The 56305-nt window shown below is 69.2% G+C and carries 49 protein-coding genes (1 of these 49 running past the window's edge); 27 read left to right on the top strand and 22 right to left on the bottom strand.

The features are described from left to right. Positions 1-103, top strand: partial view of a DsbA family oxidoreductase gene (locus AC07PF_RS09360; RefSeq protein WP_494611652.1) — the 3' portion only. Its footprint begins 551 nt before the window's first position; only the last 103 of its 654 coding nucleotides appear in the window; its start codon lies beyond the left edge, outside the window; it ends in the stop codon at positions 101-103. Between the two features lie 30 nt (positions 104-133). On the opposite strand, the gene AC07PF_RS09355 is transcribed toward AC07PF_RS09360, so the two are convergent. The 3 genes from AC07PF_RS09355 to AC07PF_RS09345 all read right to left on the bottom strand — a co-directional run bounded on the left by AC07PF_RS09355 (position 134) and on the right by AC07PF_RS09345 (position 5473). Further along, complete coding sequence (locus AC07PF_RS09355) at positions 134-619, bottom strand: CreA family protein (RefSeq protein ID WP_494611651.1); 486 nt, start codon at positions 617-619, stop codon at positions 134-136. After that, positions 616-3195 (bottom strand): cyanophycin synthetase, encoded by a 2580-nt coding sequence (gene cphA, locus AC07PF_RS09350; RefSeq protein ID WP_145695820.1) that lies wholly within the window; start codon positions 3193-3195, stop codon positions 616-618. Before cphA ends, AC07PF_RS09355 begins: the two co-directional genes overlap by 4 nt. Positions 3196-3265: 70 nt before the next feature. After that, positions 3266-5473 (bottom strand): cyanophycin synthetase, encoded by a 2208-nt coding sequence (locus tag AC07PF_RS09345; protein ID WP_494611650.1) that lies wholly within the window; start codon positions 5471-5473, stop codon positions 3266-3268. A 231-nt stretch (positions 5474-5704) separates the two neighbouring features. Between AC07PF_RS09345 and AC07PF_RS09340 the strand changes: the two genes are divergently transcribed. The 3 genes from AC07PF_RS09340 to AC07PF_RS09330 all read left to right on the top strand — a co-directional run bounded on the left by AC07PF_RS09340 (position 5705) and on the right by AC07PF_RS09330 (position 9420). Next, positions 5705-7993: a cyanophycin metabolism-associated ABC transporter gene (locus AC07PF_RS09340; RefSeq protein WP_035206199.1), complete on the top strand. Its 2289-nt coding sequence runs from the start codon at positions 5705-5707 to the stop codon at positions 7991-7993. A gap of 31 nt (positions 7994-8024) precedes the next feature. After that, entirely contained in the window at positions 8025-8519 is a 495-nt protein-coding gene (locus AC07PF_RS09335) for a cyanophycin metabolism-associated DUF1854 family protein (protein ID WP_494611649.1), read from the top strand. Between the two features lie 469 nt (positions 8520-8988). Next, complete coding sequence (locus tag AC07PF_RS09330; protein WP_035206059.1) at positions 8989-9420, top strand: hypothetical protein; 432 nt, start codon at positions 8989-8991, stop codon at positions 9418-9420. Between the two features lie 77 nt (positions 9421-9497). Here AC07PF_RS09330 and AC07PF_RS09325 read toward each other — a convergent pair whose 3' ends face one another. The 5 genes from AC07PF_RS09325 to AC07PF_RS09305 form a co-directional block, all read right to left on the bottom strand. Further along, positions 9498-9860, bottom strand: coding sequence for an EF-hand domain-containing protein (locus AC07PF_RS09325; protein WP_494611648.1), 363 nt, complete (start codon positions 9858-9860; stop codon positions 9498-9500). Positions 9861-10001: 141 nt separating this feature from the next. Then, the gene (locus AC07PF_RS09320; protein ID WP_494611647.1) at positions 10002-10919 is read right to left on the bottom strand and encodes a 5'-nucleotidase; all 918 of its coding nucleotides are present in this window, start codon (positions 10917-10919) and stop codon (positions 10002-10004) included. 9 nt (positions 10920-10928) lie between these two features. Then, entirely contained in the window at positions 10929-12161 is a 1233-nt protein-coding gene (gspF, locus tag AC07PF_RS09315; RefSeq protein WP_494611646.1) for a type II secretion system inner membrane protein GspF, read from the bottom strand. A gap of 149 nt (positions 12162-12310) precedes the next feature. Next, positions 12311-13702 carry an ATP-binding protein gene (locus AC07PF_RS09310; RefSeq protein WP_494611645.1) on the bottom strand — a complete coding sequence of 464 codons (1392 nt, stop codon included), beginning with the start codon at positions 13700-13702 and terminating at the stop codon, positions 12311-12313. Then, complete coding sequence (locus AC07PF_RS09305; protein ID WP_494611644.1) at positions 13702-14382, bottom strand: response regulator; 681 nt, start codon at positions 14380-14382, stop codon at positions 13702-13704. The genes AC07PF_RS09310 and AC07PF_RS09305 overlap by 1 nt, the downstream gene beginning before the upstream one ends. 150 nt (positions 14383-14532) lie before the next feature. Here AC07PF_RS09305 and AC07PF_RS09300 point away from each other — a divergent pair, with 150 nt between their 5' ends. Next, positions 14533-15666: a serine hydrolase domain-containing protein gene (locus AC07PF_RS09300; RefSeq protein WP_494611643.1), complete on the top strand. Its 1134-nt coding sequence runs from the start codon at positions 14533-14535 to the stop codon at positions 15664-15666. A 4-nt stretch (positions 15667-15670) separates the two neighbouring features. Here the strand turns inward: AC07PF_RS09300 and AC07PF_RS09295 are convergent, their stop codons facing one another. Beyond that, a complete protein-coding gene (locus AC07PF_RS09295) occupies positions 15671-16699 on the bottom strand; it encodes an LLM class flavin-dependent oxidoreductase (protein ID WP_035206056.1) in 1029 nt (342 codons plus the stop codon). Between the two features lie 199 nt (positions 16700-16898). Between AC07PF_RS09295 and AC07PF_RS09290 the strand changes: the two genes are divergently transcribed. Next, positions 16899-17387 carry a CZB domain-containing protein gene (locus tag AC07PF_RS09290; protein ID WP_007859697.1) on the top strand — a complete coding sequence of 163 codons (489 nt, stop codon included), beginning with the start codon at positions 16899-16901 and terminating at the stop codon, positions 17385-17387. Between the two features lie 19 nt (positions 17388-17406). Here the strand turns inward: AC07PF_RS09290 and ruvC are convergent, their stop codons facing one another. The 3 genes from ruvC to AC07PF_RS09275 are packed head-to-tail and all read right to left on the bottom strand — an operon-like array spanning position 17407 to position 19698. After that, positions 17407-17955 carry a crossover junction endodeoxyribonuclease RuvC gene (gene ruvC / locus AC07PF_RS09285; RefSeq protein WP_007859696.1) on the bottom strand — a complete coding sequence of 183 codons (549 nt, stop codon included), beginning with the start codon at positions 17953-17955 and terminating at the stop codon, positions 17407-17409. Further along, positions 17952-18944, bottom strand: a complete 993-nt coding sequence (locus AC07PF_RS09280; protein WP_007859695.1) for a phosphatidate cytidylyltransferase — start codon at positions 18942-18944, stop codon at positions 17952-17954. Before AC07PF_RS09280 ends, ruvC begins: the two co-directional genes overlap by 4 nt. 1 nt (position 18945) lies before the next feature. Next, a complete protein-coding gene (locus AC07PF_RS09275) occupies positions 18946-19698 on the bottom strand; it encodes a lysophospholipid acyltransferase family protein (RefSeq protein WP_494611642.1) in 753 nt (250 codons plus the stop codon). A 135-nt stretch (positions 19699-19833) separates the two neighbouring features. Here AC07PF_RS09275 and AC07PF_RS09270 point away from each other — a divergent pair, with 135 nt between their 5' ends. Next, on the top strand, positions 19834-20835 hold the full coding sequence (locus AC07PF_RS09270) for a LacI family DNA-binding transcriptional regulator (protein ID WP_494611641.1): 1002 nt from the start codon (positions 19834-19836) through the stop codon (positions 20833-20835). Positions 20836-20845: 10 nt separating this feature from the next. On the opposite strand, the gene AC07PF_RS09265 is transcribed toward AC07PF_RS09270, so the two are convergent. Continuing rightward, positions 20846-24451 carry a sensor domain-containing protein gene (locus AC07PF_RS09265; protein ID WP_494611640.1) on the bottom strand — a complete coding sequence of 1202 codons (3606 nt, stop codon included), beginning with the start codon at positions 24449-24451 and terminating at the stop codon, positions 20846-20848. 388 nt (positions 24452-24839) lie between these two features. Between AC07PF_RS09265 and AC07PF_RS09260 the strand changes: the two genes are divergently transcribed. The 4 genes from AC07PF_RS09260 (at position 24840) to AC07PF_RS09245 (ending at position 28738) form a co-directional block, all read left to right on the top strand. Further along, positions 24840-25748 (top strand): LysR family transcriptional regulator, encoded by a 909-nt coding sequence (locus AC07PF_RS09260; RefSeq protein WP_494611639.1) that lies wholly within the window; start codon positions 24840-24842, stop codon positions 25746-25748. 58 nt (positions 25749-25806) lie between these two features. Further along, positions 25807-26292, top strand: a complete 486-nt coding sequence (locus AC07PF_RS09255) for a DUF3617 domain-containing protein (protein WP_494611638.1) — start codon at positions 25807-25809, stop codon at positions 26290-26292. A 396-nt stretch (positions 26293-26688) separates the two neighbouring features. Further along, positions 26689-27549 (top strand): RNA ligase family protein, encoded by an 861-nt coding sequence (locus tag AC07PF_RS09250; RefSeq protein ID WP_494605575.1) that lies wholly within the window; start codon positions 26689-26691, stop codon positions 27547-27549. A gap of 43 nt (positions 27550-27592) precedes the next feature. After that, positions 27593-28738: an AAA family ATPase gene (locus tag AC07PF_RS09245; protein ID WP_494611751.1), complete on the top strand. Its 1146-nt coding sequence runs from the start codon at positions 27593-27595 to the stop codon at positions 28736-28738. Here AC07PF_RS09245 and AC07PF_RS09240 read toward each other — a convergent pair. Continuing rightward, complete coding sequence (locus AC07PF_RS09240) at positions 28720-29631, bottom strand: AraC family transcriptional regulator (protein ID WP_494611637.1); 912 nt, start codon at positions 29629-29631, stop codon at positions 28720-28722. The two genes, AC07PF_RS09245 and AC07PF_RS09240, sit on opposite strands and share 19 nt — an antisense overlap. A gap of 76 nt (positions 29632-29707) precedes the next feature. On the opposite strand from AC07PF_RS09240, the gene AC07PF_RS09235 reads away from it, so the two are divergent. Next, a complete protein-coding gene (locus AC07PF_RS09235; RefSeq protein WP_494611636.1) occupies positions 29708-31123 on the top strand; it encodes a cytochrome P450 in 1416 nt (471 codons plus the stop codon). A gap of 12 nt (positions 31124-31135) precedes the next feature. Here AC07PF_RS09235 and mtgA read toward each other — a convergent pair whose 3' ends face one another. From mtgA to AC07PF_RS09210, 5 genes are read right to left on the bottom strand one after another with little or no spacing between them, the layout of a single operon-like run. After that, positions 31136-31870: a monofunctional biosynthetic peptidoglycan transglycosylase gene (gene mtgA, locus AC07PF_RS09230; protein WP_494611635.1), complete on the bottom strand. Its 735-nt coding sequence runs from the start codon at positions 31868-31870 to the stop codon at positions 31136-31138. A gap of 30 nt (positions 31871-31900) precedes the next feature. Continuing rightward, positions 31901-32755, bottom strand: a complete 855-nt coding sequence (aroE, locus tag AC07PF_RS09225) for a shikimate dehydrogenase (protein WP_494611634.1) — start codon at positions 32753-32755, stop codon at positions 31901-31903. 50 nt (positions 32756-32805) lie between these two features. Further along, a complete protein-coding gene (locus AC07PF_RS09220) occupies positions 32806-33666 on the bottom strand; it encodes an energy transducer TonB (protein ID WP_007854157.1) in 861 nt (286 codons plus the stop codon). Further along, complete coding sequence (locus tag AC07PF_RS09215; protein ID WP_494605587.1) at positions 33663-35735, bottom strand: ribonuclease catalytic domain-containing protein; 2073 nt, start codon at positions 35733-35735, stop codon at positions 33663-33665. The genes AC07PF_RS09220 and AC07PF_RS09215 overlap by 4 nt, the downstream gene beginning before the upstream one ends. 45 nt (positions 35736-35780) lie before the next feature. Next, complete coding sequence (locus tag AC07PF_RS09210; RefSeq protein WP_494611633.1) at positions 35781-36305, bottom strand: pilin; 525 nt, start codon at positions 36303-36305, stop codon at positions 35781-35783. 180 nt (positions 36306-36485) lie between these two features. Between AC07PF_RS09210 and AC07PF_RS09205 the strand changes: the two genes are divergently transcribed. Further along, entirely contained in the window at positions 36486-38072 is a 1587-nt protein-coding gene (locus AC07PF_RS09205; RefSeq protein ID WP_494611632.1) for a PglL family O-oligosaccharyltransferase, read from the top strand. Here AC07PF_RS09205 and AC07PF_RS09200 read toward each other — a convergent pair. After that, a complete protein-coding gene (locus AC07PF_RS09200) occupies positions 38055-38636 on the bottom strand; it encodes a YqiA/YcfP family alpha/beta fold hydrolase (protein WP_494611631.1) in 582 nt (193 codons plus the stop codon). The genes AC07PF_RS09205 and AC07PF_RS09200 overlap by 18 nt on opposite strands. 138 nt (positions 38637-38774) lie before the next feature. Between AC07PF_RS09200 and AC07PF_RS09195 the strand changes: the two genes are divergently transcribed. The 7 genes from AC07PF_RS09195 to AC07PF_RS09165 all read left to right on the top strand — a co-directional run bounded on the left by AC07PF_RS09195 (position 38775) and on the right by AC07PF_RS09165 (position 47142). Then, positions 38775-41135, top strand: a complete 2361-nt coding sequence (locus tag AC07PF_RS09195; protein ID WP_494611630.1) for an HDOD domain-containing protein — start codon at positions 38775-38777, stop codon at positions 41133-41135. A 47-nt stretch (positions 41136-41182) separates the two neighbouring features. Further along, entirely contained in the window at positions 41183-42361 is a 1179-nt protein-coding gene (gene rodA, locus AC07PF_RS09190; protein ID WP_007854173.1) for a rod shape-determining protein RodA, read from the top strand. Positions 42362-42463: 102 nt separating this feature from the next. Next, positions 42464-42799 (top strand): YegP family protein, encoded by a 336-nt coding sequence (locus AC07PF_RS09185; RefSeq protein ID WP_007854175.1) that lies wholly within the window; start codon positions 42464-42466, stop codon positions 42797-42799. A gap of 181 nt (positions 42800-42980) precedes the next feature. Then, entirely contained in the window at positions 42981-44465 is a 1485-nt protein-coding gene (tldD, locus tag AC07PF_RS09180; protein ID WP_494605596.1) for a metalloprotease TldD, read from the top strand. Positions 44466-44780: 315 nt separating this feature from the next. Continuing rightward, complete coding sequence (locus tag AC07PF_RS09175) at positions 44781-45317, top strand: hypothetical protein (protein WP_007861145.1); 537 nt, start codon at positions 44781-44783, stop codon at positions 45315-45317. Between the two features lie 292 nt (positions 45318-45609). Beyond that, positions 45610-46731 carry a 3-deoxy-7-phosphoheptulonate synthase gene (locus tag AC07PF_RS09170; protein WP_494605599.1) on the top strand — a complete coding sequence of 374 codons (1122 nt, stop codon included), beginning with the start codon at positions 45610-45612 and terminating at the stop codon, positions 46729-46731. 99 nt (positions 46732-46830) lie between these two features. After that, entirely contained in the window at positions 46831-47142 is a 312-nt protein-coding gene (locus tag AC07PF_RS09165; RefSeq protein ID WP_494611629.1) for a hypothetical protein, read from the top strand. 3 nt (positions 47143-47145) lie between these two features. Here the strand turns inward: AC07PF_RS09165 and mpl are convergent, their stop codons facing one another. Beyond that, positions 47146-48567 carry a UDP-N-acetylmuramate:L-alanyl-gamma-D-glutamyl-meso-diaminopimelate ligase gene (gene mpl, locus AC07PF_RS09160; protein WP_494605601.1) on the bottom strand — a complete coding sequence of 474 codons (1422 nt, stop codon included), beginning with the start codon at positions 48565-48567 and terminating at the stop codon, positions 47146-47148. Between the two features lie 183 nt (positions 48568-48750). On the opposite strand from mpl, the gene AC07PF_RS09155 reads away from it, so the two are divergent. The 7 genes from AC07PF_RS09155 to AC07PF_RS09125 all read left to right on the top strand — a co-directional run bounded on the left by AC07PF_RS09155 (position 48751) and on the right by AC07PF_RS09125 (position 55645). Beyond that, a complete protein-coding gene (locus AC07PF_RS09155; protein WP_494611628.1) occupies positions 48751-49356 on the top strand; it encodes a hypothetical protein in 606 nt (201 codons plus the stop codon). After that, a complete protein-coding gene (locus AC07PF_RS09150) occupies positions 49353-49931 on the top strand; it encodes a TlpA family protein disulfide reductase (RefSeq protein ID WP_494611627.1) in 579 nt (192 codons plus the stop codon). The genes AC07PF_RS09155 and AC07PF_RS09150 overlap by 4 nt, the downstream gene beginning before the upstream one ends. 147 nt (positions 49932-50078) lie before the next feature. Next, a complete protein-coding gene (accB, locus tag AC07PF_RS09145; protein ID WP_007861134.1) occupies positions 50079-50534 on the top strand; it encodes an acetyl-CoA carboxylase biotin carboxyl carrier protein in 456 nt (151 codons plus the stop codon). A gap of 7 nt (positions 50535-50541) precedes the next feature. Then, entirely contained in the window at positions 50542-51891 is a 1350-nt protein-coding gene (gene accC / locus AC07PF_RS09140; protein ID WP_007861132.1) for an acetyl-CoA carboxylase biotin carboxylase subunit, read from the top strand. Between the two features lie 82 nt (positions 51892-51973). Next, on the top strand, positions 51974-52873 hold the full coding sequence (gene prmA / locus AC07PF_RS09135; protein ID WP_494611626.1) for a 50S ribosomal protein L11 methyltransferase: 900 nt from the start codon (positions 51974-51976) through the stop codon (positions 52871-52873). A 46-nt stretch (positions 52874-52919) separates the two neighbouring features. After that, the gene (locus AC07PF_RS09130; protein ID WP_494611625.1) at positions 52920-54692 is read left to right on the top strand and encodes a zinc-ribbon and DUF3426 domain-containing protein; all 1773 of its coding nucleotides are present in this window, start codon (positions 52920-52922) and stop codon (positions 54690-54692) included. 56 nt (positions 54693-54748) lie between these two features. Then, positions 54749-55645, top strand: coding sequence for a carbohydrate kinase family protein (locus AC07PF_RS09125; protein ID WP_494611624.1), 897 nt, complete (start codon positions 54749-54751; stop codon positions 55643-55645). Between the two features lie 317 nt (positions 55646-55962). Here AC07PF_RS09125 and AC07PF_RS09120 read toward each other — a convergent pair. Then, positions 55963-56305, bottom strand: a 343-nt coding sequence (locus AC07PF_RS09120; RefSeq protein WP_494611623.1) for a histone, incomplete at its 5' end; no start/stop codon positions are given.

Genomic DNA, 56305 nt, shown 5'->3' with positions numbered 1-56305 from the left:
GGTGCCGGCCATCATCATCAACGACCGCCACCTGATCTCGGGCGGCCAGCCGCCCGAAGTCTTCGAGCAGGCCCTGCGCCAGATCGCATCCGGAAAAGCATGAAGAAAGGGCGCCGCGGCGCCCTTTGTTGATTTACTTCAGTGGAATCGGTGTCGCCCGGTCCACCGGCACGGCCGTCACGCTGTTCTGCGGCGAGCCGTCCACCAGCTTTTCGGAGTAGGTCAGGTAGACCAGCGTGTTGCGCGCCGGGTCCACCATGCGCACCACGCGCAGGCGCTTGAACAGAATGGACAGGCGTTCGCTGAACACCTCCTCCTGCTTGCGCAGCGGCGCAGGGAAGCTCACCGGACCGGTCTGGCGGCAGGCGATCGAGGCTTCGGAGCGGTCTTCCGCCAGGCCCAGCGATCCCTTGATGCCGCCCGTGCGGGCGCGCGAGACATAGCAGGTCATGCCCGCCACGGCCGGGTCGTCGTAGGCCTCGACGATGATGTCGTGGTCGCGGCCCAGCAGCTTGAAGGCCGTGTCCACCGTGCCGATCTTGTCGGGCGCGGCGCTGGCGGCGCCCGCCAGCAGCGTGAAGGCGGCCAGGGTCGCCATGCGCAGTGCAGCGCGCGTCATGCCGTGGTCCCGGCTTCAGCGCAGCGCTTGGCCAGGTGGGCCAGGGCTTCCTCGACCTGGTCGACCAGCACCAGGCACAGGTCGCCCGGCTGCAGGCGGGAAAGGGCCGTGTCGATGGCGATGAACTCGCCGCGGATCTCTTCCACGTGCGTGGTGCGTGCCGCGCCGGCCAGGCCTTCGCGCAGCAGGGCCATCACCTCGCCGTCGCCACGGCCGCGCTGGGCCGCATCCTGGTACAGGATCACGTCGTCGAACGCGCCACCCAGGATCACGGTCTGCTCGCGGATGTCCTCGTCGCGCCGGTCACCGGCACCACTGATGACCACGCTGCGGCGCTTGCCGGGCAGGGCGTCCACGGCAGCCACCAGGGCACGCATGGCGTCGGGGTTGTGACCGTAGTCGGCGATCACCGTGGCGCCGTTGTGGTCCATGATGTTGAAGCGCCCCGGTGCGTTGTCGCTGTCGTTCACGAAGCCCGACAGGCCGCGGCGGATGGTCTGCCAAGGCAGGCCGGCGCCCCAGGCGGCGGCCACCGAGGCCATGACGTTCTCGACCTGGAAGCCGATGCGGCCATTGCGCGTGATGGGCACGTCGCGCAGGTGGATGGTCTCGCGCCACGAGCCTTCCGAGGCCACGATGGAGTCGCCATCCACGTACACCGTGCGGTTGCCCTGGGCGCGGTGCGTGGCCATCACGGGGTGGTGGCGGTCGCTCGCGAAGTAGATGATCTTGCCCGGGCAGGCCGGAGCCATGGCCGCCACGATGGGGTCGGCGGCGTTGAGCACGCCATAGCCGTCGGTGGCCACGTTCTGCACGATCACGCGCTTGAGCACGGCCAGGTCTTCCACCGTGGTGATGTAGTTCAGGCCCAGGTGGTCGCCCGCCCCGATGTTGGTGACCACCGCCACCTGGCAGCGGTCGAAGCCCAGGCCTTCGCGCAGGATACCGCCGCGCGCGGTCTCGAACACGGCTGCGTCCACCTCGGGGTGCAGCAGCACGTTGCGCGCGCTCTTCGGGCCGCTGCAGTCGCCGCTGTCGATCTGGCGGCCATTGACATACACGCCGTCGGTGTTGGTCATGCCCACGCGCAGGCCCTGGGCCGTGAACAGGTGGGCGATCAGGCGCGCCGTGGTGGTCTTGCCGTTGGTGCCGGTCACGGCCACCGTGGGGATGCGCCCGTCATCGCCATGGGCATAGAGCTTGTCCACCATGGCCTGGCCCACATTGCGCGGCTTGCCGTACGAGGGCGCCAGGTGCATGCGCAGGCCGGGTGCGGCGTTCACTTCCACGAAGCCGCCGCCTTGCTCCTCCAGCGGGCGCAGCACGGTCTCGGCGACCATGTCCACGCCGCAGATGTGCAGGCCTACCATCTGGGCCGCGGCAATGGCGCGGGCGGCGACTTCGGGGTGCACGTCGTCGGTCACGTCGGTGGCGGTGCCGCCGGTGGACAGGTTGGCGTTGTTGCGCAGGATCACGCGCTGGCCCTTGGGCGGCACGGAGTCGGGCGTCAGGTCCTGGGCCGCTAGGCGGGCCACGGCGATCTCGTCCAGGCGGATCTTGGTCAGCGAGGTGGCATGGCCCTCGCCGCGGCGCGGGTCGAGGTTGACCTGCTCGACCAGTTCGCGCACCGTGTGCTGGCCGTCGCCCAGCACCTGGGGCGGCTCGCGGCGCGCTGCGGCCACGAGCTGGTCGCCCACCACCAGCAGGCGGAAGTCGTGGCCGGGCAGGAAGCGCTCGACCATCACCGTGCCGTACTCGGCCGCGTTGCGGTAGGCGGCATCGAGCTGGGCGCGGTCGGTGATGTTCACCGTGACGCCCTTGCCCTGGTTGCCGTCCTGGGGCTTGACCACCACGGGCAGGCCCACCTTCTGGGCCACTTCCCAGGCCTCGTCGATGCTTTCGACGGGCTTGCCCAGCGGCACGGGCACGCCGGCCGCATGCAGCAGGCGCTTGGTCAGGTCCTTGTCCTGGCCGATGGATTCGGCCACGGCGCTGGTGGAGTCCACCTCGGCGGCCTGGATGCGGCGCTGCTTGGAGCCCCAGCCGAACTGCACCAGGCTGCCCCGCGTGAGGCGCCGGTAGGGAATGCCGCGCGCCACGGCCGCGTCCACGATGGATCCCGTGCTCGGGCCCAGGCGCTCGTCCTCGTCGAGCTCGCGCAGGTCGGCAACGGCCTTTTCTGCGTCGAAGCTGCCCTGGCCCAGTGCGGCCTGGATCAGCTGCTGCGCGTCCTCGAAGGCCTTGCGGCCCACGGCCTCTTCGCTGTACTCCACCACCACCTGGTAGACGCCAGCGTCGGTGGTGGCCGTGGTGCGCGCAAAAGTTACGCGGCAGCCGGCCTGGGCCTGCAGGGCCAGGGCGGCGGTCTGCAGCACATGGGCCAGCGAGATGTCGCCGTCGCCGCCCTCGGGGTGCAGCGCGCCGATGGCGGGGAACAGGGCGCGCAGGCGCGCCTCGAACCCGTCCATCTGGCGGATGGCACGTTCGTTCTCATCGCAGGCCACGACGGCCTCGATGGCCATGTGGCGGCTCCACAGGTTGGGGCCGCGCAGGGCCCGGGTGCGGGATACATCCATGGAAATTCTCTTTCTCAGTGTCCGTCGGGGCGGGCGGGCCCCGGTGTCATCGCAGTGTTCGGTAGTGAAATCAGGTACGCAGACCGGGCGGCGGCGGCAGGTCGGGCTCGAAGGTCTTGACGCCGGCACCGATCAGGTCTGGCGCGATGTCCAGGGCCCAGGCGGCGCCCACGGCGGCCAGCAGGGCCTCGGTGTCGGGCACCACGGCATTGCGGCCGAAGGTCAGCTCGGCCAGCGTGCCCAGCACATGCTCGGCGCTGCCGGTGGCCAGCACCACGCGGCCGTTCTTGACGACCACGGCACGGCCGTTGTCCTTGGCGCGGTGTTCGGTGATCGCGGGCAGTGCAGGGTCCTGCGCGTACAGCACCACGTCGCCATCGCACAGGCGGGCCAGGTCGACCACCTGCTCCTCGGCGGCGTTGAGCACGGCGGCACCGTCGGCGAGAACCACGTCCACCTGGGTGCGCAGCACCTTGGTCATCTGGTCCTGCTCGTGCACGTCGAACTCGGCCAGGGTGGCCACACCGTCCATGTCGGTCACCACGCCCACCTTGCAGCGGTCGTAGGCCAGGCCGTCGCGCAGGATGGTGCGGGCGTCGTTCTCGATCACGGCGGCCTGCACCATCTGGTTCATCAGCAGGCGGTGGGCGGCCTCCCAGTGGGCGCTGTCGGCGGCGTCCACGTGGCGGCGGTCCAGGAACAGCCCATCGCGGCAGGCCACGCCCGTGTGGCGGCCGCTCAGGTGCAGCAGCCAGGCCACGAGGCGGGAGATGGTGGCGGTGTTGCGCGTGCCGGCCACGCCCACCACGGGGATGCGGCCGGCCGTGCCCTCGGCATGGTCTTCGGTCGGGAACAGGTGCTCCACGATGGCCTGGCCCACGGGGCGCGGGGCTCCCACGGCGGGCTTCAGGTGCATCAGCAGGCCGGGGCCGGCGTTGACCTCGACGATGGCGCCGCCCTGCGCGTGCAGCGGTTTGGAGATATCGAGCGCCACCATGTCGATGCCCGCGATATCCAGGCCCACCACCTTGGCGGCGAGTTGGGCGATGTAGGCGACCTCGGGGTGCACGTCGTCCGTGCAGTCCACGGCCACATTGCCGTTGCGCTGCACGACGATGGTCCGGCCGGCGGCAGGCACGGAGTCGGCATCGAGGTCCTGGCGCTTGAGCTCCAGTTGCACCTTGGTGTCGGTGGCCAGGTCGATGATCTCGAGCGGGTATTCCTCCTCGTAGCCGCGGCGAGGGTCGGAGTTGAGCTGGCTGTCGATCAGCTCCTTCACCGTGGAGCGGCCGTTGCCGGTGATGCTGACCACCTCGCCGCGCGCGGCGGCCACCACCTTGCCGCCCACCACCAGCAGGCGGTGCTCGTCGCCGGGGATGAAGCTCTCGACCATCACGTCGCTGCCCTCGGGGTAGGCCACATGGTAGGCCGCCTCGATGTCTGCCTGCTTGCGCAGGTCCAGGGTCACGCCGCGGCCATGGTTGCCGTCCGAGGGCTTGACCACCACGGGCAGGCCGATGTCCTGCGCTGCTTCCCAGGCTTCCTCGGGGCTGTTGACCACCTGGCCTTCGGGGATGGGCACGCCGCAGGCCTTGAGCAGGCCCTTGGTCAGGTCCTTGTCGCTGGCGATGCCTTCGGCGATGGCGCTGGTGAATTCGGTCTCGGCGGTCCAGATGCGGCGCTGGCTGGCGCCGTAGCCCAGTTGCACCAGGTTGCCGTCGTTCAGGCGGATGTGGGGGATGCTGCGGTCGGTGGCGGCCGTGACGATGCAGGCCGTGCTGGGGCCCAGGTACTGGTCGTCCACCTCGGTGCGCACGCGCGCCACGGCGGCGGCCACGTCAAAGGGCTCGTCGTTGATGGCCGACATCAGCAGGCGGTGGCCCTGGGCCAGGGCCACGCGGGCCACCTGCTCGTCACGCGCCCGGAACACCATGCGGTACACGCCGCGCTGCGAGGTGCTGCGCGTCTGGCCGAAGCCCGTGGGCATGCCGGCCAGGTTGAGCAGTTCGATCACGATGTGCTCCAGCACATGGCCGCACCAGGTGCCTTCCTCCAGGCGCTGCAGGAAGCCGCCGCGCTCGCCCACGCCGCAGTGGTGCTCGATCAGGGCCGGCAGCCAGGCCGTCAGGCGCTCATTGAGGCCGGGCAGGGTGTGCGAGGGATGGTCTTCCAGCACACCCAGGTCCAGCCAGACTTCCAGCACGGGCCGGTAGGTCCAGATGTTGGGTCCACGCAGGTAGTTGATGCGAAGCAGTTGGATGTCGTTGAATTTCGCCATGGGTTGCAGCGGGTAGGGGTTCCGGCCTTTCGGGGCTATGCGGGGGAGGACAACGAGAATATGGGGGAACATTGTGCTCCACTCGGATGGCAGCATTGGCTGTCAGCCAGGGAGCCGTCGCAGACGTTACAGGTGGATGCCTTGGCGTCCTTGCGTGCAGTATCGGGGAGAATTCGCGCTGTGGCGCAATCGGTGACCGCTGGCTGCCAGGGGCGCAAATACCAATCCAACATGCAACATCACCATTCTGTGGACGCCTCCGGTGTCTTTTCCGGCCCCCTGGGGGCCGATCTGCGGGCCATGCTCGCTTCCCAAGAGAACGTGCTGGCCACGTTACAGGTTGACCTGAGCGGCGAACTGCGTTTCGCCACGGGCTGGGTGGTGGTGACTTCCGAGCGCCTGCTGGCCTGCGATCCCGGCACCAGCGCCTGGCGCGCATGGCCGCGGGCCCCGGGCCTGGCGCTGCGCATGCACGACCACGGCGGCATCGGGGCGCTGGAGCTGCACGATGCCGATGCGCGGCTGGCGCTGTGGCGCTTCACCCTGGGCCAGCATGCCCAGGCGCTGCGCCTGGTGCAGCGCTTCGAGCAGCCCGCCGGCGCCGCGCAGGCGGACGAGGCCACCTGCCCCCAGTGCCACGCCCCCCTGCCGCCCGATACCGAGGAGTGCCCCGCCTGCGCACGCGCCCAGCCGCCGCAGACCTCCACCTGGGTGCTGCTGCGCCTGTGGCGCTTTGCCCGGCCCTACCGCAAGCAACTGGCCGCGGGCTTCTGCCTGACGCTGGCCTCCACGGCGGCCACGCTGGTGCCGCCCTACCTGACCATCCCGCTGATGGACGACATCCTGATCCCGTTCCAGAACGGGCAGAAGATCGAGCCCGGCCTGGTGCTGCTGTACCTCAGCGGCCTGCTGGCGTCGGCCCTGGCGGCCTGGGGCCTGTCCTGGGCGCGCACCTACATCCTGGCGCTGGTGTCCGAGCGCATCGGCGCCGACCTGCGCACCACCACCTACGAGCACCTGCTGCGCCTGTCGCTCGACTACTTCGGCGGCAAGCGCACTGGCGACCTCATGGCGCGCATCGGCTCGGAGACGGACCGCATCAACGTTTTCCTTTCGTTGCATGCGCTGGACTTCGTGACCGATGTGCTCATGATCATGATGACGGCGGCCATCCTGTTCTCCATCAACCCCTGGCTGGCCCTGGTCACGCTGGTGCCGCTGCCCTTCATCGCCTGGATGATCCACACCGTGCGCGACCGCCTGCGCACCGGCTTCGAGAAGATCGACCGCGTCTGGTCCGAGGTCACCAACGTGCTGGCCGACACCATCCCCGGCATCCGCGTGGTCAAGGCCTTCGCCCAGGAAAAGCGCGAGGCCCAGCGCTTTCGAGATGCCAACCAGCACAACCTGGAGGTCAACGACAAGCTCAACAAGACCTGGTCGCTGTTCACCCCCACGGTGTCGCTGCTCACCGAGATCGGCCTGCTCGTGGTCTGGGCCTTCGGCATCTGGCTGGTCTCGCGCAACCAGATCACGGTGGGTGTGCTCACCGCCTTCATCGCCTACATCGGGCGCTTCTACAGCCGGCTCGACTCCATGAGCCGCATCGTCTCGGTCACGCAGAAGGCCGCGGCCGGCGCCAAGCGCATCTTCGACATCCTGGACCACGTGAGCAACGTGCCCGACCCGGCCCAGCCGGTCCAGGTGGACAAGGTGCAGGGCGCCATCGCCATGCGCAACGTGGGCTTCCGCTACGGCAGCCGCGCGGTGATCAAGGGGCTGGACCTGGACATCCGCCCCGGCGAGATGATCGGCCTGGTGGGCCACAGCGGCTCGGGCAAGAGCACCCTGGTGAACCTGATCAGCCGCTTCTACGACGTGAGCGACGGCTCCATCCAGGTCGATGGGGTGGACATCCGCCGCTTCGCCGTGGCCGACTACCGGCGCCACATCGGCCTGGTGCTGCAGGAACCCTTCCTGTTCTTCGGCACCATTGCCGAGAACATCGCCTATGGCAAGCCCGAGGCCACCCGCGAGGAGATCGTCGCGGCGGCCCGCGCAGCGCATGCGCATGAATTCATCCTGCGCCTGCCGCACGGCTATGACTCGCTGGTGGGCGAGCGCGGCCAGGGCCTGTCGGGCGGCGAGCGCCAGCGCATCAGCATCGCGCGTGCGCTGCTGATCGACCCGCGCATCCTGATCCTGGACGAGGCCACCTCGGCCGTGGACACCGAGACCGAGAAGGAAATCCAGAAGGCCCTGGACAACCTGGTGCAGGGCCGCACCACGATCGCCATCGCCCACCGCCTGTCCACCCTGCGCAAGGCCGACCGCCTGGTGGTGATGGACCGCGGCGAGGTGGTGGAGGTGGGGCCGCACGACGAGCTCATGGAGAAACAGGGCGCCTACTGGCGGCTGTACGAAGCCCAGGCCCGCCGTGCCGAAGAGGACGCCCAGGCCGCCGGCGTGATCATCGACAGCAGCCTGCTGCACCCGGCCCACCCTGCGGGCAGCGCCTGAGCGCCGCCCTTCGACGCACAACGACACCGCCATGACCGACCTGACGATCCCTTCCCCGACCCGCCCGCTGCAGCTGCACCGCAATCCGCACGGACGCCTGGTGCTGACCCAGCCCGACGGCACCGTGCACGAGGGCGTGGTGCCCGTGCGCGCCTTTCCCATCGCCGCCCCGGCCGAAGGCCTGTCCCTGGTGGGCAGCGACGGCCACGAGCTGGTGTGGCTGGACCGCCTCGACCAACTGCCCCCGGCCGGGCGCACCCTGGTCGAAGAGGAGCTGACGGTGCGGGAGTTTGTGCCCACTATCGAAAAAATTACCGCTGTATCGAGCTTTTCGACCCCCAGCACCTGGGATGTGGAGACCGACCGGGGCCCCGCGCGCCTGGTGCTCAAGGCCGAGGAAGACATCCGCCGGCTCGGCGGGCGCACCCGGCTGCTCATTGCTGCCGGTGAGGGCGTGCAGTTCAAGGTGCCCGACACCACGCTGCTCGATCGCCAGTCGCGCCGCTTCCTCGAACGCTTTCTCTGAGAACCTGTTTACGGTCTCGCAGGGGATCGCGTTGGAGCGCAATCGGGATGAGTGGATGCTTCGGATGCGCCGCATGGGCTCGTGCCCATGCAAGCAGCCGGGGCGTCCAATCGCCCGATTTCGCTCCAACCCTTCGGGCAGTGGCCTTGGCGGGCGGTCTGCGGCGTTGCGGCGCTTGTTGATAGCCGGGCTATCAACTGCGCACCGCGCCTAGCATCCCTTCCCGCCAAAGCCGCTGCGCGACCCCTGGGAGATCGTAAACAGGTTCTGGCCCGCACCCGCCCGCCGCCTGCTTCGTGTGGGCGGCGGGCTTTTTTTCGTCTGAACACTGCTTAAAAACTAGGGGTAAACCCTTAATTTTGGGCTTAAAGCCAAAAAAGACCTCAATTTCCCCTTTTGTTTGCCGTTATGAATGTACGAAGAGTCCGGAAGTGCCTCTGTCCATTCCATCCACCACCTGGGGCCTGCCATGCAAATGCCACCTGTTGATCGATCGCCGACCTGGCGTCCTCCGGGCGCTGATTTGTATTCCACCGGCGCCTCGGGGGCGCCGCCGATACGCCCTGTGAATGCGCCGCTGCCCGTCGAGTCCATGGACCGGCTCGGGGAGGGGGCCATCGTGCGCGAGCCCGACAAGCCTTCGGCGCCCGAGGCGCCCAACCGCGACTGGACCGAGGTGAAGAAGAAGGAAACGGTGGAAGAGCCGCCCGAGCCGCCGCCGGAGCCCATCTACAAGCAGTTGCTCGAGTTCATCCAGTCCATGTGGCGTGCCAGCGGCAGTGCCGTGGAAATGGCGCAGGACATCAACAAGGTGACCCTGCAGGAGCGCCTGGCCCAGCAGGTCAAGAACGAACCGCTGACCTACTCGGACCCCAAGGTCAAGCGCACGGCAGGGTTGTGAATCGGCTGGCAGGCTGAGGCGCCGCGACGGCGCCAGGGGGCATCGGTTTTTTTGCTATCGAACGGTAGCGGGTGGGGTCAGGGAGCGCTGGCTGCAGGAGCGAGAGCAGCAGGCGCCTGTTGTTTCGCGCGATCCCGTTCGGCGCGGTACTTGGCCGCAAAAGCGCGCACCTCCGCATACGAGACAAAGCCGTCATGGTCGGTGTCGGCCTCATCGAAGGCATTGGCCAGGCGCGGGAACAGTTTCACTTCGGTCCGGCTGAGCTTGCCGTCGCCGTTGAAATCCAGCATCTTGAACTCGCGGATGGCCTTGGCTTCGCCCTTGGACAGGCCTTCGGTGTCGGCCGGTGGCGGCGCCGCCGGTACCTGGGCCAGGGCCAGGGCCATGCTGCTGCAAAGCAGGGCGGCGGCTGCGCCCCATGCCAATAGGTTCATCTTCATGCGTTCTGTTCTCTGTTCCTGTTGCGGGACCATGGTCGCACAGATGCGGTCGCACGGCGTTCATTGCAACCGGTCAGAGGCCTTCTTTCGCGGCAAGTTGCACACCATTGCACAACTTTGCACACCGCCAGGGCCGGCCCTTCAGTCTGCCAGCGGCGTGACGGGGTTGGACACCCCGCTGTTCACATGGCCCGCGGGCACATGCAGCGAGGCCGAGGTGACATGGCCGGTCTGGTCGTCGAAGAAGAAGTCGGGCTCGAACTCGCGCAGGAACTCCCCTTTTTGCAGCCCGCCAAGGAACATCGCCTCATCGACCGCGATGTCCCAGTCCATCAGCGTGCGGATGGCGCGTTCGTGGGCGGGCGCGCTGCGTGCCGTGACCAGCGCGGTGCGGATGCGCATGCCCGTGCCGCCCGCGTGCTGCAGCCGGTGCAGGGCCGCGAGCAGGGGCTTGAAGGGGCCATCGGGCAGCGGCTGCGCCGCCTTGTCGCTCTCGTGCCGCTGGAAGGCGGCCAGGCCTTCGGCCTGGTAGACGCGCTCAGCCTCGTCGGAGAACAGCACCGCGTCGCCGTCGAAGGCGATGCGCACTTCATGGGGGTTGGAGTCGCCAGCGCGCACCGATTCGGTCAGCACGCGCGCCGCGGGGTAGCCCAGGTGCAGCGCCTGGCGCACGTCGGCCTCGTTGGCCGAGAGGAACAGGTGGGCCCCCAGCGGGCGCAGGTAGCGGAACGGATCACGCCCCTGGGTGAACACGCCGCGCTGCACCATGGGCAGGCCGTGGGCCAGGCAGGAGCGGAACACGCGCATGCCGCTCACCGGGTCGTTGCGCGAGAGCAGCACCACCTCCACCCGCTGGTGCTCGGTGGTGTTGAAGGCCAGCAGCTTGCGCACCAGCGAAAAGGCCACGCCCGGCGCCGCCGGAATGTCGATGCGCTGGCGCTGCATCTCCACGTAGGCGCGGTCATCCGTGTCGTCGAAGACGCTGTTTTCTTCCTCGAAATTGAACAGTGCGCGCGAGGAGATCGCGACCACCAGCTTGTCGTCCAGGGTGACGGCCATGGTGTGTGTCTACTTGACGAACTGGTTGAGCTGGATGATGGGCAGCATCACGGCCAGCACGATGGCCATCACCACCAGGCCCATGGCCACGATCAGCAGGGGCTCCAGGATGGTCGCCAGCTGCATGGAGCGGCGCTGCACCTCGACCGACAACTGGGTGGCGGCGCGCTGCAGCATCACCGGCAACTGGCCCGTCTGTTCGCCCAGGCGCGCGAACATCGACAGCAGGCCCGGAAAGCGCTTCTTCTGCGCCAGGGCCGAGGCCAGCGGTGCACCCTCGCGCACCAGCACCAGGGCATCGAGCGCGTCGGCCCGCAGGGCGCGGTTGTTCAGGGTCTCGGCTGCGGCCTGCAGCGCGCGCAGGATGGGCACGCCGGCACTGGCCAGCATGGCCAGCGTGCTGGCAAAGCGCGCCGCGTTGTAGCCGCGCGCGAGCTTGCCCACCAGGGGCAGGTTGAGCCAGGCAGCGTCGAAGCGCTCGCGCACGCTCTCCGATTTCAGCGACCAGCGCAGGCCCAGTGCGCCGATGACCAGCACGCCGAAAAGGGCCAGCCCGTAGCTGCGCACCAGGGCGCTGATGCCCAGCATCACGGTGGTGATGAGGGGCAGGGCGCGCTTGGAGCCGGCGAACACGCTGGCCACCTGGGGCACCACATAGCCCAGCAGGAACATCACGATGGCGATTGCCACCAGGGTCACGATGGCCGGGTAGAGCGCCGCGCCTATGAGCTTGGCCTTGAGCGCCTGGCGGTCTTCGAGGTCATCGGCCAGGCGTTCGAGCACCAGGCCCAGGTTGCCGCTGTGCTCGCCAGCACCGATCACGGCGCAGTAGATGTCGGAAAACTCGCGCGGGTGCTGGCCCAGCGCGCGGGCGAAGGTGGCGCCGGCATTCACCTCGGCGCGCAGGGCGGCCACCAGGTGGCGCTGGCGGTCGTCGTCGGCCTCGTCCGAGAGGGCGCTCAGGGCGCGCTCCAGCGGCAGGCCGGAACTCACCAGCCCGGCGATCTGCCGGGTCCAGATGGCCAGGCCGGTGGCGTTGAACACCGGCCGGGTGAACAGGCTGCGGTTCCAGCCCTGGGCAGAGCCGTCCCGGGAATGCCCGGTCTGGACCTGCTCCACTGCAATCGGCACCAGGGCCTGCGCGCGCAGCTGGGTGCGGGCGGACTTGGCGGTGTCGGCCTCCATCAGGCCTTTGCGGGTCTGGCCCTGGGCGTCCAGGGCTTCAAAGGAAAAAGCGGGCATGCAGCAGGTGGTGGGTGGGCGGTTGGGAAGTGCACGAAGGGGCACCCTCGTCAGCCACGATGGTAGCGGCAACCGGCATGTTGCCCCGCAAGCTTGTCCTCAAACCTTACATGGCGCCGACGCGCCGCGCTGCGTTGCAGATCCCTGCGCTACGGCGGGGACGCCCATTGCACACGGAAAGAGACGCCTTTTCCGCCGATACCGGCCCCGATTTCCACGCCCGCGCCAATGCGCCGTGCCGCTGACCGGACCACGGCCAGCCCCAGACCGGAACCGCTCGCGCCGGCATCGGGTCCGCGCACGAAGCGTTCGAAGACCGCCTCGCGCAACTGCGGGGCAATGCCGGGGCCGTCGTCACGCACCTCGAGCACAAGGCGCCCGGCATGCTGGCCCAGTTGCAACTCCACGCGCCCGCCATGGCGGCCATAGCGGATGGCATTGCCGACCAGGTTGTCGGTGATGGATTCGAACACCTGCAGCAGCCCGCGGCTGGGCAGCCGGTCGGGCCCGAGGTAGCACAGCTCGATGTCCCGCGCCGCCGCCGGGCCCGCGTGGGCCGCCAGGCAGTCGCGGGCGATGTCCGCCAGGTCCACGGCGGCGGGCGCGTGCGCCGTGTCCGCATCGAGCCGTGCGAGCGCCAGCAACTGCCCCACCAGGCGGCCGGCGCGCTCGACGCCGTTGCCCAGGCGCTCGGCCGCCGCGCGGCGCTCCTCGTCGCTGGCGCTGTGCAGCAGCAGGTCGCGCTGCGTGCCGATCACGGCCAGCGGGGTGCGCAGCTCGTGCGCCGCATCCGCGAGGAAGTTGCGCTCGCGCTGCAGCAGCGCGCGCAGCCGCGCCAGCGTGGCATTGAGTTCGCGCACCACCGGTGCCAGTTCGGCATGGGGCGCGCTCACCGCCAGCGCCTCCAGGTTCCCGGGCGGCCGCTGCGCGAGCTCGCGGGACAGCTGGCGCAGCGGGCGCAGGCCCGTGTGCACCGACACCCAGACCGGCAGCAGCACCAGGGGAAAAGCCACCAGCAAGGGCTGCAGCAGCCCCTCGCTGCTGATCATCACCGAGTCGAAGTTCAGGTGCCGGCTGTGCAGGGACTGGGTCACCTCGATCCGGTAGCGTCCATCGGCCGAGCGCAGCCGGTAGACGCGGTGGGGCTGGGCGCCGCCCTGGTCGGCATAGCCCTCGGGGCCGTCCGCCGGGGTATCGGCCACGCTGCCGCCCTGTGCCAGCAGCCGCCCCTGTGTATCGCGCACCCGGAACCCGAGGAATCCTTCGGGGTAGCTGAGCAACTCGGTATCGCTGTGGATGCGTGCGTCCAGGCCTTCGAGCGCCGCCGTGAAACGCGCCCCGTCGCCTGCGGCAGCGCTGGCCAGGCGGTCGATGCTGCGCGCCAGGGCCAGCATCTCGCGGTCGAAGCTGCCTGTTTCCCGGGCATAGACCATGGAGTGGCCGAGCGCGTAGATCGCCACCCAGACGAGTGCACAGGCCAGCAGCAGCGACAGCAACAGGCGCCGGGCGATGGAGGGGCGCAGCAGGGAGGGCAGCGCCATCATGGCTGCAGCCCGGCGATGCGGTAGCCCACGCCACGCATGGTGCGGATGCAGTCCTCGCCCAGCTTGCGGCGCAGGTTGTGGATATGCCATTCGAGCGCGCTGAACTCCATCGGCTCGCCCAGGGGCGCCAGGGCACGTGCCAGCCGGTGCTTGGGCACCACCTCGCCACCGTGGCGCGCGAGTTCGACCACGATGGCGAATTCGCGTGGCGACAGCGGCACCGGCCCGTCTTCGGTGCGCACCTCGCGCTGGCGCATGTCGATGGTGAGCGGGCCCACGCTCCAGGTGCTCGACGACTGCCCGGCTGCGCGCCGCGTCACGGCCTGGATCCGGCTCGCCAGTTCTGCCACCTGCACGGGCTTGATGACATAGTCGTCGGCTCCTGCATCGAGCCCGGCGATGCGCATCTCCAGCGCATCGCGCGCGGTCAGCACGATGACCGGCAACGCGATCCCGGTGCGCCGCCAGCCGCGCAGCAGGGACAGGCCTTCGCCGTCGGGCAGGCCCAGGTCGAGCACGGCGCAGGCAAAGGGCAGGGGCTCGTCGCCGCTGGCCTCGCACAGGGCCCGGGCCTGGCCGAGGCTGCGCACCCATTCGCTGCTCAGCCCATGGACCTTGAGGGCCTTCTGCAGGTCGCTGCCCAGGTCCAGGTCGTCTTCGATGAGAAGGAGGTGCATGTCGGAAGTCCCTTCTTAGATCGTAAACACGTTCTTAGGTGGGGCGAAGCTTATGCCAGGCGGGCAAAGCGGGCGCAAAGGATGCCCTGCCTAGCATGCGCAGGTTTTCCACCACCCCATGGAGCGACCGCTGTGCGCCTTGTCCGAACGATGCCCCTTTCCCTGATCGCCCTGCTGCTTGTCGCGGCCCTGCTGTCCGCCTGTGGCGGCGGCGACGACGCCCCGTCCCGCGAGCACGCCGCGGTCCAGGCCCTGCTGGAGCAGGCGGTACCGCCTGCCGCGCCACCCGGGGCGCTGGTGGCGGTGCGGGATGCCTCGGGGCGCACCACCCGCTACGCCGCGGGCCTGGGGGCGGTGGCGCCGGCCACCCCCATGCGGCCCGAAGACCGCTTTCGCGCCGGCAGCGTCCTCAAGCTGATGGTCGCCACGGTGGTGCTGCAGCTGGTCGAGGAGGGGCGGCTGGCGCTCGGCACGCCGCTCACCCGCTTGCTGCCGGCCGGGCGCATCGCCGGCTTCGAGCACCGCGGCGCCATCACCCTGGAACACCTGCTCAACCACACCAGCGGACTGGGCGACACGGCCTCCAGCGAAGCCCATGACGCCGATGTGCTGGCCCAGCCGGCGCGCCTGCGCAGCGAACAGGAGTACCTGGACATGGCGCTGCTGGAGGGCCAGCGGCTGCCTGGCGAACATGCCTATGCCAACACCAACTACATCCTGCTGGGCCTGGTGATCGAGCAGGCCACCGGCAAGAGCTGGCGCAGCCAGGTGCGCGAGCGCCTGCTCACCCGCCTGGGCCTGGCGGATTCTTCGCTGCCCGAGCCTGCGGACCTGGAGATGCCAACGCCGTTCGCCCATGGCTACCAGCCCATGGCAGGCGCAGGCCTGCTGGATGTCAGCCGCATCTCCCCCTCGATGGCCGGGTCGGCCGGCGGCCATGCCCTGGTGACGACCACGGCCGACCTGGCGCGCTTTGCCGCCGCGCTGTTCGGCGGCGAGCTCTATCGCCTGCCGAGCACCCTGGCGCAAATGCTGCGCTTCGTGCCGGCCGAGCCCATCGGCGACATGGCCTATGCCTACGGCCTGGGGGTCATGCGCCACCAGTTGCCCGATGGCACGGTGTTCCTGGGCCACGGGGGCTCCACGGCAGGCTATTCCTGCGCGATTCTTTACGACCCGGTGCGCCGGCTGACCGTGGTGGCCGCGCGCAATGCGCCGGACCTCGAGGCTACCTACCTGGAGGTGGCGATGCCGGTGGCGCGCGCCCTGCAGGCGCCACGCTGAGATTTCAGGCCGGTACGCCGGCCTGCAGCGCTGCGTGTGCCTGGGCCGCGATCTCCAGCGAACGCAGGCGCAGCGCTGGGTCGTACACGTCGCTCACCAGCATCAACTCGTTGGCGCCGGTCTCGCGCACCAGGTCGGCCAGGCCGGCCTGCACCGTCTCGGGCCCACCGATCACCGCGGCCGCCAGGAAGTCGCCAATGGCGGCACGCTCCTGCGGCTGCAGGCGTGCCGCGAAGTTCTCCACCGGCGGCAGCAGCAGGCGCCGGTCGCCGGTGAGGATGCCCAGCACGCGCTGGTAGGTGCTGCTGGCCAGGAACTCGGCCTCCTCGTCGGTCGGTGCCGCGATCAGCGGCACGCCGATGGCCAGGTAGGGCTTGGGCCAGGCGGCCGAGGGGCGGTACAGGTTGCGGTACAGGTCGATGGCCTGGTGCAGCAGGCGCGGCGCGAAATGCGAGGCGAAGGCATAGGGCAGGCCGCGCTCGGCCGCCAGCTGCGCCGAGAACAGGCTCGATCCCAGCAGCCAGATCGGCACGTTCGTTCCGGCCCCGGGCGTGGCCACCAGGCGCTGGCCCGGTTCAGCCGGGGAGAACAGGCGCTGCAGCTCGGCCACGTCCTGCGGAAAGTCGTCGGCGGTTTCGACGCGGCTGCGGCGCAGCGCGCGCATGGTCGCCGGGTCGGTGCCGGGCGCGCGGCCCAGGCCCAGGTCGATGCGGCCGGGGTAGAGCTCGGCCAGCGTGCCGAAGGCTTCGGCCACCACCAGCGGCGCATGGTTGGGCAGCATCACGCCGCCCGACCCCACGCGGATGCGCGAGGTGCCGCCCGCGATGTGCCCCACCAGCACGGCGGTTGCCGAGCTGGCGATGCCTGCCATGTTGTGGTGCTCGGCCAGCCAGTAGCGGGCGAAACCGAGCTTTTCGGCGTGCTGTGCGGTGCGCAGGGCGATCTGCAGCGCCTCGGCCACGGTGCCGCCGTCGCGGACGGCCACCAGGTCCAGCATGGACAGGGCGGTGCGGGGGGAAACAGGTTCAGTCATGCGCCCATTGTGGTCCGGCCCGGCCGGCACCGCTTGCACCGGGGCCGAGAGCCGAGGCTGGCAGCAGGGCTGCACTGCACACGCCGACAGGGGTATGCGATTTTTTGGTAGCCAAAAGGCAAAACGCTACACAGAATGTTTCAAATGGCGTGGCGTCTCTTGCACAGGGCCCGCCCGCACACCAAAAACGGGATGGAAAATGGGTTTCTTCAGCCGACTGTTCAAGATGCGGGAGCAGGACCCGACCAGTCCAGACACGACCTGGGCCATGGAAGACAACGGCAGCGAACTCGTGCTGGACGCCGAGTACGCCACCATGCTCATGACCGAGATCGATATCGACGCGGCCATTTCCAGCCATGAGCGCTGGCGACTGCAGCTGCAGGACATGATCAATGGCCGTTCCAACGAGGTCATGCGCCCCGAGCGCATCTGCCAGGACGACCGCTGCGACCTGGGCCGCTGGCTCAACGGCACGGGCCGCGTGCGGCTCGGCCACTACCCGGCCTTCGGCATGCTGGTGGCGCGCCACAAGTACTTCCACCAGCAGGCGGCCGCTGTGGTCACCCTGTTCCAGGCGGGGCAAAAGCCCCAGGCCGTGCAGTTGCTCAACAGCAGCTGCCGCCATGCGTCGAACCAGGTGCTGCTGCTGCTGAAAGAACTCAAGCGAGGCCTGGGCAGCAGCTGAACTGCGACGCCTTTCCGGCTCAGTAACTCCTGCCGCCCTTGTACATGGCGTGCTGGCGGCGTTGCAGCGTCCCGACCTCGCTCAAGCGGGCCATGGCAGCGCCCGCATGGGCGTGGGTGATCGCCATGCCCAGGCCGTCGGCGGCGTCGGTGCCGGGCAGGCCGGGCAGGCTCAGCAGGCGGCGCACCATTTCCTGCACCTGGGGCTTGGTCGCACGCCCATGGCCGACCACGGCCTTCTTCATCTGCAGCGCGGTGTACTCGGCCACGGGCAGGTTGCTGGCCACCAGCGCGGTGATGCAGGCACCGCGGGCTTGGCCCAGCAGCAGGGTGGACTGTGGGTTCACGTTGACGAAGACAATCTCGACCGAGGAGGTATCGGGTTGGTAGCGCGCCACCACCTCGGTGATGCCGTCGAACAGCATCTTCAGGCGCCCGGGCAGGTCGCCCAGGGCCAGCGTGGTCGTGCGGATGGTGCCGCTGGCCACGTAGCTCAGTCGGTGGCCGTCCATGTCCACCACGCCGAAGCCCGTGGTCTGGAGGCCCGGATCGATCCCCAGGATCCTCATAGCCCGAAGTACCAGCGCACCGAATGGAAGAACACCGGTGCCGCGAAGCACAGTGCGTCGACCCGGTCGAGCAGGCCACCGGCCCCCGTGACCGACATGCCCTGCATGCCCCAGCTGGTGATGCCGCGGTCGCGCTTGAGCGCCTTCATCACCAGGTGCCCCAGGCTGCCGGCCACGCAGGCCAGCAGGGCCATGCCCAGCGCCTGGCCGGGCTTGAAGGGGGTGATGAAGGTCAGCAGGCCACCCACCAGGCCCCCCACGGCCACGCCTGCGAGCCAGCTCACCCACTGGAAGCTCTGGCTCACCTGGGGCGCCACGGGCTTGTGCGGAAAGCGCCGGCCCAGCAGGTGCTGCACCACCATGCAGGTCTGCACCACGAACACCAGGAAGAACACCAGGAAGGCGCCCTTGTCCCGGTAGCCCGGGAAGTCGAGCAGCAGCAGCGCCGGCACATGGCTCATGCCGTAGACGCAGACCATGATGCCCCACTGCAGCTTGGCGTTGCGCTCCAGGAAGCGCTGCGGGTCGTTGGCCAGCGCGCTTACCACGGGCAGCGCCAGGAACACGTAGACCGGGATGAACACCGTGAACAGGTCGAAATGCCGGCTGCCCACGATCCAGAACTGCAGCGGCAGCACCACGAAGAAGGCCAGCACCAGGCTGCGGTGGTCGCCCCGGCGCGTGGGCGAGAGCGTGATGAACTCGCGCAGCGCGAAAAAGCCCACGATGGCGAAGAGCACGGTGGCCACGGCGTCACCCAGCGCCCAGCCGATCCAGAACACGGTGGCCATGACCCAGGAGGTCTTGAGCAGGCCCCAGAAGCGCTTGGCCTCCAGGGCTTCGGCCTCGGCCTGCGGGTCGTCGCTGGACTGCTCGCGCAGCATGCGCGCGTAGGCCCAGATGGTGGTGATCGACAGGATGCCGAACACCACCAGGAACAGGGCACCGATCTGCTGGGTCGCGGTTAGGTTGCGAAGAAAGTTGTTCATTTCACACTTCCCGCAAGGCGATGACCGCACGGCGCGCACGGTCCAGGAACGGCCGGCGCTCTTCGTCGGCGGCCAGCTCGATCGGCGCGCCGAAGGTCACCGAGCACAGGATGGGAACGGGCACGACTTCGCCCTTGGGCATCACGCGCTGCACGTTGTTGATCCAGGCCGGCACCAGCACCACCTGCGGGAACATCTGCGCCAGCTTGTACAGCCCCGACTTGAAGGGCTGGGGCTCCTCGCCGTGGCCGCGCGTGCCCTCGGGAAAGATCACGATGGAGTCACCGCTCTGCAGCGCCTTCACCAGCGGCGCGAGCGGGTCGTTCTCGGGCAGCGCCGCGCGCAGCTCCTCGGGGGTCGGGGGGCGGGGCGGTGCCTCGGGGGCCGGGTCCGGCCCGCCAGCGGCAGCGGTTTCCGCCTCGGGCAGGGCTGGGCCCACCGGTGCCGCTTCCACAGGCGCCGGGCGTGCCGGCGTGGCCTGGCGGTCCACATACACCGCATTGAACACGGCGGTGGTGATCCACTGGCGAAACGGCGTCTTGGTCCAGTAGTCCTTGGCGGCGATCGGGCGGGTGATGCTGCGCAATTCCTCGGGCAGGGCCGCCCAGATCAGCACCATGTCGGCATGGCTCTGGTGGTTGGCGAAGTAGATGCGCTGCTCCGCCTTGGGCGGGCAACCATACCAGCGGGCCTGGGAGCCGGTCAGGAACCGCACTATTCCCAGAAGGAGGAGACTCATCAACTTGGCAAGCATGGCGCGGATGATACGGGCGAACCCGCGCACCCCTGGTGAGCCGGGCCACAGGCGGTGGTCGCCCGCCAGACAGCAGGGGCCGGCCACTGGACCCTGGCTGCGGCGCGACAGTATCATCCGGGCCCACGCTGCTCCATGAAAAAGCCCCAAGCCTTCACCGTCCACGATGTCGCCCGCATGGCCGGCGTGTCCGCCATGACGGTGTCACGCGCGCTGAACCATCCCGAGCGCGTGGCCCCCGCCACGCTGCTCAAGGTGCGTGAGGTGGTCAGCCAGACGGGCTTCGTTCCCAATGGCATGGCGGGTGGCCTGCGCTCCTCGCGTGCCCGGCTGGTGGCCGCAGTGTTGCCGACGCTGACGGGCCCGGTGTTCCAGGAAACCGTGCGCGCGCTGAACCAGGCGCTGGACGAGCGAGGCTACCAGCTGATGATCGGCCAGAGCGGCTACGACGCCTCGCGCGAGGATGCGCTGCTCGACGCCATCATCCGGCGCCGGCCCGATGGCATCGTGCTGACCGGCATCATGCATTCGGTGGACGGTCGGCGCCAGTTGCTGGCCGCGGGCATTCCGGTGGTCGAGACCTGGGACCTGACACCCACCCCCATCGACATGCTGGTGGGCTTCTCGCACGAGCGCATCGGCGAGTCGGTCTGCCATTTCCTGGTCCAGCGCGGCTACCGCCAGCCCCTGCTGCTCGGTGCCAACGATGACCGGGCGCGCCTGCGCATGGGCGGGTTCCGGCGTGCGGCCCGGGAGCTGGGCCTGGCGGCCGAGGTGCCGGCGGTGCTGGTGCCGGCGCCCACCACGCTGGGGTCGGGGCGCAGCGGGCTGGTGGCGGCGCTGGCCGCCCACCCCGGGACCGATGCGGTGTTCTGCAGCTCGGACATGCTGGCCCTGGGGGTGCTGATCGAGGCCCAGGCGCGCGGCCTGTCGGTACCAGGGCAACTGGCCGTCGTGGGCCTGGGCGACCTGGAGTTCGCCGCCAGCCTGCAGCCGGCATTGACCACGGTGCGCATCGACGGCACCCGCATCGGCCGCACGGCGGCGCAGTTCATCGACGACCGCGCGGAAGGCCGCACGGTCGACACACCCATCGTCGACATCGGCTTCGAGATCGTCTCACGCGCCAGCGCCTGAACACGGCCTGCTAGGGCGTGTGGGCCGTCGTGCGGGCTTCGAGAAAGGCCTTGAGCTGGTCGGCCGCCAGGGGCCGGCTGAACAGATAGCCCTGGTAGGCGTGGCAGCCGTGTTCGGCCAGGAACTGCTGCTGGCTCTCGTTCTCCACCCCCTCGGCGATGACGTGCAGCCCCAGGCTCTGGGCCAGTGCCACGATGGTCCGCACGATGGCGGCATCGTTGGGGTCGCTCAGCAGGTCGCGCACGAAGGACTGGTCGATCTTGAGCTGGTCGAGCGGCAAGCGCTTGAGGTAGTAGAGCGACGAGTACCCGGTGCCGAAGTCGTCGAGCGAGAAGCAGACGCCGCGGCGCTTCAAGGCAGCCATCTTGGTGACCGTCTCCTCCATGTCGCTGACCAGCAGGCTTTCGGTGAGCTCGAGCTTGAGCCGGCGCGGGTTGGCGCCGGCCTTGTCGAGCACGGCCAGCACCTGGTCGACAAAGTCGGGGTGGCGGAACTGCAGCACGCTGACATTGACGGCGACGGTGAGCCCGGCGGTCTCCGGCCGGGCCGACCACGCGGCGATCTGTGCGCACGCGGCCTCCAGCACCCAGCGGCCCAGGGGCAGGATGCTGCCCGTCTCCTCGGCCAGCGGGATGAACACCGCCGGCGACACCATGCCGCGCTGCGGGTGCTTCCAGCGCAGCAGCGCCTCGACGCCCAGCATCTCGCCCTGGCTGTCCACCTGGGGCTGCCAGTGCAGCAGGAACTCGTCTTGTGCGAGCGCCTGGCGCAGGTCGCTTTCCAGCGCGGCGCGGGCCGTCACGGCCTGCTGCATGTCGGGGTCGAAGAAGCGCAGGGTGTTGCGGCCTGCGGTCTTGGCCTGGTACATGGCCAGGTCCGCGCGCTTGAGCAGCTCGCCCACCTCCTCGGTCTGGGCGAAGGGCGCGATGCCGATGCTGCAGGTGCCGCGGTGCTCGTAGCCCATCAGGTCGAACGGCTGGTTCAAGGCGTTCAGGACGTTCTCTGCAACCGTGCGGCCCTGCACGGCGGTCTCGCTCGCGCTCCCGCTGAGCTGCTCCAGCATCACGACGAACTCGTCGCCGCCCAGGCGTGCCACCGTGTCGGTCTCGCGCACGCAACCCTTCAGGCGCGTGGCGACCTGCTGCAGCAGCAGGTCGCCCTTGTCATGCCCGAGCGTGTCGTTCAAGGTCTTGAAGTTGTCCAGGTCGATGAACAGCAGGGCGCCCCCACGGCCGTTGCGTGCGCTCGCGACGAGCGCGTGCTGCAGCCGGTCGACCAGCCGGATGCGGTTGGGCAGGCCGGTCAGCGGGTCGAAGAACGCGAGCTTCTGTATCTGCAGCTCGGTCACCTTGCGCTGCGTGATGTCGGTGTTGATGGCCAGGATCGAGCGCGGCATGCCGTGCTCGTCGCGCACCAGCGTCCAGTGCGCCTCCACCGTGAGGGTGCTGCCATCCTTGCGGTGCTGGGTGAATTCACCGTTCCACTCCCCCAGGGCCAGCACGTTGCGGATCGCCTGCTGGTAGGCGTGGGCATCGTCGTAGAGCAGGTGCGAGATCGAGCGGCCGATGGCCTCCTGTGGCGTCCAGCCGTAGAGGCGCTGTGCGCTGCGGTTCCAGAACAGCACCCGGTCCTCCAGGCAGCGCACGATGATGGCGTCCTGGGCCTTGTCCAGCAGCGACGCCTGGTCGCGGATCTGCGCGTCGGCCTCCTGGCGCTCGATCTCGGCCGCCGCGCGCGTGGCGAAAATGTGCAGCGTGGACGCCATCATGGCATCGAGCTCGCGGCTGCTGTCGAACAGCAGGGCCATCGCGCCCAGCGGGCGGCCCGATGCGCTGTCCAGCCGGCGCCAGATGCAGGTGTGGGCCTGCAGCCCTGGCAGCAGCCGGGTCGCGAACTGCGCCACCACCGCCCCTTGCACGGTGCCGTGCGTCTCCCGCAGGGCCGGTGCCAGCGGCGATCCTTCCAGGGCGAAGTCGAAGTCGGCGAAGGCCCGGTCCTGCGCCAGCGCCGCCAGCATGTGGGCCTGCGGCGCCTGGGCCGGCCGGTTCTCTCCACCTGTGCGCAGGCGTGCCACGAAGCCTCCACAGGCCCCCAGCGTCTCGGTGCCGCTGCGCACCAACTGCTCGAAGAAGGCCGCCCCCGTGCCGGCGGAGACCGCTGCCGCGACCTTCGCCACCGCGGCCTGCAGGGCCTGCTGGCGGGCCTGGGCACGCAGGCCTTCGATGCCGAACGCCAGGTCGTTGGCCAGGTCCTGCAGGAGCTTGGCCTCTTCGGCCCCGATCACCACCGGCTCCTTGGCGCACAGGCCCAGCAGGCCCAGCGCGCCACCGGCGCGGCCCAGGGGCAGGAAGGCCGCGCCCAGAAAGCCGTGCGCCAGCGCCATGCGCGCCCAGGGTTCGGGCGCCGGCAGGTGGGCCAGGTTCTCGGCCACCGCCAGTTGTCCGCTGGCCAGCGCCTGTTCGATGGTGCGGCGCAGGCCGGCCTGCGAGGGGTCGTCCCAGGCGCCTTCCAGGGCCGTGAGCAGGCCACTGCCGTCTCCGACCCGGGCGGCCAGCTGCAGGCTGCCGCCGCCGCGCAGCCACCCGGCCCAGGCCATGTCGTAGCCGCCGATCTCCACCGTGATGCGACAGACCTCCTCGATCAGGGCCTGCTCGGTGCCGGCCCGGATCTGCACCTCGTTGCAGGCGCTCAGCATGCGCTGGGCCCGGTTGGCGCGGGCCAGTTCGCGCTCGGCGCGCACGCGCAGGCTCACGTCGTTGGCGAGCACCAGGCGGGCGCGCCGGCCATTGAAATCGACCAGGTCGGCCGAGATCTCTGTGTCGATGACCGAGCCATCCTTGCGCCGATGGCGCCGCTTGATGCCGGTGACCTTTTGCACCTCCTCCGTGCTGCGCAGGGTCTTTTCCCACTCGGGGCTGTCCTCGGGCAGCCACAGGTCCCGCACGTCCATGGCGAGAAACTCCTGCTCGCTGTACCCGTAGTGCAGCACCGCCGCCTGGTTCACGGCCAGGATCTGGCGCGAGCGCAGGTCCGACACCCACATGGGAAAAGGGTTGTGGTCGAACAGCAGCCGGTATTGTTCCCCCGAGGCCCGCCATTGCGACGTGGTGCCATGCCGAGCGAGGGTGGCGCCCAGCGATTCCCCCAGGACCTGCAGGCCGGGCAGCGCCGGCTCGGTGAAGGCACCCCGCGGGCCGGACACCGCGCAGACCCAGCCGAGGACGTCGGCGGCGGCGGTGCGCAGCGGGGCCATCAGCAGGGACACCGGTGCGCCGGCCTGTGCGACATCGGTCCAGAGCAGGGCCGGGTGGCTGTGGTCGCCGGGGCTGGACCGGTCGGGGGCTGCGCCGGGCCAGGCCAGGGCATCGCCCACCGCCGCCGCGATCTCGCCGCTGACCGCGCGGCAGAGAAAGTCGCCGCCGTCGTCGCGCAGGTAGATGGCGCAACCCGCAGCCTCGGTCAACGCGCGCGCCCAGCCGGCCATGCGGGCGAGGATTTCGCCGCGGGCCAGGCCAAAGTCCAGCGCCAGCATCTCCTGCTGCAGGCGCACGAGGCGGGCAAGGGCCGCGGCATCTTCGCTGGCAGGCCGCAAGGGGTCTTCGGGGAGCAGGCCCATGGTGTCCTCTTTACCTTGGATGGGGGGCGCGGGCGGCGGAGCAACGGTGCCCCTGCAGCCGTCCGGGCTGTCCCCACTCTACCGCGCCGGATGCCGGTGCCGGCCCGCGCATGGCAAAGAAGGCGCCACCCTGCGTGGCGCACCGCCTGAGATTCGAGAGGGTCATGTTTCTACCCACCGACCCGGCCTGGGTGCCGCTGCGGCTTGAAAAAAGTCTGCACGGATCGGGGGTTGGCCGGTACAAGTGCGCTATTGGTTTGCATGGGCACTTGGGGTGAGAATGTAAGCAAATGAATCACCATTGAAAAGACAAGATTCTTCGGTGGGTGATCAATCAATTTGATCACCAACGGTGTTGCAGGGGCCGATACACAGGTACTGGAGTGGTATGGCGACCGATTCCCTGATCAAATTTAATCTTCGGCAGTTGGGCGTCTTCCGCTGCGTGGCGGAGAGTGGCGGCATCCGTGCCGCCGCGCGCCGGCTGGGCCTGACCCAGCCCGCCGTCACGCACGCCATGCGCGAGCTCGAGCAGGGCCTCGGGGTCGATCTCTTCGTGCGCAGCGCCAAGGGGGTGCGCCTCACGCCGCCGGGTGAAGCCCTGCTGCTGCGGACCCAGCGCATCCTGCACGAGGCGCAAAGCGCCCAGGCGGAGCTCGAACAGATGGGCGGGGGCCAGGGCGGGCGGCTGCGCATCGCCCTGAGTGCCGCCGCCAGCAGCGTACTGCCGCAGGCCCTGGTCGATTTCCGGGCACTGCGCCCCGACGTGGTGCTGGAGCTGCGCGAGATGACCTGGCCCACCCGCCTGGACGGCTGGAAAGAGGGGGAGTACGACTTTGCCGTGCTCGCGCAGGCCGATGTGCCGCACCCGGATGCCCTGGAGCGGGAGCCCCTGTTCTCCATCCCCGCGGTGCTGGCGGTGCGCACCGGGCATCCGCTGGCCGGTGCGCGTTCCATCACCGCGCTGGCACAGGCGCTTTGGTTGGCACCCGGCTATGGCATGGACGTGCTGGACCGGCTGTTCGCGCAGCAGCACACGCCGCCGCCGCGGGACATCATCTACTGCCACTCCGTGTCGATCGCCCTGTCGCTGCTGCGGGCCACTGATGCCGTCGGCGTGGTCTCCTCGCACCTGTTCCTGGACGAGGGCGCCAGCCGGGGGCTGGTGGCGCTCGGGGTCGCGGAGCCCCTTCCGGCGGCCCAGGTCTGCGTGGTGATCCGGGACCGCCAGGCCCTGACACCGGCCGCCAGGCTGTTCATCGACTGCCTGCGCCAGGCGGCGGCCAAGGCCTCGTGAGCGGCGCGCGCCGCGGGGGCGGTATGCTTGGCGCATCGGCGTTCCACCCCACCTGCCCATGACCACGATTCCACGTCTCCTGGCCCTCGCGCTGCTGGTGCTTCTTGCCGGGCCGGCTGCGGCAGAGCCGATGCCGGGGCTGTGGGAGCGGCGCTTCACGGGTTTCCTGCCGGATCCCGCGTCGGGAGTGGAAAAACGCTGGGCCGAGCCTGCCGATACGCGCTGCCTGTCTGAAGCCGACCTGCGCAAGCTGCCATTTCTCACGGCTGCGGCCAGCAAGGTGGCCCACGAGCGGGACGGCGGCAGTTGCACGGTGTCGGGCGAAGCAAACACCCGTGAAGCCGCTTCCTGGAATCTGGCGTGCAAGGAGGCCGGTGGGCGCGCCGTGGAGACGCGGATGTCGGTCGAGATCTCGGACGCGCGGATCGTTTCCCTGACCCGCAGGATCACACCGGACAATGTGCCCGGTGCGCAGGATGTGCGGGTCGAAGTCCGGATGACGCGCCTGGGCGATTGCGACGGCGGCACCGCGAAAAAGCCCTGATGGCGCCCAGGCCTGGCGAAGCAGGGCGGGCGCCGCACACAACGCAGGGCTGTGGCGATAAAACACCATCCCCGCACGCCGCGCTTGAAAACACCAGCGCTCGCCCGTAGCATTCGCCCTCTTTCAAAAACCTCACCTCGCGAGACCGACATGCCCGGCACCCCTCGTTCCTGCCGAACGACACGCCACACGAAGCCCGCGGCCTCAAGCCCCGGGTTATGCCGCTCGTGTGGGCCTGCGGACAAGCCAGCCAGTATTTCCCTCGCCGCCATCGCGGCCGGATGCTGAGCCCGCTGCCTTGATCCTGCCATCTCCGGTCACCCGCTGACCGCCTGCGTCGTCTTCGGCCCCTGTGCCAGGCACCGTTGCCTGGTTCCCTGCCTGCCGGAGACTTCCATGACGCAACCCTCTTTGCATAACCGCGAACTCGCGAAATATCCCCGTACGCCCCATTTGCAGGGCTCCCGCTACCAGCCCGGCGACAAGGGCGACCCCGTGCCCTACGCCGAACTGCTGGGCAAGACCCTGGTGGTCGAGGAAAAGCTCGATGCCGCCAATGCCGGCCTGAGCTTCGACGCCGCGGGCCAACTGCTGCTGCAGTCGCGCGGCCACTACCTCGACGTGGACCGCCTGGGCGGCCGCGAGCGCCAGTTCAACCTGTTCAAGCAATGGGCCCGCGCGCAAGAGGGCCGGCTGCTCGGCGTGCTCGAAGACCGCTATGTGATGTACGGCGAGTTCATGCACGCCAAGCACTCGGTCTACTACGACGCGCTGCCGCACCTGTTCTGCGAGTTCGATGTCTGGGACCGTCAGGTAGAGGCCTTCCTCGACACGCCCGCCCGGCATGCCCTGCTGGCTGGCGTGCCCGTGGTGTCGGTGCCGGTGCTCTACACCGGGCGGGCCCCGCCGCGCATGCAGGCACTGCAGGCCCTGGTGGGGCCATCGCTGGCGCGCACTGGACAGTGGCGCGCCGCTTTCGAGGACGAGGTGGCGCGCCAGGGCCTGGACCGGGCCCTGTGCTGGCAGCAGACCGACCGGTCCGAGCTGGCCGAAGGCCTGTACATCAAGGTGGAGGAGGGTGGGCGGACCGTGGGGCGCTTCAAGCTCGTGCGGCCGGACTTCATCCAGACCATCCTTGATTCGCAGTCGCACCACAGCGAGCGCCCGGTGGTCCCCAACCGCCTGCGTGCGGGCGTGGACCTGTTCGGCCCCGAGGTCGACAAGCGCTGGCCCATGGCGGGCGGCGGACGCCTCTGAACCCCAACGGCGGGCATGGCCCGCCCAGGAGAATTGCATGACGATGTTTGAATGGAAAGACGTGCAGGGCCTGGTCCCTGCCGCAGGCGGTGCGCCCGATCTGGCCGCCTGCCTCGATGCCTTCCCGCAGCTGCGGCTGGCCGCCACCACGCCGCAGGACCCCGTGTTCCATGCGGAAGGGGATGTGTGGACCCACACGGCCATGGTGCTGCGCTGCCTGCTGGACAGTGCGGACTATGCCGCGCTCGCGCGGGCCGACCAGGAGGTGGTGTTCCTCGCTGCGCTGCTGCACGACGTGGCCAAGTGCAGCACTACCGTGGTGGACGAGGCCACAGGCCGCATTTCGCAGCCTGGCCACTCGCGCAAGGGCTCCATCGACGCACGCATCGCGCTGTGGGATGCGGGCGCGCCGCTGGCCGTGCGCGAGGCCATCTGCCGGCTGATCGCCGTGCACCAGGTGCCCTTCTTCGCGCTGGAGACCTCGCGCAAGGGCAGCTCGCCGGAGTTCACCGTGCGCCAGCTGTCCTGGCAGGTGGATCTGCACCTGCTGGCTCTGCTGGCCGAGGCGGACATGCGCGGGCGCATCTGCCCCGACCCGCAGCGCACGCTCGACGCCATCGAGCTGTTCCGTGAGCTGGCGCGCGAGGAGCGCTGCTACGGCCAGCCGCGCGCCTTTGCCGACGCGCACACGGCCCTGTGCTACTTTCGCGGGGCCAACGTGCACCCGGACTATGCGCTGCACCAGGAGCCGGGTTCGCGCGTGGTGGTGATGTGCGGCCTGCCGGCCTCGGGCAAGGACACCTGGGTCGCCGCCCACCACCCCCGGCTGTCTGTGGTGTCGTTCGACGACGCGCGCGCGCAGCTGGGGTTGCGCCACGGCAAGAACGAGGGCCTTGTGGCCCACCATGCGGTGGAGCAGGCCAAGGCCCTGCTGCGCACGCACGCGCCCTTCGTGTGGAACGCCACCCACCTGTCGGACCAGATGCGCGCCAAGACGCTGGACCTGTGCCTGGCCTACCATGCCGAAGTGGAGGTCGTGTACCTGGAGCAGCCGCGCGCCCAGTTGCTGGCGCGCAACCAGCGGCGTGACACCTCGCTGACCAACAAGCGCCTGCTGGAGATGCTGCTGCGCTGGGAGGTGCCTTTGCCCACCGAAGCGCACGCAGTGCATTACACCCAGATCCGGTAGACCCAGAACGCCTCGTCGCGCTGAATGCCGTCGTACAGCGCCTGCGGCGCATAGCCGGTGATGCGCCGCGTGACGCGGCACAGGTGCGACTGGTCCGAAAAGCCGGCGCCTGCGGCCACCTCGGCCCAGCGCACCGGGGACTCGGCCGCGTCCGCCGCGAGGGTGTCGAAGAAGGCCTGCTCGGCCTTGCCGAAGCCGCGCAGCTCGCGCAGCGGCAGGCCGGCCCAGCGCTTGATACGCCGCTCCAGCTGGCGCAAGCTGCGGCCGGGCGCCGAGTGCGCGGCGCGCTGCGCCAGGTGCGTGGCCCAGTCGCCATAGCGCTGCGTGGCTGAGGCGGGGCCGGGCCTGCAGGCCTGCCAGCGCGGCAGCAAAAAATGCTCCAGGCAGTCCATGCGGGACGCGTCGTCAGCCTGGTGCTGCACCGCCTCGCACATGGCCAGCCAGTCGCGCGGCAGCAGCGTGGCGGCGTCCACCGTGCGGTCGGTCAGGTCCTCGGGCGCCAGGCCGGTGAGCAGGTGCAGCGCATCGGGCATGAACATCACCATCATGGCGTGCGTGGGTTCGGCGCACCAACTGGTCGAGGGCCGGGTCTGCGGACCCGCAAGCACCCAGCGCCCCGCGAAGGGCTCGCGCGGACTGTGCAGGTCCGGCATGCTGCCGGCCCGCCCGGGCACCAGGCACTCGCTGCGGCCCGTGAACCACCAGCTCAGGCTGCACAGCGGCGTGGCGGGAAAGCGGTTGATGCGCTGTGCATCGCTGAGTGCATGGCCCAGCGTGCTGCGCACGATGGTGCCGCGCACACAGGCCGAGAGGCCGGCGTGCGGCAGCCAGAGCTGTCCCGAAGGGATCAGTCCCTCGGGCTGCCGCGCAGAAGGGGGTGCCAGGATGGCCATGGAGCCCGAGTGTAGGGGAGCTGCGGTGTCGCAATCGTTCAATACAGCGCGGGGTGGGGCGCACCACCATGCCGGCATGAACACGACCCTTGCCAACGACCTGGCGCATGCCGCCGCCCCAACCGTCCCGCAGCCATCGGGCCCCTCATCGCGCTGGTGGGGCCTGCCGCTGCTGCGCGCCATGCGCGCCGACTACCTGGGCTTTGTCACGCGGCTGCAGCGCGAGCACGGCGACCTCACGCGCATGCGCCTGGGCAACGAGGATGCCTGGGACCTGCTGTCCCCCGAACTGGTGCGCGAGGCCCTGGTCACCCATGCCGAGCACCTGGTGCGCTGGGAGCGCGGCATCGAGGTGTTCGCGCAGGTCTTCGGCCAGAGCGTGCTGGTGACCGAGGGCGGTACCTGGCAGCGGCAGCGGCGCATGCTGATGCCGGCCTTTGCGCCCAGGCGGGTGGCGGGCTATGCGCAACTGATGACCGACGCCGCGCAGGCCGCACTGGATGCTGCCGTGCCGACCGGCCAGGCCGAGGCCCTGGTGGGCATGGACGGGCTGTGGTCGGGCGTGGCCATGGACGTGATCCTGCGCACCCTGTTCGGCGAGTCGGCCAAGGAGGACGCACGCGACGCGGCCTGGGCCACGCAGACCCTGTCGGCCACGGCGTTCTCGGAGATGTTCCTGCCCTTCACCCTGCCCGACTGGCTGCCCCTGCCCGGCAAGGCCGGCAAGCGCCGCGCGCTGCGCCTGCTGCGGGGGCTGGTGCAGCGCCACATCGATCGGCGCCAGGCGCAGCAGGGGCTGGCGGGCATGGCGGAGCGCACCGACCTGCTGCAGATGCTGCTGGCGCTGCGCGACGAGGCCACGGGTGAGGCCTTGTCGCCGCAGGAGGTGTTCGACCAGTGCATGGTCAGCTTCCAGGCCGGGCACGAGACCAGCGCCACCGCCCTGTTGTGGTGGAGCCGGCTGATGGCCGAACACCCCGAGGCCGCGCAGCGTGCACAGGCTGAAGTGGATGCCGTGCTGCAGGGCCATGTGCCGGGCCCGGAGCACCTCGCGCAGCTGCCCTGGCTCTCGGCCACCCTGAAGGAAGCCATGCGCCTGTACCCGCCCGTCGCGGCGGTGATGAGCCGGCGCACCACGGCCCCCATCACGTTGGGCGGTGTGGCCGTGCCCCAGGGGGCCTTGCTGCGCATTACGCCCTGGGTGCTGCACCGCGATGCGCGCTGGTTCGCGCAGCCCGAGTGCTTCCTGCCCGAACGTTTCGTCGAGGGGGCTCCCGACATACCCCGCGGGGCGTGGATTCCTTTCGGCCTGGGTCCGCGCGTGTGCATCGGCCAGCACTTCGCGATGCTGGAGATGGTGCTGCTGGCCGCCATGCTGCTGCAGCGCTATACCTTGCGGGTGCCCGAGGGGGCGGCGCCGCTGCGGCCGCAATTGCACGTGACCCTGCGGCCGGAGCAGCCGGTGCAGTTGCTGCTCAGCCGGCGCGCTTGAGGCGTTGGAATATCAGGGCAGCTCGGCGCTGTTCATGCGCGCCAGGATGGTACGCGTGCGCCCCGCCAGGTAGGCCGATCCCGGCGTCTTCTCGAAGCGCTTGGGCGCCGGTAGCATCACGGCCAGGCGGGCCGCCTCGCCCGGGGCCAGGCGGCTGGCGCTCTTGCGAAAGTAGTGCTGGGCCGCAGCCTCGGCGCCGAACACGCCTTCGCCCCACTCCACGCTGTTGAGGTAGATCTCCAGGATGCGTTCCTTGCTCAGCAGCTGCTCAAGCAGCAGCGTGAGCACGAATTCCTGGCCCTTGCGCAACAGGGTGCGCTCGCCCGAGAGCAGCAGGTTCTTGGCCAACTGCTGGGTGATGGTGGAGCCGCCACGGATCTTGGGCGCGCGCTGGGGCCGGTCGGGCGCGCGGGTCTGGGCCTTGGCGGCCTGGGCTTCGGCCTTGGCATTGCGTTCCCAGGCTTTCTCGATGGCGGCCCAGTCCACGCCATCGTGGTTCGCGAAGCCGTCGTCCTCGGAGGCGATCACGGCGCGCTTCAGGTGGTCCGATATTTCGCCATAGGGCATCCACTGCTGGCGCCAGCGCACGTGGCCGGTGGCGGCCACCTGCACCCAGGCCTCGGAGCGCTGGAAGCTGGTGGATTCGGGATTCACCACCACCATGGCCGCGATGCGCAGCACGAAGAACAGCTGCAGCGCCAGGGCGGCGAACACCACCAGGCCCAGCCAGCGCAGCACGGCTTTCATGGTCGCACGTTCTTTCTTCGCTGCCGCGGGTCAGTGCGGCTGCAGCGCCAGTTGCGCCTGCAGTTCGGCCAGCACCTGGGCCGAGGGCGGGCGCACGCCGCGCCAGAAGGCGAAGGCCTCGGCCGCCTGTTCCACGAGCATGCCCAGGCCGTCGCGCGGCACCGCGCCCTGCGCGGCCGCCCAGTCGAGGAAGCCCTGGGCCGCGGGGCCGTACATCATGTCGTAGGCCAGGCTGCCCGGGCGCAGCACGCTGGCCGCCACGGGCACGGCATCGCCGGCCAGGCTGCTGGCCGTGGCATTGATGACCACGTCGAAGTCGCCGGGCACGGCAGCCAGCGTGCTGGCCGCGAGCTGCGCACCCAGCTCTTTGGCCAGGGCCTGGTGCGACTGCACCAGCGCCTGGGCCTTGGCCACGGTCCGGTTGGCAATGGTGATGTGGCGTGCACCCGCTTGCAGCAGCGGTCCGAGCACGCCGGCGGCGGCGCCTCCGGCGCCCACCAGCAGCACGCTGGCACCCTGCAGGGCCACGCCGGCATTGCGCGTGATGTCGGCCACCAGGCCCAGGCCGTCGGTGTTGTCGCAGTGGATGCTGCCGTCCGGCCGGAAAGCGAGGGTATTGGCCGCACCTGCGAGCTGCACGCGCTCGCTGCAATGCGTGGCCAGCAGCGGCGCCTCGGTCTTGAACGGCACGGTGACATTGCAGCCGCGCCCGCCCTGGGCCGCGAAGTCGCTCACACCCTGGGCGAAGCCATCGAGCGCCACCAGGCGCCGCTCGTAGACCAGGTGCTCACCGGTCAGCTCGGCAAAGCGCGCGTGGATGGCGGGCGAGCGGCTGTGCGCCACCGGGTTGCCCATCACGCAGTACAGATTGGTGGCTTGGCTCATCTCAAACAATGCAAGGGGTGGGGCGCTGCTGCCAGGGCGTCGCGCGGGGTTCAGCGGACGGTGGTTTCCAGCGTCTGGTCGCGGGTGAAGCGAAAGCGCGCCACCATGGCGATCTGGTCGGCCTTGGCTCGCATCTCCGTATTGAAGCTGCCAAATGGGCCGGCAGCGCGGGCGATGGCCTCGGCGCGGCGGTCCAGCGTGGCATTGCCCGAACCCTGGACGATCTCGGTTTCGAGCACGCGGCCGTCGTGGTTCACGGTGACGATCATCGTCAGCTCGCCATAGAGCTTCCTGCCGGCCTGCTCGGGGAAGTTTTCGGTGCCCTTGTCCTCGACCTTGCGGCGCAGCGCGTCGTAGTAGATCGCATAGGCCTCTTCGCGCGTGGCAGGGCTGATGTAGCGCTTCTTGGGCCGTGAGTTCTCTTCGTTGATGCGCTTTTCGATCTCGGCCAGCAGCTTGACCAGTTGGCGGCGCTTCTCGTCCTGCGCCGACTGTTCGGCGCTCTGGCTGGGCTTGCGCGGGTCGGGCGGTGGCATGCTGGCCAGTTGCTTGCGCAGCTGCGTGAGCAGCTGGGTCTGCTGCTCCTGCATCGCATCCATCTTGCGCTGGGCTTCCTCGAAATCGTCCCCCATGGCGGTCAGTGCCGAGTAGGGCAGGGGGCTGGTGGCCCGGCCTTTTTCCGCATCGCCGCCGCCCGCCAGGTTGGACTGGGCGATGGCCTGGGCTTTCTCCGGCCGCTCGTTGGACTTGGCATTCACCAGGATGACTTCGAGAGGCGTGTCCTGGAACACGCGGTTGAAGCCCTCCGGGTCGATGAAGCGCACGGTGATGAGCGCCGCATGCACGGCGATCGATACGCCGAGCGCAAGCTGCAGCGTGCTGAAGGTGCGGAGGAAGGCAGGCAGTTTCACGGCGTCAGATTATCAGCGCTCGCGGGCGCTTCGGCTTCGTTCACATCCACCGCGATGGCGATCGGGCCGGCCACGGTGTCGTCATCCTCCTCCGCTGCCTCGTCGGCACCGGTCTCGGCAGTGTCGCTATCGAGGCGTTCCAGCACCGTGCCATGGATGTCGAGCGTGATCTCGTCGATCTCGCCAAGCTTCACGCGCAGGCGGGCCCCGCGCGGCAGGTTCTGGGCACCCAGCACCGGGAACACCAGCGGAATGTCGTCCGCCCGCACCAGGAAGCTGCCGCCCGGGCCTTCCTTGAAGACCGTGGCGGTCAGCTCGGTGAGGCCGTGCTGCTGCACGTACTTCAGGGTCCAGAAGCGCTCCATGCCGGCCTGGTAGCCGTTGTAGGCGCTGTAGGCCCCATCGAAGCTGCTGATGATGGAGAACAGGTCCGCATCCTTGGGCTTGAACGGCGCGGCCAGTGCCGCCGTCTTGCCGTGGCGCGCGCAGGCGATGATCTGCCACTGGTTGACCAGATCGGTGTAGCGGCGCAGCGGCGAGGTGGCCCAGGAATAGCATTTCACGCCGATGCCGGCGTGGGGCAGCGCCTTGGTGCCCATGCGCACCTTCACGCCCGGGGCCATGCTGGCCTGGCTGCGGTAGATGCCGGGCACGCCGAGCTCGGCCATCCAGGCGCCCCAGGTGCTGTTGGCCACGATGGCAGCCTCGGCCACGATCAGGTCCAGCGGCGCGCCGCGCCGGCGCGTGGTGATCTGCACCTGCTCCGAGCCATTGGGCTCGCCGCGGTCGTTGCCCACCAGGCGGAAGTTGTAGTCCGGACGGTTGAAGTTCTCGGGCTTGCCGCGCACCACCTCGCGCTGCGCCTTGAGGCTCTGGGCCAGGCGGAACAGGAAGGACAGCTCGCCGCGCCGCACGGCCAGCTCCGCGGGCGTGCCCTCCACCTGCACGCTGGGGTCGGTCAGCCAGGCCTCGGTCACGATGTGGTCGAGCTGGTCGTGGCGCAGGTTGGCTGCCACCGGCACGCGCTCCAGGCGCGTCTCGGTGGAGAGGATCTCCAGCGTGGTCTCGTTGATCGTCACATACAGCGACACGGCCGGGTTGGCGCGGCCTTCGTCCAGCGTGTAGATCTGCACTACCTCGTCGGGCAGCATGGTGATCTTGTAGCCCGGCATGTACACCGTGGACAGGCGCGCGCGACCGACCTGGTCGATGGCGCTGCCCGGCTGCACGGCCAGGCCGGGCGCTGCGATGTGGATGCCCAGCACCACGGTGCCCGTGCCCAGGCCCTGGACCGAGAGTGCATCGTCGATTTCCGTGGTCTGCGAGTCATCGATCGAATAGGCCTGCACACTGGCCAGCGGCAGGTCGTCCGGTGGCTGGGGGGCCGCCAGGTTCGGGAAACCCGTGCCCTTGGGGAAGTTCTCGAACAGAAAGCGTTTCCAGTGGAACTGGTAGGCCGAGTCGATGGCGCCGGCCTTTTGCAGCAGGTCCAGCGGGGCGGTGTGCGTGGCGCGGCTGGCCTCGACCACGGCCTTGTACTCGGGCGCGTTCTTGTCGGGCTTGAACAATATCTTGTAGAGCTGGTCGCGGATGGGCTGGGGGCATTCGCCCCGGCCCAGGGCCGCGGCCCATTCGTCGATCTGGGCCAGCACGGCCTTTTTCTTCTCGATGGCGGCCAGCGCCTGCTGCAGGATCTCGGCCGGCGCCTTCTTGAAGCGGCCCTTGCCCGCGCGGCGGAAGTAATGCGGCGCCTCGTACAGGCGGAACAGCGCACCGGCCTGCTGGACCAGCGTGGCGTTTTCGGAGAAATAGTCGCGCGCCAGGTCGGCAAAGCCGAAATCGTCCTCGGGCGCGAACTCCCAGGCCAGGTCCAGCTCGATGGTTTCGGCCACGGCCTGCGCCTGGGCCACCAGCTCGGCCGGGGCGGGTTTCTCGAACTTCAACAGGACGTTGGCGGCCTTGACCTTGACCCGTTTGCCCGAATCAAGCTCGACTTGGGCCGAGCTCTCGGCCTCGGACAGGATACGGCCGGCCATGAACTTGCCGGCTTCTTCAAACAATGCATGCATGGGCGGCATTGTCCCATGGGTGCCTGGGCGTCTCTTGCGGCGGTGTCAGGACTTTGCCACGCCCATGCAGTCCAGAGGGGTGGCAATGGCCGGAATGTTGGTGGCGTCCGGGCCCTGGGCGGTCATCTTGTCCGGTACCTTGGCCTTGCCGCAGACCCAGGCAATGGGCACCTGGGGGAAATCCGGCACGATGGCCGGCCGCAGGGTCAGGATCTTGCCGGCGATGGCCTTGTTGGCCTTGTTGCCGTAGACGATGTTCACCGCCCCGCCGGCCACGGTGACCTTGGCCACGTTGGTGCTGACGATGCGGTCCTCGGGCGGCAGGCCGGCGGCGGCATTGTCGGCGGGCATGGTTTTCTTGAGCGCGTAGTGCACGGCCACGGCCTGCTTGACGAACTCCACCATGGCCTGGCCCTCCTTCACCTGGGTGCGCAGGACCCGGTCCTGGTACGAGGGCAGGGCCATCAGGGCCAGCACGGCGACCACGGCGACGACCATCATCATCTCGAGCATCGTGAAGCCCCGCGGGCGAAGGGGGAGCGAAAAGGCTGCGCGCTGCGGGTGGGTCATGTCGGTGGTGCACGCCGGTGAGGGCGGGGGCTGCAGGAGGCATCGATGGGGGTGAATATATAAGGGCTGGCGTCCCGGCACCTGGGGCCGCACTCGCCGTGTGGCCGGCGAGCCACGGGGCGGGGCTCTATGATTCGCGGCTTCCTTCACCGCGCAACCTGCCCCTCGCCCGCCTCCCCGATGCCGATCGCTGCCATTGCCGCACCGCTGACTTTGCTGGCAGTGGCCCTGCCCTTCCTGTTCTCCATCACCAGCCCTCCGTCCACCAATGTCTGGCCGCTGCTGGCCTCGTGGTCGTGCATCACGCTGCTGGCGGCGCTGGCATGGCTGCGCGCACTGCGCTCGCGCCGCCACCCGGACCTGTGCGATGGCGGCACCACGGCAGCCACCTGGCTGGCACTGGGGCTGCTGCTGGCCGCAGTCGTGGGGGGCGTGATCTGCCTTGTGCAGTACTTCGGGGGCGATGTGGGTCTGGCGCCCTGGATCAATGCCTCCACCCCCGGCCAGGCGGTGGGCAACCTGCGCCAGCGCAACCAGCAGGCCACGCTGGTGGCGCTGGGGGCTTGGGCGCTGGCCTGGGCGGTGGCGCAGTGGCATGCCCGCGCACAGGGCGATGGACGCCCCCGGGGGTTGCCGCTTCCCGAGAGCCTGGTGGGCTTGGCCTTCGGCATGGCATTGACCGTGCTGGCCCTGGCCAGCGCCGCCACCTCCTCGCGCACCGGCGCCGTGCAGTGGCTAGTCATCGTGCTGCTGCTGCTGTGGTGGCGCCGCTCGCTCGGTCGCATGGCGCTCTCCGTGGCGCTGGGTGGGGTGGTGCTCTACATTGCGGCGGCCTGGCTGCTGCCGCTGGCGCTGCACAGCTTCAGCGGTGTTCAGGCCGAGGGCCTGTTCAACCGTTTCTCCGGGGATTCCCACCAGTGCACCAGCCGCCGCGTGCTCTGGTCCAACGTGCTCACCCTGATCGCGCAGAAGCCCTGGACGGGTTGGGGCTGGAACGAACTCGACTACGCGCACTACACCACCCTGTTCCCCGGCGAACGTTTTTGCGTGCTGCTGGACAATGCCCACAACCTGCCCCTGCACCTGGCCGTGGAGCTGGGCCTGCCGGCGGCCGTGCTGCTGTGCGGCGCGACGCTGGTGTTCATCCTGCGGGCTCGGCCCTGGAGCGAGACCGACCCCGTGCGCCAGCTGGCCTGGGGCATCCTGGCCCTCATCGGCGCGCACAGCATGCTGGAGTTCCCGCTCTGGTACGGGCCCTTCCAGCTGGCGGCCCTGGGGGCGGTGGCGCTGCTGTGGCCGCGCCGCGGCGCGGCGCGGCCCCCCTCCGCGGCGGTACTGGGCGCAGCCGGCATCGCCCTGGTCGCCGGTGCCGTGCTCCTGGTCTGGGTGGCGAACGACTACCATCGCATCAGCCAGCTCTACAAGGTGCCCGACAAGCGCGATCCGGCCTACCGCGACATGGCGCCGGCCACGACGGCGCCGTCCCTGCTGTTCCAGGACCAGGTGGACTTCGCCCGCCTGCCCTCCATCGGGCTGACCCCGGCCACGGCGCAGGAGGTGTTCATGCTGTCCGGCCAGTTGCTGCACTACTCGCCCGAACCCCGCGTGATCGAGCGGCGCATCGACAGCGCGGTCATGCTTGGCCAGGACGCCGAGGCGGCCTACCAGCTGCGCCGCTACCGCATCGCCTACCCCAAGGACCATGCGCGCTGGCTGAACAAGGTGCCGCCGGCTTCGCGCGCCTCGGAATCACAGCCGCAGGAATGAGGCCACCCGGGGCAGGTGCACCTCGAAGCCGCTGAGCGCATGGTCACCGCCTTCCAGCACCTCCTGCTGCGCGGCCGGGTAGCGCGCCACCATCTCGCGCCAGTCCAGCACCTCGTCGCCCTTGGCGATGATGGCCAGCTCGGGGCCTGCGGGCGGCTGGCCGCGCACGTCCAGTGCCTGCAGCTCGGTGATGTACTCGGGCAGGAAGAAGAAGCGCTCCGCTGGGTCGTGCCAGCTGGTCTGCTCGCCGATGTAGCGCGCCAGGTCGCGCGCCGGGTCCACGGCCGGGTTGAGCATGACGCTCGGGCAGGAGAGCTGCTGCGCCACCCAGCTGGCATAGAAGCCCCCCAGCGAGGACCCCACCACCGCACTCGATGCCCGGGGCCAGTGCGCCACCGTGCCGGCCACCAGGGCCATGGCCTCGCGGGGTGAAGGCGGCAGTTGCGGGCACCAGAAATGCACGCCGGGGTGCGCGGCCACATGGGCGGCCATCTGCCGCGCCTTGGCCGATTGCGGGGAAGAGCGGAAACCGTGCAGGTACAGAAGGTGGGTGGTGCGGTTCATGGAGCGGGCGACCAGAAAAACGTAACAGGCTTTTGGGGCAGGGGAATCACTGCCTTGGCAGGCCTTGCACAGGCATAAGATGTTGCAAAGTGTATTTCGCAGCCTGCGGTACCACGCCCAGCACTGATTCTCCCGACCATGACCGATTTTGCGCCGCTTTCCCCCGCCCGCCGCTCCGCCTGGGTGGTCGGGGACCGGGTGCCTGCGCCCCAGGGGCGGTTCGAGCTGCAGCAGGTACTGGTGGTCAACGGGCAGTTCACCCAGTGGCGGGCGCTGGACCGGCGCGGCAAGCGCCCGGTCACCATCCGGCAGTGGGCGGCGGCACCGCCGCACGCCGCGGCAGCGCTCGAGCGCTGGCTGGAATCCGCCGAGCGTGCCACCCGCCTGAGCCATGCCTTCATCGTGCCCGTGCTTGAGGCCGACGTCCTCTCGCGCCAGCCCTACATCCTGCACGAGCAGGCGCCGGGCCCCACGCTGGCCGAGCACCTGGCCCGCCAGGGCCGCTGCACGCCGCACGATGCCGTGGCGCTGGTGATCGACGTGCTTGACGCGCTGGAGGCCGCGCATGGCGCGGACGTGGTGCACGGCCGGGTGGACCTGGAGCATGTCGCCATCGACCCGCAGCGCCACGCCCGGCTGCTGGGCCTTGGCTGGCATGCCCCGGCGTTCGGCGAGGGACAGGCCGAGGCCAGCGCGGCCGACGATGTGCGCTCGGCCGCCCAGGTGCTGGTGCACCTGCTGACCGGCAGCCCCTGGGTGGGGGCCGCGGGGGCGGGGCGCGCCCTGCCGATCGTGCTCGCCGACGCCCTGGACGAAGGCCTGCGCACCCTGCTGCAGCGCGCCCTGGGCCAGGATGGCGCGGCCCCCTTCGCCGGCGCGAGCGAGCTGCGCGATGCCCTGCGCGCCTGGGCGGCACCTGTGAGCGCTCCGACGGCCGCCAGCAATGCCACGCTCGACTTCCTGTTGCGGCGGATGCGCCACAAGAGCGATTTCCCGGCCCTCTCCGACTCGGTGACGCGCATCCAGCGCGTGGCCCATTCGGAGGACGACAGCATCAGCGACCTCACGCACGAGATCCTCAAGGACGTGGCGCTGACGCACAAGCTGTTGCGCCTGGTCAACAGCGTGCACTATGCCCACGCGGGGCGCGGCACCATCAGCACGGTCTCGCGCGCAGTGAGCCTGGTGGGATTCAATGCCGTGCGCAACATGGCCATGAGCCTGGTGCTGCTCGACCACATGCAGGACAAGGCCCATGCCGAGCAGATGCGCGAGGAGTTCCTGCGCTCCATGATGGCCGGCTCGGTGGCGGCCGAGCTGTGCGGGCCGGGGCAGGGGGCCGAGGAGGCCTTCATCGGCGCCATGTTCCAGAACCTGGGGCGCATGCTGTGCAGCTTCTACTTCCCCGAAGAGGCGCAGCAGGTGCGCGACCTGGTGGCCGGCGGCCGGCTCGAGGGCGGGGAGGAAACCGCCGCCATGCAGGTGCTGGGCCTGGGTTTCGAGGACCTGGGCACCGGGGTGGCCCGCGTCTGGGGCCTGCCCGAGAGCCTGCAGCGCTGCATGCGCAAGCCCCTGGGCTCGCCCACGGCGCGCCCGCCCGAGCAGGGCGTGGAGCGCCTGCGCTGGGTGGCGCTGGCTGCCAACGAGGTGGCCGACATCCTGCTGCACAGCGATCCGGCCCGGCTCGACGAGCGCCTGCAGGGCGTGGGCACCCGCTACAGCCGCACCCTGGCCCTGGCACCTGCGGCCATTGCCGAGGCCACGTTGCGCGCGCGCCACAAGCTGGTGTCGCTGGCCGAGACCCTGGAGTTGCGGGTGCCGCCGGGCACGCCCGCCGCGCGCCTGCTGCAGCTGCCCCCGTCGAACGAGGACGGGGCCGCCGCCATGCCGGAAGACGCGCTGGCGCCCCATGAACTCGGCGCTGGAGAGGCGCCGCCACTGCCGGCGGTGCTGGCCTCGCAGGCAGGGGGCGCCGTTTCGGTGGCCCAGGTCAACGAGGTGCTGGCCGCGGGGGTGCAGGACGTGACCAATGCTATGGTGGACACCTTTGCGCTCAACGACGTGCTGCGCATGATCCTGGAGACCATGTTCCGGGCACTGGGTTTCCGGCGCATGGTGTTCTGCCTGCGCGATGCGCGCACCGAGGTGCTGGTGGGCCGCTTCGGACTGGGTGAGGGCAGCGAGGCCGCCGTGCGCGCCATGCGGGTGCCGCTCAAGGTGCCGGGCGACCTGTTCGCGGCCGTCTGCCTGCGCGCGGCGGACACGCTGATCAACGATGCCACCGATTCGCGCATCAAGGCGCGCCTGCCCGAGTGGTACCGCACGGGGCTCAACGCACCGTCCTTCCTGCTGCTGCCGCTGCAGATGAAGGGCCAGACCTTTGCGCTGATCTATGCCGACCAGTCGGAGGCCGGTGGCATCGTGGTGGACGACAAGGCCCTGGGCTTGCTGCGCACCCTGCGCAACCAGGCCGTGATGGCCTTCCGCCAGGCAGGGTGAGGCGCATTCCCCGGCCCGGCCCCTGGCCGCCAGCCGATAATCGGGGGATGGCCGCCGTTTTTGACAAGCCCTCCTTTGCCCAGCGCTTTCTTCCCCTGTTCCGCGGTTTCGATCTGCCCCTGGTGCTGATCATCCTGCTGCTCGCGGGGGCCGGCCTGCTGGCCATGTACTCCTCGGGCTATGACCATGGCACGCGCTTCATGGACCATGGGCGCAACATGCTCATCGCCTGCGCCATCCTGTTCGTGGTGGCCCAGGTGCCGCCCCAGAAGATCATGGTGTTCGCCGTGCCGCTGTATGCCGCCGGCGTGGCGCTGCTGGTGGCGGTGGCGCTGTTCGGCATCACCAAGAAGGGCGCGCAGCGCTGGGTGAACCTGGGCATCGTGATCCAGCCCAGCGAAATCCTCAAGATCGCCATGCCGCTGATGCTGGCCTGGTGGTTCCAGAAGCGCGAGGGCACCCTGCGGCCGCTCGATTTCGCCGCGGCCGGGCTGCTGTTGGCGATTCCGGTGGGCCTGATCATGAAGCAGCCCGATCTGGGCACCTCGCTGCTGGTGCTGGCGGCCGGCCTGTCGGTGATCTTCTTTGCCGGCCTGCCCTGGAAGCTGGTGCTGCCGCCGGTGCTGATCGGCGGCATCGGCATCGCCATCCTGGTGGTCATGGGCGACCCGTGGTGCGCCGACGGGGTGCGCTGGCCTGTGCTGCACGACTACCAGCAGCAGCGCATCTGCACCCTGCTGGACCCTACGCGCGATCCATTGGGCAAGGGCTTTCACATCATCCAGGGCATGATTGCCATCGGCTCGGGCGGCATGTTCGGCAAGGGCTTCATGGCCGGCACCCAGACCCACCTGGAGTTCATTCCCGAGCGCACCACCGACTTCATCTTCGCGGCGTTTTCCGAGGAGTTCGGCCTGGCGGGCAACCTGTTCCTGATCACCTGCTTCCTGCTCCTGGTCTGGCGCGGCCTGGCCATCGCCGTGGGCGCCACGAGCCTGTTCGGGCGCCTGATGGCCGGCGCCGTGTCCATGATCTTCTTCACCTATGCCTTCGTGAACATGGGCATGGTCAGCGGCATCCTGCCGGTGGTGGGGGTGCCCCTGCCCTTCGTCAGCTATGGCGGCACGGCCATGGTCACGCTCGGGCTGGCCCTGGGAATCCTGATGTCGGTGGCGCGCGCCCAGCGCGCGGACCCCAAGAATGCGCCGCCCGCCATGCAGGCATAGCCGGCAGACGGGAGCGGGTGCTTGCGCCATTGCCACGGCGGGCGCTTGGGGTTACAACTGCCGGTCACAGCGGCTTTTCGACAATCCCACGGAGGTGCTCCCATGGCGTCCAAGTTCGAGCTCAAGAAGTCCAGGAACGACAAGTTCGTCTTCAACCTGCTGGCCTCCAACGGCCAGGTGATCCTCACGAGCGAGCTGTACGAATCCCGGGCCAGTGCCCTGAATGGCATCGAATCCGTGCGCAAGAATGCGGCCGATGATGGCCGCTACGGCCGGCTGTGCGCCAAGGACGGCTCGCCCTACTTCACCCTCAAGGCCGGCAACGGCCAGGTCATCGGCCAGAGCCAGCGCTACTCGGGCGAGAAGGCGCGCGAAGCGGGGATCGAATCGGTCAAGGCCCACGCACCCGACGCGGTGGCCGACGACCAGAGCGCCTGATACGGTTTTGCCTTCTACCGTATAGCGTCGTTGGTTCGCCTTGCCGTGCTACAGCACTGTCTGCGGCTCCCGCCTATCTGTACGGTCGAATGCAAATCCGTATGAGCCCGCGCACCGCCCTGCAGGCCCGGCGGGTGCCCCTGCGCCGCACGGGGCCTGCCCGCGCGCCTAAAATGGCCGCATGACCTTCAGCTCCTCTACTGCCGCGCCACAGCGTGCGTCCACCACCCAGCGCATCGACGTTGCCCGGCAACTGCTTCTGGCACCCTTTGGCCTGGATGAAAGCCACCTGGCCCGGGCGCTGGCCGAGATCCGCACGCACCAGGTGGACGATGCGGACCTGTACTTCCAGTACACGCGCAGCGAGGGCTGGAGCCTGGAGGAGGGCATCGTCAAGACCGGCTCGTTCAGCATCGACCAGGGCGTGGGCGTGCGTGCCGTGAGCGGCGAGAAGACGGCGTTCGCCTATTCCGACGACATTTCCGAGGCCTCGCTGCTCGATGCCGCGCGCACGGTGCGCACCATCGGCGCGGCGTCGCAGGCCGGGCGGGTGAAGGTGGCGTCGCAGAAGATCGCCACCAGCCGCAGCCTGTACCCGGGCGTGGACCCGATCGCCACCCTCGACAGCACGGCCAAGGTGGCCCTGCTCGAACGCCTGGAAAAGCGCGCCCGCGCCAAGGACCCGCGCGTGGCCCAGGTCATGGCCGGCCTGGCCAGCGAGTACGACGTGGTGCTGGTGGCGCGTGCCGACGGCACCCTGGCCGCCGACGTGCGCCCGCTGGTGCGCCTGTCGGTCACGGTGATTGCCGAGCAGAACGGACGCCGCGAAATGGGCTCCGCTGGCGGCGGTGGCCGCTTCGGGCTGGCCTATTTCGACGACGAGCAGATGGGCCAGTACGTGGACGAGGCCGTGAACGCGGCCCTGGTCAACCTCGAATCGCGCCCGGCGCCTGCGGGCGAGATGACGGTGGTGCTCGGCTCGGGCTGGCCCGGCATCCTGCTGCACGAGGCCATCGGCCACGGGCTCGAGGGGGACTTCAACCGCAAGGGCTCGTCGGCCTTCAGCGGCCGGGTGGGCCAGCGCGTGGCGGCCAAGGGGGTCACGGTGCTGGACGACGGCACCATTGCCGACCGCCGCGGCTCGCTCAACGTGGACGACGAGGGCAACGCCAGCCAGCGCAACGTGCTGATCGAGGACGGCATCCTGAAGGGTTACATCCAGGATTCGATGAATGCGCGCCTGATGGGCGTGGCGCCCACCGGCAACGGCCGGCGCGAGAGCTATGCCCACATCCCCATGCCGCGCATGACCAATACCTACATGCTCGGCGGCGACAAGGATCCCCAGGAGATCATCGCCAGCATCAAGAAGGGGCTGTACGCCTCCAACTTCGGTGGCGGCCAGGTGGACATCACCTCGGGCAAGTTCGTGTTCTCGGCCAGCGAAGCCTACTGGGTCGAGAACGGCAAGATCCAGTACCCCGTGAAGGGCGCGACCATCATCGGCAGCGGCCCCGAATCGCTCAAGAAAGTGACCCTGATCGGCAACGACATGCGCCTCGACAGCGGCGTGGGCACCTGCGGCAAGGAAGGCCAGAGCGTGCCCGTGGGCGTGGGCCAGCCCACGCTGCGCATCGAAGGCCTGACGGTCGGCGGAACAGCTTAAGCACCCCCTGAGTCGCTTCGCGCCTTCCCCCTCTCTCGACTCGCTGCGCGAGTCGGGAGGGGGACGCCCCCAGCGCGGCGGGGCGGCCCTTGCGCGGGGGCGCTGGCCTGGGCCGCGCTGGTTCAGAGGCTTTGAACGATGCCTGGCGCAAGCGAAGGCGAGGCCCCGGAGGTCTTACGGCCGCCTCGCCAATTGTTGCGTAGCCACACCATTCGCGCTGCCCATTGCCCGCAATTGGCCGGTCTTCACCTGCCAAATGGTGTGCCTGGGGCTTGCACGTAGCCGCATGGGGCCTGGGCGGCGCACAATCTCGGCATGCCTGCCACGCGCCCCAGTCTGCAGCACACACTTCAGTCGTTTGGCGACATCAGCCGTTTTTTGCGCGAGAGCGTGGCCGATGAGGATTCGCGCCAGCTGCGCGACAGCCTGAGCGGCCTGTCCACCCACATCGACGAGGCGGTGCGCACGCGCCGCACCAGCACCGACACGGCGGCCATCACGCGCCGGGTGGTGGGGCTTTCGCACTGCGCGCGCGAGCACCAGCTGTTCCTCACCGGCCTGGGCTCGGCCTGGCATGCGCTTTACGAGTTCGGTGCCTACCAGCGGGCCCTGCGCGAGCTGCGCAATGCCATCACCGCTTGGCAGCAGGCGCTGGAGCAGCGCAACACGCGCGAAAGCGCCTGCTTCGACCAGTTCGAGCTGCTCGCCTGGCGCACCCTGGGAGAGGCCTTGCTGCTGGTGGACATGTACGAGCACCAGAGCGAGCCGGTGAGCGAGTTGCCCAGCGAGCCACCGCCCCCGCGCTCGGCATTGCAGCGCGCGGCTGCCTGGCTGCGGCGCTTGCGCAGCTGATTTTTCTCGGCTCCTTGGTCGCCCAGGATTGCCTTGCAAGCCGCCATGGCGTTGCGTCTTCGCAACGCACGGGGGTTGTTGCAATGCGGCAAGACTGTGCTACATTGATTGCCATGCAAGTTCGCAGCGCGTTTTATTTTTGGTTTTTTATCTCAGTCCCCGGCGGATGAGAGGCGAACGCGCAAGCACACACAACCTCACCATACCAACCGCCGACGCTGCAAAGCCCGGCGGTTTTTGTTTTTCTGCCCTCCCCATTTCCATCCACTTTGCAGCCCACGAGGAAGACAACATGACGGCCCATGCCAACCCCACCAGCGATGCCTGGTACCGCAGCGTCGAGAAAACCAGCCAGACCGACGACGAACGTATCAAGGACATCACCGTGTTGCCCCCTCCAGAGCACCTGATCCGCTTTTTCCCCATCAGCGGCACGCCGGTGGAATCGCTGATCACCCAGACCCGCAGGAACATCCAGAACATCATGGCCGGCGAGGACGACCGCCTGCTGGTCATCATCGGTCCCTGCTCCATCCACGATCCAGTGGCGGCGCTCGAATACGCGCGCCGCCTCAAGGTGGCGCGCGAGCAGTACAAGGACACGCTGGAGATCGTGATGCGCGTCTACTTCGAGAAGCCGCGCACCACGGTGGGTTGGAAGGGCCTGATCAACGACCCCTACCTCGACGAGACCTACCGCATCGACGAGGGCCTGCGCATAGCACGTCAGCTGCTGATCGACATCAATCGCCTGGGCATGCCCGCGGGCAGCGAGTTCCTGGACGTGATCTCGCCCCAGTACATCGGCGACCTGATCTCCTGGGGCGCCATCGGTGCGCGCACCACCGAAAGCCAGGTGCACCGCGAGCTGGCCTCGGGGCTGTCGGCCCCCATCGGCTTCAAGAATGGCACGGACGGCAACATCCGCATCGCCACCGATGCCATCCAGTCGGCCAGCCGCGGCCACCACTTCCTGTCGGTGCACAAGAACGGCCAGGTCGCCATCGTCAACACCAATGGCAACAAGGACTGCCACGTCATCCTGCGCGGTGGCAAGGCCCCCAACTACGACGCCGAGAGCGTGGCCGCGGCCTGCAAGGACCTCGAAGCCGCCAAGCTGCCCGCCACCCTGATGGTCGACTGCAGCCATGCCAACAGCAGCAAGCAGCACCAAAAGCAGATGGACGTGGCGCGCGACGTGGCCGGCCAGATCGCAGGCGGCTCGCGCAGCGTCTTCGGCCTGATGATCGAGAGCCACCTCACGGCCGGCGCGCAGAAGTTCACGCCCGGCAAGGACGATGCCGCGGCGCTGACCTATGGCCTGAGCATCACCGACGCCTGCCTGGGCTGGGACGATTCGCTGCAATCGCTGGCCGACCTTTCCGCTGCCGTGCAAGCCCGCAGGGCCGCTTGAGCATCGGCCTGCGTGTAAGCTTCTGGCCATGGAGGGCCCCGTGCGCTGACCCTGTGCGGCGGCGGGGTCTTCCACCTCCGCTTACAAGAAAGGCACCCCATGCACAGCGAAGTCTCCGTCCGCCTGGCGGGCAACCAGGAATTCCGTTTTGACCTCGCGAGCGCCGAGCCCATGACCCATGAGGAAGGGCGCCGCTGGCTGGACGACCAGTTCACCAGCCTCGACTGCGAGCCCCTGCGCGCCAGCGGCAAGGTGCTGCTGGCCGACAAGGTGCTCACCGTGGCCCAGGCCGCCGGCAGCCCGCTGATGGGTGATGTGCAGTGGTCGCGCGATTTCGCACGCGCCGCCAGTGCGGCACTTGCCCGCCCCGTGGTGCGGATCGACGTCCCTGCAATGGCCGTGACCTTCTGATTCCTATTGGGCCAGCGCCTGCAACAGGCGTGCGTGCACGCCGCCAAAGCCGCCGTTGCTCATGCACACGATGTGGTCGCCGGGGCGTGCCGCGGCACTGACCTGGGCCACCAGCGTGTCGATGTCGGGGGCGGTCTGCGCCCGCTGACCCGGCCCCACGCCCAGGGGGGCGAGGGCCTCGGCCGCGTCCCAGTCCAGCCCGGCAGTGTGGCAGAAGGCCAGGTCAGCGGGCTCCAGTGCCCAGGGCAACTGGCTCTTCATGGCGCCGAGCTTCATGGTGTTGCTGCGCGGCTCGAACACCGCCAGGATGCGCGCGCCGGCCGGGAGGCTGCGGCGCAGGCCGTCGAGCGTGGTGCGCAGCGCCGTCGGGTGGTGGGCGAAATCGTCGTACACCGCGATGCCGTTCACCGTGCCGCGCAGTTCCATGCGGCGCTTGACGTTCTGGAACTGACCCAATGCCCGCGCTGCCTGTTCGGGCGCCACGCCCACGTGGTGGGCGGCGGCGATGGCGGCCAGTGCATTGAGCTGGTTGTGCACGCCGGTCAGCGGCCACTCCACGCGCGCCACGGTGCGGCCCTGCTGCACCACGTCGAAGGCATGGGGCTCGCCCACGGCCGAGAAATCCCCCACCGCCGTGCCGAAGCTGCTCACGCTGCTCCAGCAGCCGGCGTGCAGCACGCGCGCCAGGCTTTCCTCCAGCCCGTTGACCACCACGCGGCCCGAGGGCGGCACGGTGCGCACCAGGTGGTGGAACTGGCGCTCGATGGCGGCCAGGTCGTCGAAGATGTCGGCGTGGTCGAACTCCAGGTTGTTCAGCACCGCCGTGCGTGGCCGGTAGTGCACGAACTTGCTGCGCTTGTCGAAGAAGGCCGTGTCGTACTCGTCGGCCTCGATCACGAACAGCGGGCTGGTGCCCAGCGCCCCGTCACCGGCGTGCGGCCGTGCGGCCGCGCCCAGGCGTGCCGAGACGCCGAAGTTCAGCGGCACCCCGCCGATCAGGAAACCGGGCTGCTGGCCTGCGCTCTCCAGAATCCAGGCCAGCATCGAGGTGGTGGTGGTCTTGCCGTGCGTGCCGGCCACGGCCAGCACATGCCGGCCCTGCAGCACCTGCTCGGCCAGCCACTGGGGGCCGCTGGTATAGGGCAGGCCGGCCTCCAGGATGGCCTCCATCAGCGGAAATTTGGGCGTGCCATCGGCCAGTCGCACCCGGCTGACCACATTGCCGACCACGAACATGTCGGGTTCCAGGCCCAGCTGCTCCGGGCCGAAGCCTTCGATCAGCTCGATCCCCAGGGCGCGCAACTGGTCGCTCATGGGGGGGTAGACGCCCGCGTCGCAGCCTGTGACCCGGTGGCCCGCTTCGCGGGCCAGGGCCGCGAGGCCGCCCATGAAGGTGCCGCAGATGCCCAGTATGTGTATATGCATGGTCGACGATTCTACTTTTCAAACCAGGGGCCTCGCGCAGCAGGGGCGGCCTGCCTGGGGAGCTATGAAATTGATAGTCCTGCGAGCGTCATGGCCCTGTGGGCAGCGCTGCTGTGGGGGCATGTGGACGACCCCGAAAGCGCGTTCGCGCCACAATGGAGCCTCCACTGCCTGGTTTGCGCCATGAACACACCTCTGAGTGCCGAAATCGCCAATACCACCGCCCGCATCGTCGTCGAGGAAGGGATGGAGTGGGGCCCCGCCAAGCGCCGTGCGCTGCGCGAAATGGGCTTGCCTGCCCGCACGGCACTGCCCGGCAACGACCAGGTGGAGGAGGCCGTGCGCGAGTACATTGCCCTGTTCTGCGCCGATACCCAGCCACGCGAGCTGCGTGCTTTGCGCCAGCTGGCCCTGGTCTGGATGGAGCGCATGGCGGCTTTCAGGCCCCACCTGGGTGGCGCCGTGTGGCATGGCACGGCCACGCGCCTGTCGGATATTTACCTGCAGTTGTTCTGCGATGACTCCAAGTCGGCCGAAATTGCGCTCATCGACCACCATGTGGACTATGAACCGCGCACGGTGTCCGGCTTCCATGGCGAATCGGTCGAGGCGCTGAGCCTGGGCAGCAAATCGCCGGAACTGGGTGAGATCATCGGGGTCCATCTGCTGATCTACGACCTCGATGACCTGCGCGGTGCGCTGCGGCCCGATGCCAAGAGGCGCTCCCCCCGCGGTGACATCACGGCCGTGCGCCACCTGCTCCAAGATACGGAATCCCCTGCTCCATGACGACCCCCGCTCCCGAGATATCCCAGCCCGCAGCCTCCGCCACTCCCGCCGATCCTGCCCGCCGCCGCTGGCTGTATGCGGGCGTGGCCGGCGCGGCCGCCGTGGGCGGCGCAGGCGTGGCGTGGTGGAAGTTCCAGCCCCATGCCATGGACAGTGGGGCCGAAAAGGCCCTGTGGGCCCTGGAGTTCGAGACGCCGGACGGGGCCACCCTGGCGCTGCAGCGCTTCCTGGGCAAGCCGCTGCTCATCAACTTCTGGGCCACCTGGTGCGCTCCCTGCGTCGAAGAGCTCCCCATGCTCAATGCCTTCTACCGCGAACAGGCGCCCAAAGGCTGGCAGGTGGTGGCCCTGGCCATCGATCAGCCGTCTTCGGTGCGCAAGTTCCTGGCCAGGCTACCGCTGAAATTCCCCGTCGGACTGGCCGGCATGCAGGGCACCGACCTGGGTCGCTCGCTCGGAAACCTCACCGGCGGGCTGCCTTTCACGGTGGTGCTGGGCGGGGAAGGCCGGGTGCTGCACCGTAAAATGGGCCAGGTCACGGCGCAGGATCTGCAGCAGTGGTCGGCCCTGCGCTAGGCGGGGCGGGCCTTCGAGGCCCTTTATTCCAGGCCTGAATGGCCCTTTGGCGCTCTGGCGTTCATCAAAATTGTGGCCCAAAGACGGGCATAGGCCGAATTTGGAGTAAATTCGCGCCCTGTTCAGTTTTTAGCCGTTGGAGCTTTCATGGATCTGCGAAAACTCAAAACCCTCATCGACCTCGTCTCCGAGTCGAATGTGTCCGAACTCGAAATCACGGAAGCCGAGGGCAAGGTCCGTATCGTCAAGAGCGGCGGCGCCGTGGTCCAGCAGTATGTACCAGCGCCGATGCAGCAGGCTCCTGCCCCTGCCCAGGCTGCAGCCGCCCCCGTGGCCGAACTGCCCGCCCCGGCCCCGGCCGCGCCCGCAGGCCATGTGGTCAAGTCGCCCATGGTCGGCACCTTCTACCGTTCGTCCAGCCCCGGCGCCAAGGCCTTCGTCGAGATCGGCAGCCAGGTCAAGGAAGGCGAGACCATCTGCATCATCGAGGCCATGAAGATCCTCAACGAGATCGAGGCCGACAAGTCGGGCACGGTCACCCGCATCCTGGGTGAGAACGGCCAGGCCGTGGAATACGGACAACCGCTGTTCGTGATCGAATAAGGCGCGCATGTTCAAGAAGATCCTTGTTGCCAACCGGGGCGAGATCGCCTTGCGGATCCAGCGCGCCTGCCATGAGCTGGGCGTGAAGGCCGTGATGGTCTATTCCGAGGCCGACCGCGACGCCAAGTACGTCAAGCTGGCCGAAGAGGCGGTGTGCATCGGCCCCGCGCCCTCGCCCCTGTCCTACCTCAACATGCCGGCCATCATCTCGGCCGCCGAAGTGACCGATGCCGAAGCCATCCACCCCGGCTACGGCTTCCTGTCCGAGAACGCCGACTTCGCCGAGCGCGTGGAAAAGAGCGGCTTCCAGTTCATCGGCCCCACGCCCGAGTCGATCCGCATCATGGGCGACAAGGTCTCGGCCAAGCAGGCCATGATCCGTGCGGGCGTGCCCTGCGTGCCCGGCTCCGAGGGCGAGCTGCCCGAAGACCCGGTGCAGATCCGCCGCATCGCCAAGGCCGTGGGCTATCCCGTGATCATCAAGGCCGCCGGCGGCGGTGGTGGCCGCGGCATGCGCGTGGTGCACACCGAGGCCGCGCTGGTCAATGCCGTGCAGATGACCAAGGCCGAGGCCGGGGCTGCGTTCGGCAATCCTGCGGTGTACATGGAGAAGTTCCTCCAGAATCCGCGCCACATCGAGATCCAGATCCTGGCCGACAAGCACCGCAATGCGGTCTACCTGGGCGAGCGCGACTGCTCCATGCAGCGGCGCCACCAGAAGGTGATCGAGGAGGCGCCGGCCCCGGGCATCCCGCGCAAGCTGATCGAGAAGATCGGCGAGCGCTGCGTTGCTGCGTGCAAGAAGATCGGCTACCGCGGTGCGGGCACCTTCGAGTTCCTCTACGAAAACGGCGAGTTCTACTTCATCGAGATGAACACGCGCGTGCAGGTGGAGCACCCGGTGACCGAATGGATCACGGGCGTGGATATCGTGCGCACGCAGATCATGGTCGCCGCCGGCGAGAAGCTGCCCTTCACCCAGCGCCAGATCGAGATCCGGGGCCATGCCATCGAGTGCCGCATCAACGCGGAAGATGCGTACAAGTTCACCCCCTCACCAGGGCGCATCACCACCTGGCATCCACCGGGCGGGCCCGGTGTGCGCGTGGACTCGCATGCCTACACCAACTACTTCGTGCCGCCGAACTACGACTCGATGATCGGCAAGATCATCGTGCACGCCGATACGCGCGAACAGGCGCTGGCGCGCATGCGCACGGCGCTGTCGGAGACCGTGATCGAAGGCATCAACACCAATGTGCCGCTGCACCGCGAGCTGATGGTGGACGCCAAGTTCATGGCCGGCGGCACCAACATCCACTACCTGGAAGAGTGGCTGTCCCAACACAAACGTTGAGCGGCCTTCCCGTTGGTTGATCCACATGCTGGCCCCTGGCAACGGGGGCCGGCATTTCATTTTTTCTGAGAGGCCTGTGCCCATGTTCGAGCTGATGCTGATGTGCCCCGAAGACCGGATCGAGCCGGTCAGTGACGCGCTGGACGCGCTGGACGCGCTCAGCGTCTCGGTCGAGGATGCCGACGCGCAGACCGATGCCGAGCAGGCCCTGTTCGGCGAGCCCGGCATGCCGCCGCCCAAGGATGGCTGGCAGCGCAGCCGTGTGGTGGCCCTGTTCCCCACGCGCGAGGCCGCGGCCGAGGCGCAGCAACTGCTGTCGGTGCAGGACTTCTTCGAGGGCTGCCAGGTGCTGGGCGTGGCCGAGGTGGCCGACCAGGACTGGGTGCGGCTCACGCAGTCGCAGTTCGCGCCCGTGGACATCACGCCCGATTTCTGGATCGTTCCCACCTGGCACGAGCTGCCGGCCGCGGCCGTGCGCAGCATCCGTCTGGACCCGGGCCTGGCCTTCGGCACCGGCACCCACCCCACGACGCGCATGTGCCTGCGCTGGATCGCCCGCAAGGGCGCAACTGGCGAGGGCGCAGCCGCCTTCGGCCGCGTGCTCGACTACGGTTGCGGCTCGGGCATCCTGGCCATCGGCACGGCCAAGTTCGGTGCCACCGACATCGATGCGGTGGACATCGACACGGCGGCGGTCGAATCGACGGTCTTGAATGCGCAGGCCAATGGCGTGCAACTGCGCGCCGGCCTGCCCGACAAGGCCAGCGGCCAGTACCATACCGTGCTGGCCAACATCCTGGCCACGCCGCTGCGCGTGCTGGCGCCCCTGCTGTGCAACCACGTGGCGCCCGGCGGCCACCTGGTGCTGGCCGGCATCCTGGCCCGTCAGGCGGACGAGCTCAAGGAGGCCTACGCACCCTGGGTGAAGCTCGAGGTGGCGGACACCGAGGACGGCTGGATCCTCATGACGGCATCGCGCTGATGCCAGGTGCGGGGCGGTACATGCCGCACCCTACAATCGACCGCAGATGAGCCAGATCACACGCTGCCCGGCCTGCGCGACCCAATTCAAGGTGGTCGCCGACCAGTTGCGCATTTCCGAAGGCTGGGTGCGCTGCGGGCAGTGCAAGGAGGTGTTCGATGCGGCGGCCTACCTGGTGGCTGCGCCGCCTCCGCCGATGCTGCCCGACGTGTCGCTCACCGACACGCGCCCACCACCTGTGGTCGTGTCCCGGCCCGCCGAAGAGCGGGGCGCCTGGGGCGTGTTCGACCCGCCCGCGCCCCGGCCTGCTGCGGGCCGTGCCGTGGCCCAGCCAGCGGCACCTGTCCCGGCGCCGGTGCCGGCCATGCCTTCGCCCGTGGCACCTGCTGCGTCTGCGGCGGGCTCCTCCGGCGCCCGGGTCGGCGAGGCGTTCGATATTCCCGCCCCCACGGTTCCGGCGTTCCTGTCGGCCACGCGCCCGCCCGCGGTGGCACCCGGTGCCGATGGGCTGAGCCTGGAGCCCTTGCAGACCTTTGGCTGGCGTGCCCCGGTGCCGCTGGCGCCCCTGGCCCCCCTTGTGCCGCTGGCTCCTGTGGTGCCGGTTGCGCCGCTGGCGCCCCCGGTACCCGCCACGCCACCCGCGGCGGCTGTGCCGCCTGCTGCTGCCGCCGCCGCGTTCGTCCCCCCGCCGCCGCGCGAGGAGAGCCGTGTGCTGCCCGGCCTGGCCGCCTCGCTGCTGGCCGACCTGGCCCCGGTGGCGAGCCCGGCGGCACGGCCCAGGGAGGTGGTGGATCCGGCCGCCGAGGGCATGGCGCTGCCTGCCGGCTACGAACTGCCGGTGGCGGATTTTTCCGATTCCCTGCCTGCGGTCGATCGTGACGGCTACGGCGACGATGGCCCGGACACGGAGATCATGTCCCTGCCCGAGGGCCCGGGCGATGGGGGTGCCTATCCGTCCCTGGACCTGCCGCCGGCCGTCCCGGCGGCGCAGCGCGATTTCCTGGTGCCGGACGAAGAGGACGACGACCACGATGACGGCGTGCCGCTGTTCGGCCATGTCGACGCGGTGCCCGAACCTGGGCCACGGCGCACGCCCGTGGCTTCGCCATCGTCCACCAGCGGGTTTTCCGACTCCGTGACGCCCTTTCCCGCCGATGCGGATTTCGAGCTGATGCCCGATCCGGTCTTTCCGGCATCGGCACCCGCCCGACCCGATGGCGCCAGCGGCGCGCGCGGGCCTGCAGCGGCGGCGGCCCTGGACCCCGACGAAGACGATGAGCTGCCGGCCGGCCATTCCGGTGCCGAGGAAGTGAGCTTCGTGCGGGCTGCGCGGCGCAAGGCCTTCTGGCGCCGGCCGCTGGTGCGCAGCGTGCTGGCGCTGGTGCTGGTTCTTCTGCTCGGGGTGCTGGCCCTGCAGGTCGCCGTGCACGAGCGCAACCGCATCGCCGCGATGGACAGCCGCTCGCGCCCCTGGCTGCAGCAGCTGTGCGCGCATGTGGGTTGCACGCTGGCCCCCCAGCGCCAGATTGCCGACCTGGTGATCGACAGCTCGTCCTTCAACAAGGCGCGCGGCGATGGCTATGTGCTGGCGCTCACCGTCAAGAGCCGTGCCGAGATACCGCTGGAAATGCCGGCGGTGGAGTTGACGCTCACCGACGCCCAGGACCAGCCTGTGCTGCGGCGCGTGCTGCTGCCGGCCGACCTCGCAGCGCCGGTCGAGCTGGCGGCGCGCGGCGAGTGGAGCACCTCGGTCTCGGTGGTGGTGACCTCGGGCGCCTCGCGGGTGTCGGGCTACCGGGTGATGACCTTCTATCCCTGATCCCGCCGGACAGGGGCCTTTCCTTCCTCCAACCCTCTCTCTACCTTCTTCCTACTATGGCTGCCCTCATCTGCGGTTCCCTGGCGTTCGACACCATCATGACCTTCGAGGGCCGTTTTGCCGAGCAGATCCTGCCCGAGCAGCTGCACATCCTCAACGTGTCTTTCCTCGTGCCCTCGCTGCGCCGCGACTTCGGCGGCTGCGCCGGCAACATCGCCTACAGCCTGAAGCTGCTGGGCGGCGAGCCCCTGCCCATGGCCATGCTGGGCAGCGACGGTGCCGACTACCTGCAGCGCCTGGACACCCTGGGCATCAGCCGCCGCTTCGTGGGCCAGGTGGAAGACGTCCACACCGCCCAGGCCATGATCATGACCGACCGCGACAACAACCAGATCACGGCCTTCCACCCCGGCGCCATGATGCAGGCCCATGCCAGCCGCATCGAGTCCGGCGATGGCATCCGCCTGGCCATCATCGCGCCCGATGGCCGCGATGCCATGCTCGAGCATTCGGCGCAGCTGGTGGCGGCCGGTGTTCCCTTTGTCTTCGATCCTGGCCAGGGCCTGCCCATGTTCAACGGCGCCGAGCTCTCGCGCTTCATCGAACAGGCCACCTGGGTCACCGTCAATGACTACGAAGGCAAGATGCTCAGCGAACGCACGGGCTGGAGCCTGGCGGAGATCTCGCAGCGCGTCGACGGCCTGGTGGTGACGCTGGGTGGCGAAGGCTGCGAGGTATGGGTCAAGGGCGAGAAGACGCTGGTGCCCGCCGTGGTGCCGGCTGCTGTCGTGGACCCCACGGGTTGCGGCGATGCCTGGCGCGGTGCGCTACTGTTCGGCCTGGAGCGCGGCTGGTCGCTGGTGAAGTGTGCGGAACTGGGCAACCGGGTCGGAGCCCTCAAGATCGCGCAGCGCGGTCCGCAAAGCTACACGCTGGACTTCCAGCCCGCGTGAGTTGAAGTGCCCCCGGAGGCGCTGCGCGCCTTCACGCCTCTCTCAGTTCGCTTCGCAATCTGGGAGGGGGATGCCCCCAGCGCACGCAAGCGAAGCGCCGCATATGCGGCGGGGCGGCCCTTGCGCGGGGGCACTGGCCATGGCGCACCAGTTTCATGCGCCGCGGGTGGCGCGCAGCGCATTGGATGCCTGATGGATTGCGTCGCTGTGCCGGTGCCACGCACGGTGCAGGAGGCGCGTCCCGTGCTTTCCGTTCGGGCATAAAAAAACCCGGTGCCGAAGCACCGGGTTGAGCGCGAAGCGCGTAAGCCAGAGACTTACGGCTTGGTGCCCGTGGGGAAGGGCCATGCTGCCTGAGGGTTCAGCGTGGTCTGCGCTGCGGGAGCGGCTGCGGCTGCAGCTGGCGCAGGGGCTGGGGCCTTGGCCGCTTTCTTGGCAGGAGCTGCCTTTTTGGCGGGTGCAGGGGCGGCCTTCTTGGCGGCTACGGCCTTCTTGGCAGGAGCGGCAGCCTTCTTGCTGGGCGCAGCTGCCTTCTTGGCAGGAGCGGCAGCCTTCTTGGCGGGTGCTGCTACCTTCTTGGCAGGAGCGGCCTTCTTGGCTGGTGCTGCTGCCTTTTTGGCGGGAGCGGCCTTCTTGGCTGGTGCTGCTGCCTTTTTGGCG

This window comes from Acidovorax sp. GW821-FHT10A04 (genome assembly GCF_059415825.1).
This window is presented reverse-complemented; position numbering and strand designations above follow the sequence as displayed.

What these genes read in the sequence shown, in the direction of transcription:
- AC07PF_RS09305 (WP_494611644.1), bottom strand. Translation starts at nt 14,382, where the DNA reads ATGCACCTCCTTCTCATCGAAGACGACCTGGACCTGGGCAGCGACCTG.
- AC07PF_RS09245 (WP_494611751.1), top strand. Translation starts at nt 27,593, where the DNA reads ATGTTTGAATGGAAAGACGTGCAGGGCCTGGTCCCTGCCGCAGGCGGT.
- AC07PF_RS09215 (WP_494605587.1), bottom strand. Translation starts at nt 35,735, where the DNA reads ATGCATGCATTGTTTGAAGAAGCCGGCAAGTTCATGGCCGGCCGTATC.
- AC07PF_RS09355 (WP_494611651.1), bottom strand. Translation starts at nt 619, where the DNA reads ATGACGCGCGCTGCACTGCGCATGGCGACCCTGGCCGCCTTCACGCTG.
- accB (WP_007861134.1), top strand. Translation starts at nt 50,079, where the DNA reads ATGGATCTGCGAAAACTCAAAACCCTCATCGACCTCGTCTCCGAGTCG.
- mpl (WP_494605601.1), bottom strand. Translation starts at nt 48,567, where the DNA reads ATGCATATACACATACTGGGCATCTGCGGCACCTTCATGGGCGGCCTC.
- AC07PF_RS09195 (WP_494611630.1), top strand. Translation starts at nt 38,775, where the DNA reads ATGACCGATTTTGCGCCGCTTTCCCCCGCCCGCCGCTCCGCCTGGGTG.
- AC07PF_RS09320 (WP_494611647.1), bottom strand. Translation starts at nt 10,919, where the DNA reads ATGGCCGTCACCCTGGACGACAAGCTGGTGGTCGCGATCTCCTCGCGC.
- AC07PF_RS09330 (WP_035206059.1), top strand. Translation starts at nt 8,989, where the DNA reads ATGCAAATGCCACCTGTTGATCGATCGCCGACCTGGCGTCCTCCGGGC.
- AC07PF_RS09205 (WP_494611632.1), top strand. Translation starts at nt 36,486, where the DNA reads ATGCCGATCGCTGCCATTGCCGCACCGCTGACTTTGCTGGCAGTGGCC.
- AC07PF_RS09325 (WP_494611648.1), bottom strand. Translation starts at nt 9,860, where the DNA reads ATGAAGATGAACCTATTGGCATGGGGCGCAGCCGCCGCCCTGCTTTGC.
- AC07PF_RS09310 (WP_494611645.1), bottom strand. Translation starts at nt 13,702, where the DNA reads ATGGCGCTGCCCTCCCTGCTGCGCCCCTCCATCGCCCGGCGCCTGTTG.
- AC07PF_RS09240 (WP_494611637.1), bottom strand. Translation starts at nt 29,631, where the DNA reads ATGGCCATCCTGGCACCCCCTTCTGCGCGGCAGCCCGAGGGACTGATC.
- prmA (WP_494611626.1), top strand. Translation starts at nt 51,974, where the DNA reads ATGTTCGAGCTGATGCTGATGTGCCCCGAAGACCGGATCGAGCCGGTC.
- AC07PF_RS09340 (WP_035206199.1), top strand. Translation starts at nt 5,705, where the DNA reads ATGCAACATCACCATTCTGTGGACGCCTCCGGTGTCTTTTCCGGCCCC.
- mtgA (WP_494611635.1), bottom strand. Translation starts at nt 31,870, where the DNA reads ATGAAAGCCGTGCTGCGCTGGCTGGGCCTGGTGGTGTTCGCCGCCCTG.
- AC07PF_RS09125 (WP_494611624.1), top strand. Translation starts at nt 54,749, where the DNA reads ATGGCTGCCCTCATCTGCGGTTCCCTGGCGTTCGACACCATCATGACC.
- AC07PF_RS09150 (WP_494611627.1), top strand. Translation starts at nt 49,353, where the DNA reads ATGACGACCCCCGCTCCCGAGATATCCCAGCCCGCAGCCTCCGCCACT.
- AC07PF_RS09300 (WP_494611643.1), top strand. Translation starts at nt 14,533, where the DNA reads ATGCCCCTTTCCCTGATCGCCCTGCTGCTTGTCGCGGCCCTGCTGTCC.
- AC07PF_RS09165 (WP_494611629.1), top strand. Translation starts at nt 46,831, where the DNA reads ATGCACAGCGAAGTCTCCGTCCGCCTGGCGGGCAACCAGGAATTCCGT.
- accC (WP_007861132.1), top strand. Translation starts at nt 50,542, where the DNA reads ATGTTCAAGAAGATCCTTGTTGCCAACCGGGGCGAGATCGCCTTGCGG.
- AC07PF_RS09170 (WP_494605599.1), top strand. Translation starts at nt 45,610, where the DNA reads ATGACGGCCCATGCCAACCCCACCAGCGATGCCTGGTACCGCAGCGTC.
- ruvC (WP_007859696.1), bottom strand. Translation starts at nt 17,955, where the DNA reads ATGAGGATCCTGGGGATCGATCCGGGCCTCCAGACCACGGGCTTCGGC.
- AC07PF_RS09270 (WP_494611641.1), top strand. Translation starts at nt 19,834, where the DNA reads ATGAAAAAGCCCCAAGCCTTCACCGTCCACGATGTCGCCCGCATGGCC.
- AC07PF_RS09260 (WP_494611639.1), top strand. Translation starts at nt 24,840, where the DNA reads ATGGCGACCGATTCCCTGATCAAATTTAATCTTCGGCAGTTGGGCGTC.
- aroE (WP_494611634.1), bottom strand. Translation starts at nt 32,755, where the DNA reads ATGAGCCAAGCCACCAATCTGTACTGCGTGATGGGCAACCCGGTGGCG.
- AC07PF_RS09175 (WP_007861145.1), top strand. Translation starts at nt 44,781, where the DNA reads ATGCCTGCCACGCGCCCCAGTCTGCAGCACACACTTCAGTCGTTTGGC.
- AC07PF_RS09275 (WP_494611642.1), bottom strand. Translation starts at nt 19,698, where the DNA reads ATGCTTGCCAAGTTGATGAGTCTCCTCCTTCTGGGAATAGTGCGGTTC.
- tldD (WP_494605596.1), top strand. Translation starts at nt 42,981, where the DNA reads ATGACCTTCAGCTCCTCTACTGCCGCGCCACAGCGTGCGTCCACCACC.
- AC07PF_RS09335 (WP_494611649.1), top strand. Translation starts at nt 8,025, where the DNA reads ATGACCGACCTGACGATCCCTTCCCCGACCCGCCCGCTGCAGCTGCAC.
- AC07PF_RS09345 (WP_494611650.1), bottom strand. Translation starts at nt 5,473, where the DNA reads ATGGCGAAATTCAACGACATCCAACTGCTTCGCATCAACTACCTGCGT.
- AC07PF_RS09155 (WP_494611628.1), top strand. Translation starts at nt 48,751, where the DNA reads ATGAACACACCTCTGAGTGCCGAAATCGCCAATACCACCGCCCGCATC.
- AC07PF_RS09295 (WP_035206056.1), bottom strand. Translation starts at nt 16,699, where the DNA reads ATGACTGAACCTGTTTCCCCCCGCACCGCCCTGTCCATGCTGGACCTG.
- AC07PF_RS09185 (WP_007854175.1), top strand. Translation starts at nt 42,464, where the DNA reads ATGGCGTCCAAGTTCGAGCTCAAGAAGTCCAGGAACGACAAGTTCGTC.
- AC07PF_RS09235 (WP_494611636.1), top strand. Translation starts at nt 29,708, where the DNA reads ATGAACACGACCCTTGCCAACGACCTGGCGCATGCCGCCGCCCCAACC.
- cphA (WP_145695820.1), bottom strand. Translation starts at nt 3,195, where the DNA reads ATGGATGTATCCCGCACCCGGGCCCTGCGCGGCCCCAACCTGTGGAGC.
- AC07PF_RS09255 (WP_494611638.1), top strand. Translation starts at nt 25,807, where the DNA reads ATGACCACGATTCCACGTCTCCTGGCCCTCGCGCTGCTGGTGCTTCTT.
- AC07PF_RS09130 (WP_494611625.1), top strand. Translation starts at nt 52,920, where the DNA reads ATGAGCCAGATCACACGCTGCCCGGCCTGCGCGACCCAATTCAAGGTG.
- AC07PF_RS09290 (WP_007859697.1), top strand. Translation starts at nt 16,899, where the DNA reads ATGGGTTTCTTCAGCCGACTGTTCAAGATGCGGGAGCAGGACCCGACC.
- AC07PF_RS09200 (WP_494611631.1), bottom strand. Translation starts at nt 38,636, where the DNA reads ATGAACCGCACCACCCACCTTCTGTACCTGCACGGTTTCCGCTCTTCC.
- AC07PF_RS09210 (WP_494611633.1), bottom strand. Translation starts at nt 36,305, where the DNA reads ATGACCCACCCGCAGCGCGCAGCCTTTTCGCTCCCCCTTCGCCCGCGG.
- AC07PF_RS09280 (WP_007859695.1), bottom strand. Translation starts at nt 18,944, where the DNA reads ATGAACAACTTTCTTCGCAACCTAACCGCGACCCAGCAGATCGGTGCC.
- AC07PF_RS09265 (WP_494611640.1), bottom strand. Translation starts at nt 24,451, where the DNA reads ATGGGCCTGCTCCCCGAAGACCCCTTGCGGCCTGCCAGCGAAGATGCC.
- gspF (WP_494611646.1), bottom strand. Translation starts at nt 12,161, where the DNA reads ATGCCCGCTTTTTCCTTTGAAGCCCTGGACGCCCAGGGCCAGACCCGC.
- AC07PF_RS09250 (WP_494605575.1), top strand. Translation starts at nt 26,689, where the DNA reads ATGACGCAACCCTCTTTGCATAACCGCGAACTCGCGAAATATCCCCGT.
- rodA (WP_007854173.1), top strand. Translation starts at nt 41,183, where the DNA reads ATGGCCGCCGTTTTTGACAAGCCCTCCTTTGCCCAGCGCTTTCTTCCC.